This window comes from Thiopseudomonas acetoxidans (assembly GCF_030362935.1).
In the GTDB taxonomy this organism is placed as follows: domain Bacteria; phylum Pseudomonadota; class Gammaproteobacteria; order Pseudomonadales; family Pseudomonadaceae; genus Thiopseudomonas; species Thiopseudomonas acetoxidans.
Genome location: NZ_JAUCDY010000010.1, coordinates 1 through 57,671, shown reverse-complemented (window position 1 = coordinate 57,671; position 57,671 = coordinate 1). Strand labels below are relative to the sequence as shown.

The window sequence follows — 57,671 nt, the reverse complement described above, 5'->3', positions numbered from 1 at the left end:
AAGCGCATGTTTGTATACTGCACAGCGTTTTCTTAAGCCTCTCTCAAGGACAACCTATCATGTTCTTCGTTTTCCCTAGTGCTGACGCTATCGCACAACACCTAAGCCAACACATCATTGATACGATTAAACGAAAACCCAATGCGGTGCTTGGTTTAGCCACTGGCAGTACGATGCTGCCGGTTTATCAGCGCTTTGCCGAACAGGTACAGGAACACGCGCTGGATCTAAGCCAAGTTACTACTTATAACCTCGATGAATATGTTGGACTTGCTCCTGAGCACCCACAGAGTTACAACCATTACATGCACGAACACCTGTTTGACAAGATCAAACTGGATGACAGCCAGGTGTATTTACCCAGCGGGCATTGCGCGGATATCGACTTAGAGTGCAAGGAATATTCAGCTAAAATTCAAGCCTGCGGTGGACTGGATTTTCAGCTGCTAGGTATTGGCACTAACGGTCATATAGGTTTTAACGAACCCTATACGGCGTTTGACAGCCAAACCCACGTCGTGGAGTTATCCGAAAATACACGTATTGATAACGGTCGGTTTTTTGACAACTGGGCGGAAGTACCCACCCACGCCATCACCATGGGCATTCAAGACATTATGCAAGCCAAAGAAATTATCTTGGTGGCAACCGGTGCACATAAGGCAGAAGTGATGGCTAACTTATTCAACAGCCCGATTGACGAGGCTATGCCAGCGTCCATTCTGAAACAGCACCCACGCATTAAGATTTTTATGGACCAAAGCGCAGCGTCTCTAATACCAGACAGCGCACTCAACACACTCTGTTGAAGCCGTTAAACACTCATGCAAAAGCTCACCCAGTTTTTTATCTTCATGTGCTGCTTGGCGCTGAGCTCAAACTCAGCCGCCTTTTCCATCAATCAGCTCAGCCAAGTTCAAGCAACCAACAGCCTCAAGCAATTACTAGAGCAAGGCAGTGACATCGCCATTAAACAGCTGGGCCAAAACGGAGGCTTTAGCCAAAGCCCCAAATGGCGGATTAAGCTGCCTAACGCCTTGCAAAAGCCAGCCAAGCTGATGCGCACTTTCGGGCAGGGCAAATATGTTAACGAGCTGGAAGACAGCCTAAACACTGCAGCTGAACAAGCGATACCGCATGCCAAAGAGCTATTACTCAACGCCATTAGCAAGATCCGTTTAGAAGATGCTAAGCAAATTCTAAGCGCTCACCCAACCGCAGCCACAGATTTTCTTAAACGCACCAGTGAAGCGGATTTGCGCGCACGTTTTTTACCTATAGTCCAGCAACAGACCAATCAGTCTGTGTTGAGCCAGCAATACAGTCAGGTGGCGAGCAAAGCGAAAAAATTTGGCTTTAGCTCGGACAAAGTCACTTCCATTGAAGACTATGTGACTGAGCAGGCGATAACCGCATTGTTTGCTGCATTGGCGGAGCAAGAAAGCGCGTTGCGCGCCAATCCTAAGCAGGCTGCAGGCAGCTTACTCAAGCAAGTGCTCGAAGGCCTGCGTTAAAAGGTTGGCAATGCAAACGCACGGGCAAATCCCGCGCGCTTGCTTTAAAAGACATTTACTTCTCAACAAACGCCCGCTCGATAACAAAGTCAGCCGGCTCACCCACCCGCGGTGACACGCGCAAACCGAAGTCTTCACTGAGCATAACGCTCAAATCATCCAGCATCGCCGGACTGCCACACAGCATGGCACGATCATCCTGCGGGTTGATTGGCGGCAAACCAATATCACTAAACAGCTTGCCGCTGCGCATCAGTTCAGTAATACGTCCCTGATTCTTAAACTGTTCTCGGGTTACGGTTGGGTAATAAATCAGTTTTTCCCGTGCTAACTCACCAAAAAACTCATTGTTTGGCAGCTCTTGGGTAATAAAGTCTGCATAGGCCAGCTCATTGGCGTAGCGCACACCATGTACTAAAATCACCTTTTCATAACGCTCGTAAACATCAGGATCTTGAATCAGACTGATATAAGGCGCTAACCCTGTACCCGTTCCCAACAGGTACAGATGTTTGCCGGGCAGCAAATCATCAACTAGCAAGGTTCCCGTGGGTTTCTTACTGATCTGAATACTGTCACCCACTTGCAGGTGCTGCAGTCGTGAGGTCAGCGGTCCATTAGGCACTTTGATCGAAAAGAACTCTAAATACTCTTCGTAGTTTGGACTCGCAATAGAATACGCACGCATCAGTGGGCGGTCCTCCACCTGCAAACCAATCATCACGAACTGACCATTTGCAAAGCGCAACCCGGGACTGCGGGTCGTCTTAAAGCTAAACAAACTGTCATTCCAATGGTGCACACTTAGCACCTGCTCGGTATTGAGATTACTCACTGCGACTGCTCCAAAAGTTTCCTACTAATCGATACGCTCAGTATAGTCTTGGCATTTACATTAATTAAATGAATAATAAAGATAACTCTTATTCGGATTACCAATATGCGCTTAACTCTTCGTCAGCTGCAAGTCTTTGTCGAGATTGCCCAGCAGCTTAGCGTATCAAAAGCTGCCGACATTCTAGCTATGTCGCAGTCAGCTGCCAGCACAGCTTTAGCAGAGCTGGAACGTAATTATGACTGCAAATTATTTGACCGTGCCGGTAAGCGTTTATTTATAAATGCTTTAGGCTTACAGTTATTGCCTCAAGCTCGCGCGCTACTTGAACAAGCACAGGCTTTAGAGGCAATACTCAAGGGGCAAGAAGGGTTCGGCTCGCTCAGTGTTGGTGCCACCATGACCATTGGCAATTATTTGGCTACCTTGTTGCTAGGCCACTTTATGCAACGCCACCCTGAATGCCAAGTAAAACTGCATGTGCACAACACCGAGCACATCATTCAACGCATTCGCGCCTTTGAATTAGATATCGGCTTGATTGAGGGCAACTGCCAAGATCCGGATATTCAGATAACACCCTGGATTAATGATGAGCTGGTCATTTTCTGTGCACCGCAACATCCATTAGCCAACCGCAAGCAGGTACAGCTGAGCGAGTTAACTAAGGAGTCTTGGATTGTGCGCGAACAAGGCTCGGGCACAAGGCGCGCTTTTGATACCGCCATGCAAGAACATCAGCAACCGCTGCGGATTTTGCTGGAACTAGAGCACACCGAGGCTATCAAGCGAGCCGTTGAATCAGGTTTAGGAATTGGCTGCATTTCACGCCTGGCCCTACGCGATGCTTTTCGCCGCGGCAGTTTAGTGCCAATAGAAGCACCTGAACTGAACCTTGAACGACCTTTTTCCTTTATTTGGCATCGGCACAAATATCAGAGCAAAGCCATGCAAGAGTTTCTCCACATGTGCCACCAACTTACCCAAGGTTGCAGCCGTAGTGACCAGATTCAACTACCCTCTATTGCTTAGCGCTGTTTTACAGCTGCAGAAACAACTGCGTAGAGCACTTAACTTATCTGGCTCTTAGCATTTAAGGGTGTAGCTGATTTCTAAACTCTCCTGACTTCAGCAAGCATCTAGCTATCAGTCCCACAGCAAAGCAAGACGGTTTGCACGCAGCCGATTGCTTGGCACAGCTCTTGTGGGAGCGCAACTCTTGCGCGAAACAAACCATCCAGCCACACCAAACCTTAATCGCGCATAAGATGCGCTCCCACAATCCCACAGCCCCACAACCCCACAACCCCACAGTAAAGCAAAGCGGTTTGCACGCAGCCGGTCGCTTGGCACTGCTCTTGTAGGAGCTTACATTTCCCAATGTTCCCCGACATTTTTTCCAGCTGGCCAGATTTTACTACACCCCTAAATGCGAAGAGCCACTTATCTAAGGAGCCTCTGAATAACGTTACCGAGGACGCTAACACAAGGCGCAACGACCAGCGGGAGTAACAGCCAAAGGCTGGCCCGAAGGGCGAGCGCTAGCGAGTCAAAACGTGCGAAAAAGCGCAGTTTACACAGGGTAAATGAGCATTTTATTCGCTTCGCTCCCCCTTCGGGGCCGTGCTAAAGCACGTTCAATCTAAAGATTGTGAGTGCGTTTTTAACGCAGTGGTAGCTACGCAGGTAGTTATTCAGAGACCTCCTAAGAAAATATCCAGATTCAGCAGCCAACAATCACACCCAAGTGCCGGTAATTTGACGTCAAAATCTAATCGTAGCTTATTTAATTTATATAAATACATACTGAAAGCAGGACAATTATAAGCCTGCTAACTAGCATGCCAAAAGTTATTTATACCCACCAAAAACAACAGAGCAACCAGCTAGTTTTTTAGATAATCCCTATAGGAATCAAGGTCTTATGGGGCTGTCCTGCTTGCTCGCACACCAACTTTGGCACCAGATAGCCCGGCAAGTATTGCTGCATATGACGATATAATTCCTGAGTACGCTCAGCGCTTAACGCAAAATGCTGTGCGCCCTGCACGCGATCAAGCTGGTGCAGATAATAAGGCAGTACTCCATAGTCAAACAGCGTTTCGCTAAGTTGGCAAAGTGTCTGCTCATCGTCATTCACGCCTTTAAGCAGCACTGTTTGATTGAGCAACGTAATGCCTGCAGCACGGTATTGCGCCAACAATCCCAAGTGTTCTGGAGCCAACTCTTGTGCATGGTTGATATGCAGCACCAAACTGGTACGCAAGCGACTCTGACTAAGCAACTGCATCAGCTCTGCAGTGAGGCGCTGTGGAATCACCACGGGTAAGCGGCTATGAATCCGCAGGCGTTTCACATGCGCAATGGCGGCTATTTGCTCAAGCAATTCACTTAACTGTTCATCGCCCAGCAATAATGGATCGCCACCACTCAAAATCACCTCGCTGATACTGGAATCTTGCGCTACATAATTCAGCGCACTGTGCCATTGCTGGCGACCCACTCGATTGTCGGCATAGGGAAAATGACGGCGAAAACAATAACGGCAATTGACGGCGCACCCACTCGCGGCAATTAACAATACGCGTCCGTGGTATTTATGAATTAAACCCGGACTCACATTACTCGCTTGCTCATCAAGCGGATCTTGGGTGTAACCTTGCACACTAAGCTGCTCATCAGCCACCGACAAGACTTGCCGCAATAACGGATCATCGGCATTACCGCTGCGCATGCGCTGGACAAATGTTCTGGGAACCAAAAGCGGAAATTGTTTATCTATACATACTTGTTGCGCCAGCGGATGCTCGGTTAGCTTAAGCAGCTGTAGCAGCTCTTGAGGTTCGCGTACGGCTTGCGCCAAAACACTTTGCCAATTATTTTTGCAAGGCTGTAATAGTTCGTGGTTATACTTAGACATAAATGATGGTTCAAATAAATTGTTTGCTCAATTATATGAGGTAGTGAAATCTTATGTTGAAAAAAATCTTTCTTGCCGGCTGCCTTGCCGTATTGACTAATGGCGTTTTCGCCAATGAATCGCCTCGGGTACTGCTCGATACAACGCTTGGGGAAATTGAACTGGAGCTTAACGCTGAACAAGCACCTATTAGCGTCAAGAACTTTCTCGACTACGTTGATAGCAAGCGTTATGACGGTACTGTGTTCCACCGTGTAATCCCGGGCTTTATGATTCAGGGCGGCGGTTTTGATAAGTACATGCAACAACGCAGCACCAAAGCACCTATTAAGAACGAGGCCGACAATGGTTTAAAAAACGACCGTGGCACTGTAGCCATGGCGCGTACGCGCTCAGTTAACTCAGCCACCATGCAGTTTTTTATCAACCACAGCGACAATGATTTCCTTAATCACAGCGACCGTGATTTCGGTTATGCCGTATTTGGTAAAGTCGTCCGCGGCATGGATGTAGTCGACACTATTGCTGAGCAAAAAACCAGCTCTTACGGCATGCATGAAAACGTACCGATTGAGCAAGTTATTATTCTAAAAGCAAAGCGCTTAAACTAAACACGCTTTTTAAGATAAAAAAAGCGCGCTGCTAGTTACCTAGTAGCGCGCTAAAATCACTCTGGCCGTTAACGCAAGTTAATGATGGTTTGAGTGATGGCACTTTCAGTTTCAATCGTTTTCGCATTCGCCTGATAGTTACGCTGAGCAACAATCAGATTAACCAACTGATCCGACAGCTCGACGTTAGAGTCCTCCAACGCACCCGCCTGAATCGCTCCTAAGGTTCCAGTACGACCTGGGTTACGCACCGGCTCACCTGACTCCAGCGACTGCACCCACTGCGTTTTACCAACAGGCTTTAAGCCCTGTACGTTGGCAAAGTCAGCCAAAATTACCTGTCCCTGCACCTTGGACTGCCCGTTGGTGTAACGAGCAAAGATAAGTCCAGTGTCATCAATCTCAACACCCGACAGCTCACCTGTGGTGTAGCCGTTTTGCGCCACTGCGGTCACCGCAAAGGAGCTGGCATACTGAGTTGCATTACGCATATCTAACTGCATGCCTGTTGGGTTCATCGTTGAACCGTTAGAAATGGCTATCGGTGGTTTGGCTTCATTCAGCAGCGACGGAGTCCACATACCTGGGTTCAAAGTCAAAGTACCATCTGGGTTTGCGCTAAAATAACCTTCCAGATCACCGGCCATCGGCTGTAGCTTACCAGCACTATCAAACGCCATATTCAGCGTGATGGGTGAGCTATTACCAATACGAGCAATAGCAGCTACCACTTGTTCTTCAGTGGCGCCGTTGTTAATTAAGTCCTGCACCTCTGTTTGCATGTTCGAGCTAAACGAGTCAGCAGGAAGCGCCGCCACTGCTGCGTCCAATACAGCTTGCGGACCGCCACCTATGTTACTCTGCGCCGCAAAGTTGGCCGCACCCGCTTGTGGATGTCCGCCATCAATCATCACGTTCATCTGCCAGCTGTTGGGCCCAGTTTTGACAAAATACTGGGTAAAGGTGTGTGCATTACCCTGACTGTCATAAATATTAGTTGACGTTGACGAGTTGTAGGACGCTGGATCAGTTGGACTAAAGTTAGCGTTAGTCGGTATGTTATTGGTCGAGTTCAGGTTGAAGCTTTGCTTCATTTCACTGGTCGCTCTGGGCTCCTGGCTAGCAGACTTAATCTGCAGGTTACCCACCACGCCTTCCATAATCTGGTCATTAGAATCAACGATGTAACCCTGCAGGTTATAGCCGAAGTTATCCACAATAAAACCTTCTTTATCGGTACCAAAGAAACCTGCTCGGGTATAGCTAAGCGCACCGTTATTACTGACTTGGAAAAAACCATTACCGTTAATGGCCAAGTCCAGCGGATTTTGAGTGTAGTTAATGTTTCCCTGATTGAACTGCTGGGAAATGCTCGCTAACAGCACACCACTACCCTGCTGGTTTTTACCTGTACCCAACACAGTAGCCGCATACACATCTGCAAACTCGGCACGCGACTGCTTAAAGCCCACAGTCCCCGCGTTCGCGATATTGTTACCGGTAACGTTGAGATCTTTAGTTGCCGCACGTAAGCCGCTTAAACCAATATTGAATGACATAGTTGACTCCCTGGTCGCCAAAGCGACAGCTAAAATTTATTGACCGATAATCTGTACTTGTGACAAAGGCGCAGTGCCTAAGCCAGCTAAATTCAATAACAACTCACCACCCTGCGGATTTAATGTAACGCTATCCACGTTAGCTGGTAGTAAGGTGTAGAGACCTTGGGTTTCACCATTAAAGGAACCCTCGGCTTTAAACTTGTACTTGCCAGGCGGCAAGGTTTCGCCATCACTGTTTTTACCATCCCACATAAAGCTTTGGTTGCCACCTTCTTGCGCGCCCATGTTCACTTTGGCAACCACACTACCCGCACTGTCGTACACGCTGACATAGACGTTGCTGCTGCTTTGTGGGACCAAAACACTACCTTTAAACGTTTCAGCCGTATCCACCATGGCTTCATTGGCAGCGATAATAACCTTACGCCCAACCAGTGAAGATGCTTGTAATGCTTGTGATGAGTGAAAACCTGAAAGAATATCACCCACGCTAGCATTCAGTTTCTCAACACCCTCTACGGTACTAAACTGGGCCAGCTGCGCGATAAACTCACCATTACTCTGAGGCTCTAGCGGGTTCTGGTTATTTAATTGAGCAACCAACAATTCCAAGAATTCGTTTTTGCCCAAATCCTTGTTAACCTCGCGATCATTCTTGCGCTGATACTGTTCCAGTACCGAGCCTGTGGTTCCAATTGCAGAAGCACTCATCTTTATGTCCTCGCCCTTACTGGCCTAAAGTCAACACACGCTGCATCATTTGCTTGGCGGTGTTCATCATTTCTACGTTGGTCTGGAAAGCACGGCTAGCAGAAATCATATCGGCCATTTCTTCCACCACGTTGACGTTAGGGTAAAACACATAACCCTGTTCATTGGCTGCCGGGTGGTCTGGCTCATAGCGTGGCACGAGCTCACTTTGATCCTCGACAATACCCTTCACTTGTACACCTTTGCCTGACTGAACTTGTCCAGCAAACAAAGATGCTGAGCCTGTGCCATTGGGCTGTAAATTTTCCGCAAACACTGTGGCAAATACGGGATGACGCGCACGATAGGTTTGGTCAATGCTGGAGGACACCGTATCGGCGTTAGCGATGTTGCTCGATATAGTGTTTAAGCGCGTACTTTGCGCACTCATGCCACTGCCGGCAATATGAAATACACTGGATAGAGACATAATCAGTTACCTCGCTTATTCGCCGCGTAGGGCCATCATCAGCCCTTTGAATTTTTTATTTAACAGAGTAAAGCTGGCTTGGAATTGCACCGCATTTTCCGTATACATGGATTGTTCTACCTGTAGATCCACCGTGTTTTGGTCGATGGCTGCATGATGAGGGTTGCGGAAACGTAACGCTGGGTCAGCCAGCTCGACACCATCGGCGCTAATATGCTGGCCATTGGTGCGTGCTAACGAAACGGGTCCACTGCCTTGGCGATCGGCTTGGCTGGCTAATACGCTAGCAAAGTCTAGATCACGCGCTTTAAAATGCGGGGTATCGGCATTGGCAATGTTATTAGCCAGCACCTCAGCGCGCTGGGCACGGAAGCCGAGGGCTTGCTCATGGATGCCGAGGGCTTTACTGAAATTGATACTCATGGTCGCACTACCTGTTGTTAATCTACCTGCCTGAATCAATGCAAGTCATATGCCAACAACTGGTAAGCTCTTATGTATCAATGAGTTAGATGTTGCGAAGGGGAAACCAGAAAGCTAAGTGGCAGTTTTTTGCCACATGCCGGAGCGCAATGATGCGCCCCGACATCCTATTTTATACTTGGGTGACGTAAGCAAGCGTCTCTACGACCTGCTCCGTGGTGGTTGCCCAAGCCATGGCAGCAGCGTCCACTTCTTTAAGTGGGTGAACAATATCTGCAGCGTGCAGGGTCACATAGGGTTTGCCCAGTGCAGCGCAATAACCAGCATCAAAAGCGGCATTCCATTGTTTGTACTTATCACCAAAACGCACCACCACTAAATCAGCTTGCTCGATTAGGGATTTGGTACGTATAGCATTTACTTTAGCTGATTGATGATCACGCCAAAACTGATTGTCCTGCGCACTTAAATGATCGCCAGCCGCATCGCTTGCATCATGGTCGGTCACTGCAGAGGTAAATTTAATATCTAAGCCGCGTGCAGCCGCACCCTGCTTGATCTCATCACGCCAATCAGTATGGATTTCACCAGAGAGATACACTGTAAATGTCATGTTTTTTCCTTACATTAATCCAGACAAGACGAATATTTACTATGTCTGTTAAACTTTAACTCACTATAACTATACCTCACTTTAGCAAACCTTTGAAAACCACCTACGCAACACGCTGTAGGCTTTCAGGGACCGCTTAAACACTTGCCTTAGCAGAGACTTACCATGGGACTTTCGCGTTTAATTTTATTCTTAATTTTTTTCACTGCGGGTTACTGGCTGTGGAAAAGACTCTCAAACAAAAAAAAACCAAAACAGCACTCTTCCACTGCTACACCCATGGTGCGCTGTAACCATTGCAATCTGTATTTAGCACAAGAGCAAGCCACACTAAAAAACGACCAGTGGTATTGCTGCGCAGATCATGCACACAGGGACAATTAGCTAAACCATGAACAACGAACTGGCTTTATTAGGTACCGCCGGACAACGTGTACTGCGTCTTTACCACATTTATCGGCTTATTATTGGTCTGGCACTGGTACTTATCATTTCCAGCAACCTAGAAAGCCAGTTGCTCGACGTCACTCATCGCCAATTCTTTTTATATGCCAGCTGGGCCTATTTAATTCTAAATATTATTGTCGCTACCAGCATGCAACAGGCTGAGCGTATCGGTGTGTTATTCGCTTTGGCACTCTTTGATATTGTGCAACTCTGTACTTTGTTTTATACCGCTGGCGGCCCATCTAGCGGCATAGGTAACCTGATTATCGTAGCTGTTGCTGTGGCCAATGTTTTGTTATATCGCCACTTAGGTATTCTAATTGCAGCTGTAGGTGCAGCCGGTATTATCTACCTGACCTTTTATCTTAGCTTTAGCAACGCCTATGTCAGCAACCTTTATATGCAAGCAGGTATCTCAGGCATGCTGTGTTTTGCTGCGGCATTTTTTGTGCAAGCCGTCAGTAAACGTCTTAAAGCCAGTGAAGCTTTAGCTATTAAACAAGCCTCTACCGTTGCTAGCCTAGAAGCGTTAAACGCCTTAGTTATCGACCGCATGCGTACCGGTATTCTTATCGTCGACAACCAATACCGTATTTTGCAAGCAAACCAGTCTGCGCTACAGATGCTTAATAGCCGACAGCTACAAGGGGCCAGCCTTGCCATACATTTCCCCGCCTTAATCGACAGCTATCAAGCCTGGCAGAAAAATACAAGCATGCACCCAAGCTCCGTTCAATTCTCTGAAAGAACGCCACAGTTACAGCCCAGCTTTGTGTTATTGAATAAAAATAACGACACCGGGCAGCTGTTAATTTTCTTAGAAGACACGCGCCAGATTAATCAGCATGCACAGCATTTAAAACTGCTGTCACTGGGTCGCTTAGCAGCAGCCATTTCCCATGAGATCCGTAACCCACTAGGCGCAATCAGCCATGCGGCACAGCTATTAAACGAGTCTGAACAGTTAGGTTCAGAGGACAAGCGTTTAGCGCAGATAATTCAAGACCAAACCAGACGCATGAACCTAGTCGTGGAAAACGTGCTGCAGCTATCCAAGCAACGCCAAGCCGAGCAGCAAGTGCTTGATCTTAAATACTGGCTGCACCGTTTCGTCAGTAACTATCAAGAAAGGGCAACAACAAACGAAGTACTGCGCCTACTGGTCAAAGGCTCCTCACTGCAAACACGTATGGATCCGCACCAGCTGGATCAGGTGTTAACCAATTTAATTAACAATGCTATGCGCTACACAAAAGAGGTGGAAGGTAAACGTTATGTGGATTTAATCCTGTACCGCCACCCAGACAGCAAGCTACCCGTGTTGGAAATCCTAGACCAAGGGCCGGGCATACCCGAGTCCCAACAACAAAGCATGTTTGAGCCTTTCTTTACCACCGACAGCAAGGGCACAGGCTTAGGTTTGTACATCTCACGTGAGTTATGCGAGGCTAACCAAGCACGACTCGACTACAGTCCTCGCGAAGGCACTGGCAGTTGCTTTAAAATAACTTTTGCCCACCCTAAATCCTATGGTCTCAGACAATGAGTATAGCCACTGTTTTAATTGTTGATGACGAACCCGATATTCTTGAACTGCTCGAAATAACCCTAAGCCGTATGGGTTTAAAAACCCACAGCACCTGTAATTATCAAGAAACATTGGCCGTATTACAGCAGCAAACTTTTGACTTGTGCTTGACTGACATGCGCTTGCCTGACGGCTCTGGCTTAGACATTATCGAGTACGTGCAACAGCATCACAGTACCATGCCCATTGCCATGATTACCGCATACGGCTGTATAGAAACCGCAACCAAAGCGCTTAAAGCCGGTGCGTTTGATTACATCACCAAGCCAGTGGATATTAACCGGCTGCGCGAGCTGGTCAGCAGTGCGCTTAAGCTGAGTACCAATCACGTAAAGCACGATGTTCCGGTTGAAAACGCGCTGCTCGGCAACTCTACCCTGATGCAACGCTTGCGCATGCAAATCGCCAAATTGGCACGCAGCCAAGCACCTGTATATATCAGCGGCGAATCAGGCACAGGCAAAGAGCTCGTCGCACGACAAATACACCAGCTAGGCAGCCGTAACGAACAGCCTTTTATCCCCGTTAACTGCGGTGCAATACCGAGTGAACTCATGGAAAGCGAGTTTTTCGGACACAAAAAAGGCAGCTTTAGCGGCGCCACAGACAACAAAATCGGTTTATTCCAAGCAGCACACGGTGGTACCTTATTTTTAGACGAAGTCGCTGACTTACCCCTCAACATGCAAGTAAAGCTGCTGCGTGCGTTGCAAGAAAAAACTATTCGCCCCGTGGGTTGCCAGCAAGAGCAAGCCGTTGATGTGCGCGTGCTGAGCGCCACCCATAAAGACTTAAACAAAGAAGTGGCCGCGGGTCGCTTTCGCCAAGACTTGTTTTACCGCCTTAACGTTATCGAGCTTAACGTTCCGGCACTGCGCGAGCGTCCCGAGGACATTGCACTACTGAGCCAAGTGTTTTTACAACGTTTAAACCAGGACAACAACCATGTCGAGCTTACTCCCGAGGCACTAGCCAAACTACAAAGCTTTCACTTCCCCGGCAACGTGCGCGAACTGGAAAACCTGCTGGAACGCGCCTACACCCTGTGCGAAGGCAATGTTATTGACAGCCATGACCTAAACCTAACCAACGTCGGCATCACCCCTGCGGCAATAGCTTCTGAACAACCCAGCCCTTCCACAGGTCCTATCAATAACTTAGAGCATCACTTAGAAACCATAGAACGTAAAATTATCGTGCAAGCTTTGGAAGAAACACGCTGGAACCGTACGGCAGCAGCAGAGCGCTTGGGTTTGAGTTTACGTTCTTTACGCTACCGCTTAAAAAAGTTGAGTATCGACTAACAATCAAGCAGGTACAGATTATGACGCAACATGACTTTCGCCAACAGCAACTCAAGCCTAAACGCACGCTGATTGAATGCCGCACCGTGCAACCTGGACGCTATCAAGTCACTGGCACAGGCGATGCAATCAAAGTAGGTGATAGTCTGCTGGTCAGCCTCAAAGGCAGTCGTGAGCTCAGCATGCAGCTGCATATTGAACATATTGAATATTTAATTAACGCACCCGAACAATGGACCGCCACAGCCAGCGGCCCTATTTTTAACGAGCTCGCCATTCATCAATGGCAGGTTCAATGTGACGGCTGCGGCAGTTTGCTAGAGCTTGAATTTGCTGTGGATGCCAGTTTAGGGCAAGATGCTTTGCTACCGGCAGCAGAGGTGCGCCTCACTGAACTTGGCTGGCAAAACCGTGCTGGCCGGCACCTGTGCCGACATTGCCAATCAACAGAAGCCTAATTATGAAAAAACTTTACTTTGCTATTGCCATGACTGCTGTTGCTAGCGGTTGCTCAAACTTGCCCAGCTTCTCCACCCAGCTTGCTCAAGAGCAACTCTATTATGTGGAATGGATTGGCGAGCGCTCCCTGATCGACAGCAGTTATTTATCCATCACCCTAGGAAAAAACATGCGTGCTCATGGCTTGGCCGGCTGTAACAATTGGTTTGCCGAATACAAGCTTACCGGCAAACAGCTACGCCTGGATAAATTTGCCACCAGCCGCAAACTCTGCGCACCCGCTTTAATGGAGCAAGAACAACGCTACCTTGAAGCCCTGAGTCAGGTGACACACTGGGATTACTCCAAAGAAGGCCAACTACAGCTGTGGCCTGAAAACGGCGCACCTATTCGTTTATGGCCGGATACCCTAACGCAGTAATTCCATTACCCAAGTAATCCCACAGGAACAATCATGCACTCCGCTTTATTTGAGTTTCTAACCCAGTCCCCAACACCCTTTCACGCCACACAAAGCCTTGCCAGCACGCTAACTACCGCAGGTTTTACTGAACTTAATGAGCGTGAGCCGTGGCAGCTTGAGCCTGCCGGACAGTATTTTGTCCGCCGTAACGACTCCTCCATTATTGCTTTGCGTTTAGGTCAACGACCGCTCACCGAACAAGGTCTGCGCGTGATTGGTGCGCACACTGACAGCCCATGCTTGAAGGTTAAACCCCAGCCGGAAATTAACAGCCAAGGTTATTGGCAGTTGGGCGTGGAAGTGTATGGTGGAGTGTTATTACTGCCTTGGTTTGATCGGGATCTGTCCTTAGCCGGCCGTGTTACTTTTATCCAAGATGGACAGTTGCAGAGCCGCCTGATTGATTTCAAAACCCCAATCGCTGTTATTCCAAGCCTAGCCATTCACCTCAACCGTGAAGCCAATAAAGGCTGGGAAGTGAACGCGCAAAAAGAATTGCCGCCGGTATTAACCCAACTTTCCGGTCAAGAAGAAAAAGATTTCCGAGCCCTGCTTGCTGTGCAGCTGCACCATGAGCACGGTTTGCAAAACATACAAGTATTGGATTATGAGCTCAGCTTTTATGACACCCAAGCGCCAGCGCACATTGGTTTACAGCAAGACTTTATCGCCAGCGCCCGGCTCGACAACCTGCTGTCTTGCTTTGTTGGCCTAGACGCCTTGCTTTCTGCCGACGGGCAACAGGCTAGCGTGCTGGTTTGTACTGACCATGAAGAAATCGGCTCTAGCTCGGCCTGTGGCGCCGATGGCCCCTTCCTTAAACAAGTGTTGCGCCGCATCCTACCCAACGAGGAAGACTTTAACCGCTGTATTCAGCGCTCCTTACTGGTGTCGGCGGATAACGCTCATGGCATTCACCCCAATTATGCTGACAAACACGACAGCAATCACGGCCCGCTGCTTAACCAAGGCCCGGTGATTAAGGTCAACAGCAATCAGCGTTACGCCACTAACAGTGAAACGGCAGCGTTTTTCCGCCACCTATGCCAACAACACAACGTGCCAGTACAAAGCTTTGTTACCCGCAGTGACATGGGCTGCGGCTCGACCATTGGTCCAATTACCGCCAGCAAGCTAGGCATCAACACCATTGATATCGGTGCCGCCACCTTTGCCATGCACTCCATTCGAGAACTGGCTGGCACTCAGGACGTGGTTCATCTCACTAAAGTAATGACCGCGTTTTATAATAGCGTGGAGTTACTCAGCTAAACTTTACTTTCGTTTTTTAAGCAAACTCTGAATAAAGGAACCTCTGAATAACGTTACCGAGGACGCTAACACAAGGCGCAACGACCAGCGGGAGTAACAACCCGAAGGGCGAGCGCTAGCGAGTCAAAACGTGCGAAAAAGCGCAGTTTCCAGGCCCTTCGCATTTAAGGGTGTAGCTGATTTCTAAACCCTCCTGACTTCAGCAAGCACCTAGCGATATAGTAGGCTAAATTTCTAAAGCCCAGAGCCGTGCCACGCAAGTGCTCAAGTCGTCCGTTGCTGGTTCCTGGTCGGTCGAAGTAGGTATGGATACTATCCGCGTATTTTTTCAGCGTTTTCCCCAAGGCCTTTACCTCGGTGAGTGCTTTGGGCAAGTGGCTGGCTGTAATGATATTTATGAGCTCTTGCATGAGTTTTTTACCACGCTTTCGATCCGGCTCGTTATAGGCGCAGACCACCCGTTGGTGCATGTTCTAGGTGCAATCCACTTCAAGGTGATGCTCATCTGCAAACAGCTGGAACAGTTGTTTTTTATTGGTGGTTGTCCATGTAGATCATGCCTTTAGGCTGACGTGTCGGGCTGAAGCCCGACCTGCATGAGCTCATCGCGCATAAGATGCGCTCCCACAATCCCACAATCCCACAGTCTCACAGTAAAGCAAAGCGGTTTGCACGCAGCCGGTGGCTTGGCACAGCTCTTGTAGGAGCTTACATTTTCTAAGTTCCCCGACATTTTTTCCAGCTGGCCAGATTTTTCCTACACCCTTAAATGCGAAGAGCCAGTTAACCCCGAGTAAATGAGCATTTTATTCGCTTCGCTCCCCCCTTTGGGGCCGTGCTAAAGCACGTTCAATCTAAAGATTGTGAGTACGTTTTTAACGCGGTGGTAGCTACGCAGGTAGTTATTCAGAGGCTCCTAAAAAAACCCGGCTTAAATAACCGGGCTTTTTATTGTCTTAGCGACTAGGCTTAGTCCACATACACAGGGTGCTTAGCACAGACCGCTTTAACTTTTTCGCGTACCGCATCGATGACAGACTCATCATCCATGTTATCGAGGATATCGCAAATCCAGCCGGCTAATTCACCGCACTCAGCTTCTTTGAAGCCACGGGTGGTCACTGCTGGTGTACCAATGCGCAAACCGGAGGTAACAAAGGGCGAGCGTGGGTCATTGGGTACGGAGTTTTTGTTCACGGTAATAAACGCACGACCTAAGGCAGCATCCGCATCTTTACCGGTGATGTTTTGCTTAATGAGCGAGACAAGGAACAAGTGGTTGTAAGTACCACCTGACACCACATCATAGCCGCGTTCGATAAATACCTGCGCCATTGTCTGCGCGTTTTTCAGCACTTGTGTCTGGTAGGTTTTAAATTCTGGCTGCAGTGCTTCTTTAAAGCAGATCGCTTTACCGGCAATCACGTGCTCCAAAGGGCCGCCCTGGGTACCAGGAAATACCGCCGAGTTAAGCTTCTTTTCGATTTCTTCGTTGGCACGCGCCAAAATCAAACCACCACGTGGGCCACGCAGAGTTTTGTGCGTAGTGGTGGTGACCACATCCGCATAAGGTACTGGGTTCGGGTAAATGCCTGCAGCAATCAAGCCCGCTACGTGCGCCATATCAACAAACAGATAAGCACCCACTTTGTCAGCGATTTCACGGAAGCGAGGGAAATCCAGCACCTGTGAATACGCCGAGAAACCAGCCACAATCATTTTTGGCTTGTGTTCTACCGCTAAACGTTCAACCTCGTCGTAATCAATCAGACCTTGCTCATTGATTCCGTACTGAATGGCGTTATACAGCTTGCCGGAGGAGCTCACGCTCGCACCGTGGGTTAAGTGACCACCGTGCGCCAAGCTCATACCCAGGATAGTATCGCCACCTTGCAAAAGCGCCAAGTACACTGCTGCGTTTGCTTGTGATCCGGCGTGTGGCTGCACGTTAGCATAGTCTGCGCCAAACAACTCTTTAGCGCGATCCACAGCCATCTGCTCAACGATATCCACGTACTCGCAGCCACCGTAGTAGCGCTTGCCGGGATAGCCTTCGGCATATTTGTTGGTTAACACAGAACCCTGCGCTTCCATCACCGCTGGGCTGGTGTAATTTTCAGAAGCAATCAGCTCAATATGCTCTTCTTGACGCTGGGCTTCTTTCTCCATGGCATCAAAAAGTTCTGGGTCAAATTGGGCAATAGTTACTTTACGGCTAAACATAGCGGTCCTCAATGAATCACAGGGCAGTCGTTTGTACCACTGGTGCACAAATAAAATTGAAGATGAATTCTACCCGATTTGTCAGCACATGGCACATGAAAGACAAACAAGTTAGTTATAAATTTATTTCACTCTGTCTGCTTAATCGCTAACTAGCTGTGGCAGAATCAAAGTGCTGACGCCTTTTCAGTCATTTCTACGCACAATAATAAGAGGTACACCTCATGCATGAAGTCGTTATCGTGGCCGCCACTCGCACTCCCGTAGGTAGTTTTCAAGGCAGCTTAGCTAAAATACCCGCTGATGAGTTGGGCGCTTGTGTGATTCGCACTCTAGTGGAAAGCACGCAAATCAAACCCGAGCTGGTTGATGAAGTGATTATGGGGCAAGTGTTAACTGCCGGCAGTGGACAAAACCCCGCACGCCAAGCGGCACTCAAGGCAGGACTGCCGGTATCCGTCCCTGCGCTAACTCTAAACAAAGTCTGCGGCTCGGGCTTAAAAGCTGTGCACCTAGCCGCGCAAGCCATTCGCTGCGGTGATGCTCAAGTAGTGATTGCCGGCGGGCAGGAAAACATGAGCCTTGCGCCCTATGTGCTGCCTAAAGCACGCACGGGATTACGCATGGGCCACGCGCAGATGCTCGACAGCATGATTGAAGACGGCTTGTGGGATGCTTTTAATGACTATCACATGGGCATTACCGCGGAGAACATCGTCGACAGGTACGGTTTTAGTCGCACACAACTGGACGAATTTGCCGCCCACTCCCAAGCCAAAGCCGCTGCAGCTTTAGCCGAGAATCGCTTTGCCAGTGAAATCACCCCAGTCCCCATAGCGCAAGGCAAAGCCGAATCCCTGCTGTTCAGCCAAGATGAACAACCGCGACCCAGCAGCTCACCGGCTAGCCTAAGCAAACTACGTCCAGCGTTTAAAGAAGGCGGCAGCGTCACTGCAGGAAACTCATCTACACTAAACGATGGCGCTGCTGCGGTATTACTAATGAGCGCCGAGCAAGCCGAGGCATTAAACCTACCTGTCATGGCGCGCATTGCTGCCTACGCCTGTGCTGGGGTTGAGCCTAGTATTATGGGCACTGGCCCAATTCCTGCCAGTCAAAAATGCCTCAACAAAGCGGGCTGGCAACACAGCGAACTCGACCTTATCGAAGCCAACGAAGCCTTTGCCGCGCAAGCCATGGCGGTGAATCAAGACATGGGCTGGGATACAGATAAGGTCAACGTCAATGGGGGTGCTATCGCATTAGGTCATCCAATCGGTGCCTCCGGCTGCCGCATTTTGGTATCCTTGGTGCATGAAATGCAGCGTCGTGATGTGCATAAAGGCTTAGCCACCCTATGCATCGGCGGCGGCCAAGGTGTCGCCCTAGCCATTGAACGCTAATTACTTGCCCGGCTGAGCCTACAGCTATTTTTAGGCTCAGCGTGTTTAAAACGGAACCGTACATGTCAAAAAACCTAAAACGCCTTTTCATTGGTCTTAGCTGTGCTGTAGCACTCTATAGCTGGTTAGGTTTTTTACTTATCCCTAGCCTGGCGCTCTCGGTGATCAACCAAAAGCTCTCTGAATACAGCAACCAACCTGCCCAACTGCACCGCTTGGAATTTAATCCTTTCAACCTGCACTTGCAGCTCTGGCAGTTACATATTGGTCAAGAGCAAACCACTGTTGCATTTGAACAGCTCAACACACAGCTAGCATGGGACAGCCTGTGGCGCAGTCGCGTGCATGTTAAGTTCGTCAACCTAGTCAGCCCGCAAGCTTGGCTAGACATTAATAAACAAAACGAAGTAAATCTGGCGCAACTGCTGGTCTTGCCAACCGCCGACGAAACGGCTAAGCCAGAAGCCAGCACCACAGAGCCTATCATTGTGCAGGTTGACCATATAAGTATTGAACAAGGTCAGCTTAAGTTTAGTGACCAGCGTCCGCGCCAGCCGGTAGCAGTTGAGTTTAACGAGCTTAACCTGCAATTAGAAAACCTGAATACCGCGCCCGACGAACAAGGCCAACTACAATTAAAGCTGCAAGCTAACGATGGCACTCAACTCGCCTGGCAAGGCGACGTTTCGCTTCAGCCACTGCGCTCAAGCGGTCATTTAGAAATAGAAAATATCGCTTTAAGCAGCTGGTGGCCCTATGCGGCAGAACAAACTCAGCTGCATTTGGATGGCGGCTTGCTCTCGTTTAGCAGTGATTACGTAGTAGAGGCGCAACCCGAATGGCAGCTACTTACGACAAACTCAGCCATTGCAATACAACAGCTGGGTTTAAGCAGTCAGAAAAAAACATTGGTAAAGCTTGAGCGCTTTTCCGTCCATGACACTGCGCTCGACTTGCAAAAGCAAAGCGTGCGCATCGGTAAAATCCGCAGCCAAAACCTGTCCAGCTGGGTAAAAATAAACGAGCACGGCCAGCTGAATTGGCTGCAAGCCTTTGCGCCTGATAACCCAGCTGCAGCGACTCAACAAACCCCACAGAACAACGAAGCCGCATCCGTTCAACTCAATAACGCATTAGCGCAGCTGCCTTGGCAGATTAAGCTCGACAACGCACAGCTTGAAAATTACGCCGTTGACTTTACCGATAACAGCCAAGCCGACCCGGTGGCAATCGAGCTGAAACAGTTAAATATTACGCTGAATGACTTTGATAGCCGCACTGATAAGCCGGTCAACCTGACTGTAAACAGCCAAATCGGAGAGGATGGTCAATTAGCGCTGCAAGCGCAAATTAAACCACAAAGCTTTAAAAGCACATTAAAGCTCAAAACTAGCAATCTTGATTTGCGCCCGGCTCAGGCTTGGATAACTCCGTATGCAAAAGTAGAGCTTCTTAGTGCGTTACTCAACAGTCAATTAGAAGCTGAACTGCAACAGTTAAGCCCCTTGCTGGCTACTGCTAAGGGTGAGCTGGCTATTAATCAACTGCATATCCGCGATACCGACCAGCGCCGCGACTTACTCAAATGGCACAGCCTTAATTTGCACGATATTGCCGTCACACAAGGCGAGCATACTCAGCTCAACATTGGTCTTATTACCGCCAAACAGCCTTACGCACGCGTGGTCATTGACGAGCAACTGCAGACCAATATCAGCAAGGTGTTGGTCGAGCAGCCAAGCCCCAATATTTCACCAACACCAACGCCCCAGGCTGCTAATAACTTTGCGTTTCATCTCGGCGAAATTACCATTCAGGACGGCTCAGCACACTTTGCCGATTTCAGTCTCAAGCCACATTTTGCCACCGCCATTCAGGACTTAAATGGCCGCATCGGCAGTTTGGATAACCAACAAGACAAGACAACTCCGGTTGAAATTACGGGTTCGGTCGACCGCTATGCCCCAGTCAAAATTAAGGGCTCACTCACACCTTTCGATCCCCTGCGCACCCTGGATCTGGACGTTAATTTCAAGCAGGTTGAACTCACCACACTCACGCCCTATTCCGGTAAATTCGCAGGTTACCGCATTCAAAAAGGGCGACTTAACCTCGCGCTGCATTACCAAATTGACCAAGGTAAACTCAATGCTAGCAATAGCGTTTTACTGGAACAACTACAACTCGGCGACACAGTTGATAGTCCGGATGCCGTTAAATTACCTCTGCGCTTAGCTATCGCCTTGCTGAAAGACACCAAGGGCAATATTGAAATTAAACTGCCGGTTAAAGGCGATCTTAACGACCCCGAGTTTAGCGTAGTCCCCATTGTGTGGCAGACACTGCGAAACCTGATCACACGTGCTGTATCTGCTCCCTTCAAACTGTTAGGTAATTTAGCCAATAACAAACAAGACTTAAGCCAAGTCAGCTATTCGGCTGGTCAAGACAGCCTCAGCCAAACCAGTGCGCAAGCCCTGCACAGCTTGGCGCAGGCATTAAAACAACGCCCGCAACTTAAGCTTAATATTGAAGGTACCAGCTCGGCAGCCTTTGATGGTTTAGTCGTCGCACAACAGTATTTGCACTATCGGCTGCAGGAGCTGTGGTACAGCGAACTACAAAAACGCGGCAAAAAAATAGTTGAGTCGGTGGAGGAGCTTGAAGTTCCTGAAAAACAACAGCTTCAGCTGCTAGAGCAACTCTACAACGAGCTCCCTGAACCTGCCAAACTGGCAAACGAGTTGCCACGAAACAAAGCAGAAAGGCTGGAAATCATGCAGGACTTATGGCTAAAACACCATGCCAACAGCACCCTGTTATTGCGCACTTTAGCGCAAAAAAGAGCACGAACTATCCGCCAATATCTGGTTGAGCAAGGTCAAATCGAACCGCAGCGGCTGTTTCTGGTGGATGTCAACGAGCAGGCTATTAATGATGAACACGGTATTAACAGCCTATTACACTTGGATGCCTTATGAAAAAAACGCTCTGCCTCATATTGTTTACCGGCTTGCTTACCAACATCGCACAGGCACAAACCATGCGCTGCGGCACAGAACTTATTAGCGTAGGTAATCGCGGCTTTGAAATCATTCGTAAATGCGGCCAGCCTAGTTACAAAGAGGTGGTTGGCTACACCCTAGGCACCTCACAACGCACCGAACTGCGTATTGAAGAATGGGTGTACGGACCCAATAACGGCATGCAATACATACTGCGGCTTGAAGGCAACCGCTTAATTAAGATTGAATCTAGCCGAGTGCCTTAACATGTTTCGCTCTTTTCTGTTTATCAGCGCCCTATTGCTCAGCACTCTTAGCCAAAGCCTGTGGGCCGCTTCAACCATGCGCTGCAACTCTCACCTTATTAGCCTAGGCGAAAACCAACACAGCGTGCTTAATAAATGTGGTCAACCTAGCGAGCAAAGCTTTCTTGGCTACAAAGAAGTCGTCAACGCTTACCATCATGTACAGGAAGTAAAAGTCGAAGAGTGGGTTTATGGCCCGCGCAGCGGTATGTACCACTATCTTCGTTTTGAAGGTGGCGCATTAATTAAAATATCTAGCAGTCGTTAAGTAATCTTAGCGCTATGCTTAGTGACTTACTATGGCTTCTAAGTTCTTCAACATACGCAAATGCAAGCGCTGGCACTGCTGAATTTCGTCGTCACTAATATCAGAAAACACTTCTTGCCTAAGCTGCTGAGCAATAGATTCAATTGAACTCACTAGCTCCATCGCTTCTTCAGTTAACAAGACTTTATTTACCCTTCTGTCTACTGGACAGGGCTGACGCTGAATCAGTCGCTTGCTTTCCAGAGCATCCAAGGTTCGCGCCAGAGTCGGGCTTTCAATGCCTATACGCTCTGCCAGCTCGCGCTGAGTAGGAGCTGTTTGGAAACGCCCCAAATGAAGTAATACCAGCCATCGCGCTTGTGAGAGCCCTTTATCTGCCAACCGACGATCCAGCTCGGCTCGCCAAGCTCTCGACAAGTGCATCAACTGCACGCCAAAACGGTGCTGCTCGTACATTGCACTACCCGTCCTAAATTAATTATTGTTTTAAGGTGGGAGTATACGCAAAATAACAGCTCACACTAGTCAACTAAACCTAAAGGCTAGGTTGTGGACATTAACTAAGCTGGGTATAGACGGGTAGTTTGCCTATACCCAGCACGAGTCGTTACCTATTATAAGTAACAGGTAGATTTACTTATTTAATAATTGTGCGTGATACCTGTAAATATACGTCACCATTTTTTTTCAGTTTTTCCCGGTCGAAAGTTTCAGAAGCAACATGCACTTCTTCTAGGGTTTCGGCTAGCTCTTCTAACTCGTCTTCAATTTTCTCTAATGCATTCTCTAGGGTGTAGGTCAGCACATGGATTTCAGCTAAATCCTCATCGGTTAGTTTCGAGGCTAGCTTGGCTTCCAAGCGTGTGTTGTATTCTGAAAAATTAGCTACCGCTGTAGCTAAATCTGGCGCTGGCAGCCCCTTGAAATGCTGCACACGTTCTTCATCGGCAAAGGTTACGCTTGCAAAAGCCAATCCAATGGTCAAACCAGCAATTGTAAAAATGTTTTTCATATGTTAAGTCCTATCAAAAGCCAAATGATAATGAGTAGCGTTTAGCTTATCACTAAAACACATCCTTGCAATAGTTAAATAGCGTTTTTTACTGTTTTTTAAGCAAAAAAAACGCGGCACTAAGGCCGCGTTTTCCGTTCGTTGTAAAGTTAGTTCTTATCTTTATCAACAATTTTGTTTGCCGCAATCCAAGGCATCATGCCGCGCAGTTTTTCACCCACAACTTCAATGGGGTGCGCTGCGTTGTTACGGCGGTACGCAGTCATGGATGGGTAGTTGGTTGCACCTTCAGTGATAAACATCTTGGCGTATTCACCATTCTGAATACGCTTGAGCGCGTTACGCATGGCTGCACGCGACTCTTCATTAATTACTTCTGGGCCTGTTACGTACTCGCCGTACTCTGCGTTGTTGGAGATAGAGTAGTTCATGTTCGCGATACCGCCTTCGAACATCAGGTCTACGATAAGCTTCAACTCGTGCAAGCACTCAAAATAAGCCATTTCAGGCGCATAACCCGCCTCAGTCAAAATCTCGAAACCTGCCTTAACCAACTCAACCGTACCACCACAGAGAACCGCCTGCTCACCGAACAAGTCAGTTTCAGTTTCGTCTTTAAATGTGGTTTCGATAATACCGGTACGACCACCACCAACACCGCTGGCGTAGGACAGCGCTAAGTTTTTAGCATTGCCGCTGGCGTCTTGGTAGATAGCGATTAAGTCTGGGATACCACCGCCACGCACAAACTCAGAGCGTACAGTGTGGCCTGGTGCTTTTGGCGCAATCATAATTACGTCCAAGTCTGCACGCGGCACTACTTGGTTGTAATGAATAGAGAAACCATGAGCAAAGGCAAGCGTTGCACCCTGCTTAAGGTTTGGCGCTAATTCTTCACGGTACAGCTGACCTTGGAATTCATCTGGCGTTAGAACCATTACAACGTCAGCTTGTTTAACTGCAGTGGCTACATCAGCAACTTTTAAACCATGGGCTTCAGCTTTGGCGATAGAGCTTGAGCCGGCACGCAGACCAACAGTTACATCTACACCTGAGTCCTTCAGGTTGCAGGCGTGCGCGTGACCTTGCGAACCGTAACCAATGATAGCTACCTTTTTACTTTGAATAAGGGAAAGATCGCAATCTTTGTCGTAATACACTTGCATGGAATTCTCCTAAAAATGAGGGGGAACGACCCCCCTCCAAATAAATTAAAGGGTTAAAACTTTATCGCCACGGGAAATACCGGTCACACCACTGCGCACCACTTCCATAACAGAGGTTGTGCCAATAGCTTGGATAAAACTATCGAGCTTATCCGTCGTACCTGTTAGCTGCACTGTATAAAGCGTCGGCGTGACATCAACAATCTGGCCACGGAAAATATCTACCGTACGCTTAATCTCAGCACGCTGGGCACCGCTGGCCTTCACTTTAATCAACATCAACTCACGCTCCACATGTGAGCCTTCAGTCAGGTCAACCAGCTTTACCACTTCAATCAGTTTATTGAGGTTTTTGGTAATTTGCTCAATGACTTCTTCTTTACCAATGGTAGTCAAGGTCAAACGCGACAGCGTGGGATCCTCTGTAGCTGCCACTGTTAAGCTTTCAATATTGTAGTTGCGCTGGGAAAACAAACCAATTACACGCGACAAAGCACCGGGCTCATTTTCCATCAGCAAAGAAATAATATGTCTCATGGTTAAGTCCGCTCCGTTTTGCTAAGCCACATATCACGCATTGCACCATCACGAATCTGCATTGGGTACACGTGCTCACTGGTATCCACTTGAATATCAAGGAAAACCAATCGATCTTTCATTGCAAAGGCTTTTTCCAAAGCAGGCTTCAGATCTTTAGGTTCGGTTACACGGATACCAACATGGCCATAAGACTCAACCAACTTAACAAAATCAGGCAACGACTCCATATAGGAGTGCGAATAGCGGCTGTTATACTGCATATCCTGCCATTGACGTACCATGCCTAATGCGCCGTTATTTAGGTTTACGATCTTCACCGGCAAATCATATTGCAAGCAGGTGGACAGTTCCTGAATGTTCATCTGAATACTGCCTTCACCCGTTACACAGGCGACCTCTTCTTCAGGGAAACTCAGCTTAATACCCATGGCAGCAGGAAAACCAAAGCCCATCGTTCCCAGGCCACCCGAGTTAATCCAACGGTTAGGCTTATCGAAGCGGTAGTATTGCGCTGCGAACATTTGGTGCTGCCCCACATCAGAAGTGATGTAAGCGTCGCCCTTGGTCACTTCATACAGCGCCTCAATGACCGCCTGTGGTTTGATAATATTGCCGTCACCTTCGTCATAAGGATAGAGACGACCCTGACCACGCCACTCATCAATTTGTTTCCACCAGCTAGACACCACCTCTGGCACCGGCAAAGTGTTGATATCTTTAAGCTCAGCCAGCATATCGTTTAATACGCTATCTACCGGCCCAACAATTGGGATATCTGCTTTGATAACTTTAGAAATGGTCGCCGGATCAATATCAATATGAATGATTTTGGCATTTGGGCAAAACTTAGCCACGCCATTTACCACACGGTCATCGAAACGTGCACCTACAGCAAAGAGCACATCACAATGGTGCATAGCAAGGTTAGCTGTGTAGCTACCATGCATACCAGGCATACCAACAAACTGACGATCAGCACCGGGATAAGCACCCAAACCCATCAGGGTTGTGGTTACCGGCATATTAAGCTTTTGTGCAATCTCAGTGAGCTGCTTGGATGCATGACCTAGCACCACACCGCCACCAGCAAACAACAGCGGACGCTTGGCTTCAATCAGCATTTCTGCTGCTTTGCGAATCTGACCTGAATGTCCACGGGTGGCTGGCGCGTATGAGCGCAGCTTTACTTTCTTAGGGAAGTTATATTCGTACTTATCCACCAAGTTAGTCATATCCTTAGGGATATCAACAACCACAGGGCCAGGACGACCCGACTCGGCGATATAAAACGCCTTTCTAATAATTTCTGGAATCTCAGAAGGATGCTTAACGATAAAACTGTGTTTAACAATGGGACGTGAAATACCAATCATGTCCGTTTCTTGGAATGCATCTGTTCCTACAGCGGTACTGGCAACTTGACCAGAAATAACAACCATGGGAATCGAGTCCATGTGAGCCGTTGCAATGCCTGTGATGGCATTGGTTGCGCCTGGCCCCGAGGTGACCATAACCACGCCAGCTTTACCTGTCGCGCGAGCATAGCCATCGGCCATATGGGTCGCCGCTTGCTCATGACGAACTAAAACGTGCACCAATTCGCTTTCTTTAAAAAGCGCATCGTAAATGTGCAGTAAGGCCCCACCTGGGTAGCCATAAATATATTTGACACCTTGGTCTCGCAATGAGCGAACAACCATTTCAGCGCCGGATAATAATTCCACGGTATACACCTCTATACGCTAGTATTTTATTCAAAAAACTCATTAACCCAGCACGAGGTAACGCGATACGGGTATAGCGGACGGCACGGATACATGCCTAAGTACTTTGAATAACTGCATGTGTCTGCTTATTCAAAACTTCCTAAGAACATCGCTACTCAAGCCTTTTTGAGACTCATCGCAGCCAAACATGAATTGTTTAGATTTAGCCAGCTTAAGTCAAGTCATACAGCTGTTTTCTCTATCTTTTTACCTTCTTTAATTAAAAGCCATCAATTTCCCACACTGTGAGCAATTACCACCCCTTACCTAAAGCAAATTAGGTATATTGTGCTCAGCGTTGTAAATTGTCTGCCACCACCGGAATTCATAATCAGGATTAATCGTTATGCGCACACTTAATGCTCGTTTTTTAATGGGTTTGCTCGTACTTTTTTTTAGCTCCGCCCTCAGTGCTGCCCCGATTTATAAGTGGGTTGATAAAAACGGCACTGTCCACTTCGGTTCAGAACCGCCTACCCACATAGAAGTGGAGAAAATCTCTACTAAAGCAGCCAAACCCCAACCGCTGCCCGAACCCCAACCCAGCCATAACAGCGTTGAAAACAAAGTTCCCAGCCAAGAAGAAATTGACAAGCAAGTGCGCAAACAGGTTGCTGAAGAACAAGCCACGCTAAACAAACAGTGCACAGAAATGCGTACACGGCTCTCTCAACTAAAAAACAATCCTCGCCTACTGGCTGAGATTGACGGCACAATTACTCGCCTAACTGAAGAGCAGCGCCAAGAGCGCATCCAAGAGCTTGAGCAGAAAATCAAAGAATTCTGTGACTAGCACCTCTTCTAGCCTGCCACTTCCGGCAGGCTATAACCGCCCCACACTCTAACCAGCCTTTATCAATCTTCTAGCTTTAATTTTTTTAACAGACTTCCCACCCCACTTCACAGCCGCAATATGTTTTGCTTATTCGCCCTAAGCATGAATAATGTGCGCTTAGTTTTTTTGGAGTTTTATTATGTGGTTTCGCAATTTATTGGTTTATCGTTTGAATTTGGCAGAAGAGTTAAGCCCTGAGCAACTGGAGCAGGCCTTAGCCACCAAGCCTGCCCTCCCCTGCGGCAGTCAAACCTTGTCTACTTACGGTTTTGTTGCGCCGCTAGGCCGCTCAGAAGACGCCTCCCTTATACACCACGCACAAGGGTTTACCCTGATCCGTGCTCGCCAGCAAGAGCGGATTCTACCGGGCAGCGTGGTACGCGATGCAGTCAACGAAAAAACCGATGAAATCGAAGCAGCTGAAGCACGCAAGGTATATAAAAAAGAGCGCGACCAAATCAAAGACGAAGTAATGCAGGCATTAATGCCGCGTGCATTTATTCGTAACTCTTTCACCTTTGCAGCCATTGCTCCTGCTCAAGGGTTAATCTTTATTGATGCATCCAGCGCTAAAAAAGCGGAAGAACTTCTGTCCACACTGCGCGAAGCGTTGGGTAGCCTGCCCGTACGTCCGATCAGCGTGAAACAAGCCCCCACCGCAACCTTCACCCAGTGGCTAAAGCAACATCAAGCCAGTCACGGCTTACAACTAACCGACGAATGTGAGCTACGCGACACAGCAGAAGACGGCGGTATTGTTCGCATCAAGCGTGAAGACCTATCGAGCGAAGAAGTACAGACACATTTAGAGGCAGGCAAAGTAGTTACACAGCTAGCGCTAGCCTGGCAAGATAAGCTCAGCTTTGTGATAAACGACAAACTCGCCATTAAACGCTTACGCTTTGAAGACATCCTACAAGAGCAAGCAGAGCAAGACGGTGGTGACGATGCCGCCAGCCAGTTTGATGCCAGCTTTATCTTAATGATGCTGACACTGGTCGAGTTTATGCCGCAACTGCTGGAAGCCTTAGGTGGCGAAGAAATCCCACAGGGCGTATAAGACAACTGCAACCAGAGCCACCCTCAAACCTACTGTTACCTGCACACAAAAAGTAACATTTTTGTGCACCTAGGTAACAGTTTCTTACATAATCACAGTAACACCCGCACCACAAAAACAACTTTCTTCTTTTTAATCAACAGCTTACAAATACTGGCACAACAAATGCTTACTGTATGGGTAACAAGAACAATAAGCACATTGATAACAACAATAAGAATTTACCTTCTCCATACCAACAACAATAACAAGGTGGAAAGGCAGTCAACTGATTACTTTGAAGAAGAGAGTTGTAACGCGCTTAATCTGTAACAACAAAAACAACAGCTGGCTACAGCGCAGCTAAGCACAGATTACTAACCTCAGCTATCAAAGCAATCCGCTGACTTTAAATACAGGCATATGCTTGTTGTGGTGCGGCGTAACAAAAACAAAAAAACCCCGTCAACAGCAGAATATATACCTAGGAGGCTTCGGCCTCCTTTTTTATTGCCTGTACTTAGCCAAATCAAAGCAATCCATATCCGCTAGCACATTCACCTACTAGCACATTCACCTATTAGACAAGCAGTGTTAGAATGCAGCGCCATACCAACCACTCAGGCTCTGCTTAGGCCCAATTAATGCTGAAAAAGCTTATTACCAAGTTACGTAACCCTCGCCAATCCTCGCCCGATACGCATGTACTCACACAGCAGCAACACGGCCTGTCGATTGACCAGTTCAGCCGCAACTCTGCCGCAGCAGCAAAAAAGCTACAAGATGCAGGCTTTCAAGCATTTATAGTGGGTGGCTCTGTACGCGATGCTCTGTTGGGCGAAAATCCTAAAGATTTCGACGTAGCCACCAGCGCAACGCCTGAACAGGTACGCGCCCTGTTTCGTAACTCACGCATTATCGGTCGACGCTTTAAACTTGTGCACCTGTACCATGGCCGTGAAATTGTTGAGGTCGCTACTTTTCGCGGCAGTCATCAAGACTGTGATGGGGACGATGAACGCTCATCCCAACACGAATCCGGACGTATTTTGCGCGACAACGTATACGGCACTTTAGAAGAAGACGCACTACGCCGCGACTTTACGATTAACGCCCTGTATTACAATGTTAGCAATCAATGCGTGTATGACTTTGCTGGGGGTGTTAGCGACATACACAAGCGTTCATTACGTTTGATTGGCGACCCCGAACAACGCTATTTAGAAGACCCCGTACGCATGCTCAGAGCCATCCGCTTTGCGGCAAAGCTGGGTTTTACTATTGCAGCAGACACAGCAGAACCCATTCGACGCTTAGCGCCTTTATTGGCTGATATTCCACCAGCCCGCCTATTTGATGAAGTGCTTAAGCTTTTTTTAAATGGCCAGGCCGAGCTCACCTTTGATTTACTGCTGGAATACGATTTATTTACGCCACTCTTTCCAGCCACAGCGCAGGCCATCACCAACAACCCTGACTACAGCCTGCGCCTGATTCGTAACGCACTACGCAATACCGATAAGCGCATCGCGGACGGCAAAACAATTACTCCCGCTTTTTTGTTTGCAGCCTTGTTATGGCCCGCCATTCCTGCACAAGCAGCACGTTTACAAGAAAACGGCATGCCGCCGGTACCAGCAGTGCAAGAAGCCGCTCAATTAGTGCTGTCCCAGCAGCTTAGTCGTATTTCTATTCCCAAGCGTTTCACGCTACCCACTCGTGAAATCTGGGCACTGCAGGAACGTTTACCACGCCGCACCGGAAAACGCGCCGATGCCGTGCTTGCACACCCGAGGTTTCGTGCCGGTTATGATTTTTTACTATTGCGTGAAAGTGCCGGCGAAGAAACCAATCATTTAGGTGAATGGTGGACCGACTACCAAGAGCTGGATGAAGCACAGCGACGCGCGATGATTCGCGATTTAGGCGGTCCTACTAAAAAAACGCGCCGTCCCAGAAAAAGACGCGCCAACAACCCTTTCCAGCATAAAGTACCAAACTAATGCAGCAGGTATATATTGGCTTAGGTAGCAATTTAGGTGACTCGGCCAACCACTTACAGCAAGCTATTTCCGCTATTGCGCAGCTACCTAAAACAGAGCTTATCAAAGCTTCATCGCTGTACAGCAGCGCACCCTTAGGCGCTGTCGATCAGCCGCGCTATGTTAACGCTGTGGCACACATAGCCACCTCATTAACACCAATCAAGTTGCTGGATGCCTTACAACATATCGAGCACGTACAAGGCCGAGTGCGCCAAGGCGAACGCTGGGGACCACGCACCCTGGATTTGGATATACTTTTATTTGGCCAGCATGTAATAAATGAGCCTCGCTTGTGCGTTCCGCATTACCATATGCATGCGCGGCCTTTTGTGCTAATTCCTTTGGCTGAGCTTTGCCCAAAAGATTTTGTTTTGCCTAACGGACAAAGCTTGGCAGAACTGCTGGCTGTTTGTCCGCCCGATACGACTTTAACGCGCCTTGCAAGCCTTGAGCTTTTAGCCTAAGTTAGTCAGTTTTTACGCAACCTAATAATTAAAAAGCTTTGGAAGTGGTACCTAAGAGGCCCATACATGTCAAATATCACCCTAACTACATTATTGGCGCACAAGCGCAGCGGTGAAAAAATCACCATGCTCACGTGCTATGACGCCACCTTTGCTGCGACTGCTGCTGATGCTGGCATTGAAGTCCTGTTAGTGGGTGACTCTTTAGGCATGGTGTTACAGGGTCACGACAGCACACTGCCCGTTAGCGTAGAGGATATGGCTTACCATACCGCTGCAGTTAAGCGCGGCAACAAAGGCGCGTTAGTTTTAAGCGATCTACCCTTTATGGCTACAGCCACCCTCGAACAAACCTACGCAAACTGCGCCACCCTTATGCGCGCTGGCGCCCATATGGTAAAGCTCGAAGGTGGTGCTTGGCTGACCGAAGCCGTCACGGGACTGGCTGAGCGCGGCATTCCAAGCTGCGTACATTTGGGCTTAACACCGCAGTCAGTCAATGTGTTTGGCGGCTATAAAGTGCAAGGCCGTGGCGATGAGCAAGCAGAAAAGCTTAAAGCAGAAGCCTTAGCCTTGGAGCAAGCCGGTGCCGCCATGCTACTGCTGGAATGCGTGCCCAGTCCTTTGGCGCGCGAAATCAGCCAAGCAGCCACAATCCCCGTCATCGGCATCGGTGCAGGTCCTGATACCGACGGTCAGGTTTTAGTTTTACACGACATGTTAGGGTTATCTCTCAGTGGTCGCACCCCTAAGTTTGTGCGTAATTTTATGCAGGATGCTAACTCTATCAACCAAGCTATAGAAAACTACGCCCAAGCCGTTAAACAGGGCAATTTCCCAGCGAGTGAACACGAATTTTCCGCATGAAAACCATCGCCGATATTAATCAATTATGTGCCTGCGTAAAGCAAGCACGTCAAGCTGGGCAGCGCGTAGCTTTAGTGCCAACCATGGGTAACCTGCATAAAGGTCACTTGGCTTTAATCGAGCGCGCCAAACAAGCTGCTGACTTTATTGTGGCCAGTATTTTTGTTAATCCATTGCAGTTTGGTCCTAATGAAGATTTGGACAGTTACCCACGCACCCTAGCTGACGATCAGCAAAAGCTGGTACAAGCCGGCTGCAATGTATTGTTTACCCCCACCGAACAACTCATGTACCCCAAGGGTATGCAGGCGCAAACCCTTGTTCGCGTACCCGAAGTGAGTGAAGGTCTTTGTGGCGGCAGTCGTCCGGGACACTTTGATGGTGTCGCCACCATAGTTAACAAGCTGTTCAACATGGTGCAGCCTGACTGCGCGGTATTTGGCGAGAAAGATTTCCAGCAGTTGGCGGTGATTCGCAAAATGGTGCAGGATTTAAATCTCCCGATTGAAATTATTGGCGCGCCCATAGTGCGCGACGCTGACGGTCTGGCTTTATCCTCAAGAAATGGGTATCTTAGCGCCGAGCAACGCTGCGTAGCGCCACAATTACAACTTTGCCTACAGGACACAGTTGCTCATATCCAAGCAGGCCGCCGTGATTATGCAGTGTTAATGCAAGAAGCCAGCAGCAAACTGCAAGCACAGGGCTTTGTCACCGATTATATAGAACTACGCCAAGCAACTGACTTACAGCCAGCCACCCCTGCAAGCAAACAGCTGGTTATATTAGCTGCTGCGGTGCTGGGCGAAACCCGCTTGATTGATAATATACTTTTCGATTTGTTATAGGGCGCAACCGCTGCTTTCAACGCTGTCAGCAGAGCAAGCCAAAGAGGTAGAGAAAACATGCAAACCATACTGCTCAAAGCTAAATTACACCGAGCTATCACCACTCACGCCGTCGTTGATTACGAAGGTTCGTGCGCAATCGATGGTAATTGGCTGGATATGTCCGGTATTCGTGAGTATGAGCAAATTCAGATTTATAACGTTGATAATGGCGAGCGCTTTACCACCTATGCTATTCGTGGTGAAGCTGGTTCGCAGATTATTTCAGTCAATGGCGCAGCGGCGCATAAAGCCAAAGTGGGTGATCGCTTAATTATCTGCGCTTACTGCAACTACGAAGAACACGAGCTAGCTACCCACAGGCCCAGCCTGCTCTACATGGCAGACGACGGCTCTCTTAGCCACAGCAGCGATGCCATCCCTGTACAGCTTGCCTAGCGCAACACTATAGCTCACGCATCTCCCTAACAATCTACAGGCTAACTACCTGTAGGTTGTTAGATCTTATTAAACAGATTTATCTGGCTGATCCGCACATAGCTCTGCTGTGCTGCTTCCAAGACTATGCTTTGGAATGCTAAGCGCGACAGCGCCTCTGGATAATCCACCTCACGCAACTCAGCCTGTACAGTTTTGTTAATTAAGGCAACGTCCTCGTTATCTGTTTTTGTGGTTTCAATAACATTCAAACGCGCACCTATATCACCACGGGTCGCGTCAATATTCACCATCGCATGGTCAATATTGGTTAGCGCAATAGCTACAGCGTCACGCGTATCGCGGTTGCCTTGTGGTGTGTCTGGGCTGTCTTCTAGCGCGCGCCTTAGCTGCTGAATAGTATCTAGTACGCCCTGCTTTTGTCGGTTGTCATCTTCTGTAATGGTGACCACCTCCCCGCCTGCAGGCACACCATCAAAGTGTATGACCATGCCACGAAACACTAGACTATCATGGGATTTGTCGTCATCGTCCAAACTTCCTGCCTGCAACGGTATAGCTCCGCCTACCTCATACACCTCATAGGTTTTAGGGTCGCCCGGTGGGGCTGTGAAGCGTACTTCAATGCCTACAGCAGGAAAACCATTATTACCACTAAAGGCAATTTCATCCTGCACCATCGGCGTCGACACGCTCAGGGTGGAACCTGCTGGCAAAGGGTTAGGCGTAACCGTGGGGTCCAAGCGTGCCGCATTGGTAATATTTTGGAAAACTTTTTTACCATTATCATTGATAGGTAGAGTTAAGGAGCTAGCAACCTGTAACCGACGCTGCCCTTCATCGCCTTGATAGCTGTAGCTGCCATCAGCATTACGAATAAAGGGTTCGGTTTTTCCTTGGAAACCGGCAAACAGGTATTCACCACGGGCGTTTTTGGTATTCATCAAGCTGAGCAGCTCGTCTTCACGCTCACGCAACTCTGCAGCAATAGACTGACGATCGTTTTGGCTTAAGGCACCGTTGCCTGCCTCACCTGCCAGTTCGCGTACGCGCTGCATAATGGTGTTAACCGCATTTAAACTAGACTCTTCCTGCACCAGACTGTTATTAGCGGCAGTTAGGTTATCCTTGTATTGGGTCAACATATTTTGCTGTTGCTCAAGCTGCATCAGGCGTACCGACGCGACTGGATCATCAGCAGGCGTCAAAATACGGTTGCCCGAGCTAATTTGCTCTTGGGTACGAATGGCTTGCGCGTAATTGCGCTGAATACCCTGCACGCCTGTATTAAAAGCTTGTTGACTAGAGATTCGCATGGGTTAACTCCTCGACTGATATACATCCAGTCCTACCTAAATGTGCTAATTAGCGTATCAAACAAAGAACGCGCTACCTGGATAATCTGCGCCGAAGCATTGTAATACTGTTCAAACTTAATCAAGTTCGCTGCCTCTTCATCTAGGTTCACACCAGAGAGCGAATCACGATTATCGGTGGCTTGCTGTAAAACAGCGCCCGTAGCAATATCATCCTGTCTAGCTTGAGCAGTTAACGTGCCAACTCGTTCAATAGTGTTGCCATAATCATCGGTAAAGCTCATGCCCGTAGCGATATCCTTGACCTTGGCATCCAAACCTACCACTTGCTTGTTTTGTAAGTCCGCCAATTTTAAGGCGTTACGGTTATCCGATACGCCGTGCTGGTTAAAGCTGACCGAAAATCTATCCCCATTCTGTGGTGTGCCACTGATTGTTTGCTTAACTGTATAACTCTGTACTTCGCTACCCACGTTAACCTGTATCGCATAACTGAGCGTGTTGGTTTGTCCAGGGGTTATGGTCAAACCTGGGTGCGCACCCGGCGCCGCCTGACCTTCTTGCGGCACTGCCGTAATACTTACACCTGCCGGCAGTGAAGCGAACTCCAACTCATTGGTTGCCGCATTAAACACCAGCTCAAGGTTATCCAATGCCTGCAAGTTATCTAGATTCAGTTTGTCAGCAACAAAGTTATCTGGCAAAGGCGTAGCTGGGTTGTTGAGCACCATGTCTACCGAGGGCTGCCCTACTGTACCCGTACCTTTATTTTGTAGGTTGGCCTCACTACGCAACGGTGCCGCAAAAGCAAGCTGATCAGCCTGATCCAACACAGCCTCAACATCAGTTGCTCCACGACGTGTTGGTTGCAGCAAAAACTGATCGCCTGGGTTCGGTGTTCCCGATAAGGTCATGCTAAAGCCCTGATCACGACCCGGAATAGGCAGATCAGTAAAGCTTAGACTGACTTCATTGGTGATCGGGTCAGCGACATCAGTAACCTGAATTTGCGCGCCATCACTGATGCGAAAGGCGCTGTAACCCGTACCGTTATATTCCAGTCGGTAATCACTGGCCGTAAGCAATTTAGTATTGTTTATGCGAATCTCGCCAGAAACAGCAGAGACATTACTTTGCATCGGCAATACGCGCAGCCCCATCAGCTTGGGATCGTTAATATTATTGAATAAGGCTGTGCCTACATTACCCTTTAGATCCAAGCCTTGGCCAAGCAAGCTGTTCACTTCTTGATTAATCGACAGCGCCAAGCGTCCCACTGAGTTAAAGGTTTGGTCTAAAACCTCCTCACGAAAACGCAACAAGCCGCCCATCTCTCCACCGGTGATCATCTTACTGATATTTTGTGTAGAACCACCGCTGATAAAGTTAATATCAAAGCGTGTTGGGTCTGCATTACCTTGCACCGCCTCAATGCTATTGGCCTGACCACCCACCACCAAAGGCTGCCCAGAACCGATAAATAGGTTCAGGCTGTTATTGTCTTGCGGCACCACGGTGACACCAATAAAGGTTGCAAGCTCGCGTACAGCCTCATCACGCGCATCGAGTAAGTCATTAGGTGGATGGCTATTAGCCCCCACTCCAGCAATAGCTTTGTTTAGCTCTGCCACAGTGCCAGCCAGACGATTCACCTGCCCGGTAACGCTTTGCATCTGCTTGTTAATAAACTCGTTTTGTGCATTGATGCTGTCGTAAATATTATTAAAACGGCGCGTTAAACCTTCGGCTTCGGCTAACACCAACTGACGTGCTGGTATATTAGAAGGGTCTTCCGCGGCGGTTTGCATGGCCGAGAAAAACGACTGTAAAGAAGGAGTTATACCTGTGGTTGATCCCGCTAACAGCGAATCTAGCTGGTCAATTTGACTCTTATACGCCTTTACATCCGCATTTAAAGCCGTGGATGAACGCAGCTGAGTCGTTAAAAACTCACTGTAACTACGGCGAATATCCACCAGGCTGGTACCCGAACCAATATAGCCCGCTCCGCTAAACTGCGCTGGGCGCGTTTGCTGGACGGTATCCTGGCGGCTATAACCGGGGGTGTTGACGTTGGTAATATTATGTCCGGTTACCGATAAATTCGTTTTGGCAGCCGATAGGCCCGATAAGCCAATGTTTAATAAGTCAGCCATTGTTCACCTCAACCCCGTTCAGCGATGCGCGGCTTGGGCGCATGAGCTGTTTGCTGAAAATCTTGCATTTGCTGAGCAATGCGGCTAATTTTTTGCGCATATTGAGGGTCGGTTGCATAACCAGCTCGCTGTAATTCGCGTAGATATTGCTCTGGATTATCGGCAACCTTAAGTGCCTCTTGATAGCGGCTATTGCTCTGAATAAAACTTACATAATCATTAAAACTCTGTGCAAAGGAGTCGTATTTTCGGAAATCGGCTTTTTCTGTCACCTTGACCCCCTTAACAAATTCACTGGTCGCTGCTTGCGCTGATTCACCTTTCCAGCCATGCGCTTTGATACCAAACAGGTTAAAGGTGTTTTGCCCTTGCGCGTCACGTACCATATTTTTACCCCAACCTGTTTCTAAAGCGGCCTGGGCCACCAAGTAACGCGGATCGACACCCAGCTTATCTGCCGCTTGCTGCGCCATTGGCAACATGGCTGAAATAAATTCTTGTGGAGTATTAAACCCATCGACGGTGAGTTGCTGTGGTGTTTGCACAGGCTTTTGCTGGCTAATTGCAGCGTAGCTATGCACTGCTGATTTTTGCTTAACACCCACTGCATCCCCTGTGGAGTGTGCGCCATGAACAGCCCGCTGGGGCATAACTGGATTCTGTATCGCTGTGCGGCGTAATGCGTTTTGTGCCTCTACTGGCTGGACCTGTATATCTGTACCTATGGAATCCACTTTATTTTGCATGCCCGGGAAAGGATTTGAACCACCACGCGGCTTGTGCATTTCGCTCATTTGCCTAACCAGCACATCAGCCATACCTATGCCACGACCTTGTGCCATAGTGACGGCTAACTGCTGGTCATGCATATCGCGATATGCTTTGCTTTCACTGCTATTGAATAAATTATCGTCAGCCAACACATCGTTCGCAGAGCGCATAGCCTTAAGCATCTCGCTAATAAATAACGATTCAAATTCTTGCGCTACTTGGCGGATATTGGCTTCGCTATCGCGATCCTCTCCGACCTTTAGTTTTTGCAGTCGATTTAAATCGGTATAACTAGCGCTGCTCTGAGCTTGTGTACGATGCAGTTGCATAACCTTTCCCTCTTGCCACTTGAGCGAGTGCGTCAAGTTTCAGATGAGTAAAAATACATACTTATACTTAAGCAACAACCGTGCCACAAAACCCTATGCATTTTAGAATTAGATTACGAACTGGTTTTTACGCGCATTAGCCCGATCGGGCGGAGAAGGAAGTGGAGCCTAAGGGCTGCGCCCCAACAGCACTGCCAATGAGTTAGCCGTACTGTCAGAGCGTTCTGATCAGCTGCCGTTAGATGACGATTAAATCCGCCTGCAAAGCACCCGCCTGCTTCAAGGCTTCTAAGATAGCCATCAAATCCGAAGGCGAAGCACCTACTTGGTTTACCGCACGCACTATTTCATCCAACGTAGTGCCAGTGGCAAATTTAAACATAGGTCGCATTTCTTGTTCTGCATTCACGCGCGAGCGCGGAACCACAACCGTTTGCCCATCAGAAAAGGCTTCCGGTTGACTGACGCTGGTATCCTCACTGATTGCAACCGTCAAACTTCCGTGCGTTACCGCAGCTGGTTGCACGCGCACATCCTGACCAATCACAATAGTGCCGGTACGCGAGTTAATAATGACTTTGGCGACGGCCTGACCGGCTTCGATCTCAAGATTTTCGATAACCGAGAGATAATTCACGCGCTGGCTTGAATCAACCGGAGCTGCAACACGAATTGAACCCGCATCCATAGCCTGCGCGGTATCCGGACCTAACAAATCATTTAGCTTATCGACAATGTTTTTAGCGGTGGTGAAGTCGGGTCGATTTAAGTTCAGCGTCAAATAATTGCCTTGGTCAAAGGATGAAGGCACTGAGCGCTCAACCGTTGCACCCGATGGAATACGACCCGCTGAAGGTACGTTAACCGTAATACGCGATCCGTCCGCACCACTCGCATCAAAACCGCCCACCACCAGATTACCCTGAGCAATGGCATACACATTGCCATCAATACCCTTAAGCGGTGTCATCAGCAAGCTGCCACCACGCAGGCTTTTAGCATTACCAATGGAAGATACTGTGACATCAATGGTCTGCCCTGGGCGCGCAAAAGGCGGCAGCTCAGCATGGATAGAAACCGCTGCTACGTTTTTAAGCTGGATATTACCTGTGCCAGGCGGCACGTTAATACCAAACTGCGCCAGCATATTGTTAAAGGTCTGCACGGTAAAAGGTGTTTGCGTGGTCTGGTCACCACTGCCATTTAAACCCACCACCAAACCATAACCAATTAATTGGTTGGTACGCACACCTTGAATTTTCGCCAAATCTTTTAAGCGTTCAGCCTGAACCCCTGCAACCATGCCCAGTGTTAAAAACACTGCTAATGCATATCTAAACATTGTCATTCCCTCTTACTAGAAAGGCCACTTCGGACTCATAAAAAAGCGGCTTAACCAACCCGGTTGACTGGCATTAGCAAACGCGCCCGTACCCGAATAGGTTATGCGTGCGTCGGCAATACGCGTTGAAGACACGGTATTATCCGTACTAATATCATCGGAACGAACCAACCCAGAGATGCGAATCAACTCATCACCTGTATTAAGCGTCAGCCATTTTTCACCCCGAACCACCAAAATCCCATTAGGCAATACTTCAGCCACAGTTACTGTAATAGAACCGTTTAGACTATTGCTTTGCCCTGCTTGACCCGAACCTTTCATGGCGCGCTTAGCTTTTGCGCTAGCTTCCAAACTTAATGTTTCATTACCCATACCTAAAGCACTAAGACCTGCGAGTGGGTTTTTTGGCGTCATCGCCATGCCGAATATATTTGGCACGCCAATATCAATATCGCTGTCTTTTTGCATTTGTGAGTTAGCGTTTTTGCTAGCCTGAGTACGTTCATTCAGGTTGATGGTGATGATGTCACCCTCACGAAAAGCCTTGCGATCAGTGAAGTAGTTAGATTCAAAGCTAGCTTGATAAATAGCCCCGTTATTTTGCGCTGCTGGTACCGGTGTGCGCGGCAAAACAGGCGCATAATAGGGATCATCCGGCTTGGGCTGCGGCATCTCGGCACAACCAGCCAAAACCAATAACGCTGTGAGCGGAAGTACAAAGGCTGCGCGTTTCATTGCATTATCCCTCTATTAAAGCTTCTGAGTAATAAACGACAGCATTTGGTCTGCTGTCGAGATAACTTTGGAGTTCATTTCATAGGCGCGCTGAGTGGTAATCATATTCACTAATTCCTCAACCACGCTTACGTTTGAGTTTTCTAAGGTGTTCTGTAATACACTGCCAAGACCATTTAGGCCCGGTGTCCCAACTTGCGGCGCACCACTGGATGCGGTCTCTAAAAACAGATTATTACCAATGGCTTCAAGGCCGGCGTAGTTAGTGAAATCGGTGGTTTGGATATTACCTAAAATTTGTGGTTGCGGAGTACCGGCAACCGTCACCGAAACCGTTCCATCCTCACCCACAGTAAAGGTGCGCACCTCAGGTGGCAGCACGATGGCCGGCTCTAAAGGAAAGCCCTGAGAGTTGACCACTTGTCCATCAGAGTTAAGCTGAAAACTACCATCACGGGTATAAGCAATATTGCCATCGGGTAATAAAATCTGGAAAAAACCACGCCCATTAATCGCCATATCTAACGGCTGCTCAGTCGTCTGCAAACTGCCTTCAGTAAAGATTTTCTGTGTGCCCGCAATTCGTACACCTGTACCCAACTGCAAACCGCTGGGCAACTCACTGTCTTGGCTTGACTGACCGCCGGGTTGGCGGCGAATCTGATAGAGTAAGTCTTCAAACTCAGCACGATCTCGCTTAAAACCTGTGGTTGAAACGTTGGCTAAGTTATTCGAAATGGTGGTTAGGTTCATATCCTGTGCGGATAAACCTGTTTTCGCAACCCAAAGTGATGGAAGCATGGTCGTTCTCCTTGAGCGCCAACTTTATGACACTCAGCTATTAATTCTTTCTTACTTAGGTTAACTGCATGATTCGTGCCATCGATGAAGAGTTCTCTTCCGCGGTACGCATCATCTTGACGTGCAGTTCAAACTGGCGTGATAAAGACAGCATAGCGGTCATCTCAGCAACTGCGTTCACGTTACTGGATTCGGTAAAGCCAGAAATCATGCGCGCATTGGCTTCCGGCTCGAATTCCTGCCCGTTTTTGCTACGAATTAATCCGTCTTGGCCCTTTTCTAACTCACGCGGATCTGGCATGACCAGCTTGATGCGGTCAACTTCGGCCATCACATCGGGGGCCTCACCTAAAGAGCGAATACTGATGGTGCCATCTTGACCAATTTCTACCTTCTGTTCCGGCGGAACAGCGATTGGACCGGCATTACCGAGTACCGGCAAGCCAGTTGAAGTACGCAACACACCCAACGCATCAATCTGCATACTGGCAGTACGCACATAGGCTTCGCTGCCGTCTGCTGACTGTACGGCAATCCATGCATCACCCTGTACGGCAACATCTAAATCACGTCCCGTCTCTTGCAGCGTGCCATAGGTAAAATCAGTGCCTGGACGCTCCGTCATGGCGTAGGCGCGAGCTGGCAAGCCATCGCCAAACACCGGCATCGAGCGTGCTTGCTCAAAATCCCGGCGAAAGCCACTGGTCGAAACGTTAGCTAAGTTGTTCGCGTGCGCTTGCAACGCTTTAGCATTCTGGCTTGCACCAGTCATGGAAATGTATAGCATCTTGTCCATGGTAATCCTCCACTTAGGGCGCGCAATGGCACCCTTTCTTGACTACCAATAACAAAGCAACATCCATGCCAGACAACAAGAACCGCACTAACACGCTATGCACAACTACAAGAAAACGCAGGCAAAAAAAAAGCGGCAATGAACTGCCGCTAGGAAAGAGTACGAGTAAAACCCCTAAAGTTCTGAGGCTTGGTAGACGCATTAAAGTTGCAAAGCAACAATACCCACTACAATACAGGCCACACCAATAATGCCTTGTTTACCCAGTCTTGAGTTAAACAGATAACGATCCAGCGCCACAGTCCCTAACACACCCAAACTACCCCAAGCAGAGTACGCCACACTTAAGGGCATATAATTCAGGACAAAGCTCAGCAAAACAAAGGCTAAAATAACTGCCAACAAACCGCTTAGCCCCCAAATCACACGCTTAAAGCCATCCGAGCGTTTCACGCAATACAAAGCAACTAAGTCTAGTGATACCGAACCTAACAGCAACGTCATTGGAATCATCATAGCGCCACCTTCGCGGCTATTTCGATCGCTTCATCGGCTTCATCGGCTTCATCGGCTTCATCGGCTTCATCCTTCGGTTTAGCACCTTTATCAAAGGTAACCAACAACAAGCCGAACATCATTAACGCGATAGCGAGCATTTCGCCAACACTTAAATATTCTCCGAAAAACAGCACACCCACCACGCCAATTAAAAACAAGCCCAAGCCTTCCCAGACGGCATAAGAAACAGCCAAAGGAATATGCACAACGGCGCGAGAAAAAGCATAAAAGGAAAAAGATATCATCACCGCCATGACCAAGTAGCCCAACCACGGTGAATTTGAAATCGCATATTTCATGCTGACAGTGCTGATCACTTCGGCCAACACTGCTAGGGCTAACATAACCCAGTAATACATAGTAAAACCCCTGTTAGGGATTCTCTGAAAAAACACTGTTTGTAAAAGCCTGCATAGGCTACAGCGCTTTTTTAGAGCATCCTAAAAACAACTAAAACTCTAAAAACGACTCAGCATCGTAAAAAAGGGGGCAACTACACTAACGACCGCCGCACCACTGAATGGTGAGCAAATGGGGGGAGAAAGGGGTGAAGCAAACCGCGTAAGAACTAGACATACAGCCCTAGAAGTGACCAATAATGCGTGCATTATAGCAGTTTTACGCGCTTTTGTGCTGATTAAAAACTACGCCGATAAAACAAATCCAACGAACTGTCTAGGCTCGAAGCAGCTTCTAGGTATAAGCGCTTGGTTAACTCATAACGCAGCGCAATGATACTGGCAGGCTGGAACACCCCTACGCCATAGCTTAGAACGAGCCTGTCAGTAATGCGTCCGCTAGCCATGACGCTACTGCTCATACCACTGCCTTCGGTTTCAAACTCAAACTCTTTTATGCCAAACGCATCCGCCATGCGGTTAACAATAGGCGCCGTTCCTAACATGCCCAACGCCAACGCTGCCTGGCTCATCATATTAGAATCATCGCTGCTATTACCCGATAAAGGCCGCCCAAGGAGCAACCAAGATAACGCCTGCTCCTGACTCATAACCGGCTGCGAGAAGATTTCTGTCTGTGGCTGATCGGCCAATCCTGACAAACGCAAACCTGCCGTGACATCACCCGTTACACGCACCGCTTCGATATCAATATAGGGCTGACTGATGGGGCCTGAAAACACCAAGCGTGCACGGCGCAGTTGCAGTCTTTGCCCGTACGCCCGATAACGTCCATTTTTCAGCTCAAGCGCACCTCGCCCAGACAAATTATCAACCATCTTAATCTGCCCCTGCACATCAGCGGTAAGTCCAAAACCACTAAAATGCAAACGCTCTTGACCGACCTTTATTTCAATATCCATTGCTAACGGCAGACCTGATTCTTTCTGCTCTCGCCCCAGCACATGAGCATCGGCAGAGACCCGCACCGCCTGCTCTGGCAGTTCTGGCACGGTGATATAGCCCTTGGGCACGGAAATACTTCCGCTAAGTAACAAGCGCCGCTCATCAAGACGCAGCTGCAAATCGGGCTCAACGATTAAATCAGCATAGGGCGCCACCTGAACAGGTAATTGTGTGCCGTTTAAATCGATATCCACCAGCAAACCATTCTGCCAGTCAACACGGCCATTCAAGTGCGCCTGCCCATCTACGCCACTGCGCCAACCGCCTTCAATTTTAGCCAAGCTGCCGTTAATCTGTACTTGCACCCAGAGCTGCTCCAGACTCAACGGCAATCGATCACCGGCTAACAAACCGTTCGTTAAATTGATTTGCCCATCAATACTGGGGCTCAACAAGGTGCCACCGATCGTTCCTTGCCCTTGCACCAAACCTTGGATTTTCTCTATCTCTGGCACAAACGCCTTTAATGGCGCCAGCTCAAGACGCTCTAGCTTAAACTTCCCCTTCAGCGGTTTATCTGCTTGCTGTGGGTCCATGGCTAGATCGAGCAACAAATGACCGGTTTGCGCACCCAGCAATTCCAGCTGCAGAGTGATTTCTCGCGGATTAAGCACGCTGTTTAGCTGCAATACCTGCCAAGCAAAGTCATGACGCTGTTCTTGTTCAACATAATGCACGCTGCCCTTACCCGCATCTAACTGAACGTGCCCTTGCAGTCCATGCGGTTGTTCTTGCACCTGTATGCGGCCATTGAGCAAAGCATCCAGTTGTAAATCCTTAGGCAGCCATGGTCGCAAACTGGCTAGAGGAAAGTTTTTGAGTTGATAATCAATAGCCAGTCGAGGTAATAACTGCTGCTGTTGCGCGCACAGGCTGGCTTGTCCGCCTTTAAAACAATGGGCACCCAGCTGCAAGTGCTGTTCATGCTGATAATCAATGTGCATCGGTTCCGTTAGCCGCCAATGCTGCTGCTCAACATCAACGATTAACTGGCGCAGCGAGCCGCGCCAATGCAAAGTCTGCACATCCAGCTCACCCTGTATGCTGGCTTGCGCCCGCGCCGGTCCCTCTAACTGCAGGCTCAGCTCTTGCGTATGTATATCGCCATTGCCGTGCAACTTTAAGTCGCCGAACAACTGCTCCGCACTCGCCAGCTTTGTAGCATTTAGCTTAATATCCGCTTGACCGCTGGACTCAAGCCTGGCCTGCACATCCAGCTGTTTGACTCGATAACCCTGATACGCCAAGCCTTCAGCTTTAAGGCTTAAGGCTCCAGCAGGCTGCTCTAGCCGCCCACTAATATCCATCTGACCATGCACTCGTCCCGCTGATCCCGGTAGAATCTGCGTCAGCCTTGGCACATCCAGCTGTAATTTCCCCGCCAGCTGTTCATCAACTTGTAGATGCCCACTAAGCTGATTATCACCCAACTGCACGAGCAACTCGGTAAGCTGCCAATGTTGTCCCGCACCAGACAAATTACCTTGCACACTGGCTTGTTCGCCACGTAACTGGCCAGCAATATGGATCTGCGCCTCAGCGCTTAATTGCTCAGCCAGTTGCCCAGAAGTAGTAATATCACCCGCCAATTTACCGGGCAAATCAGCCACCCAGTAGGCAGGGTTTAACTCACTGACGTGTAACTCACTGCGCCAGCGCACTCCCTGAGTAAAATCGAGTTGAGCATCACCCTGCACCTGTCCCGGCCCAGCAATCACCTGCAACTTATAAATATCCAGCTGCTGCTGATCGCCGCGCAGCTGGGCATTGACCTCAAACTCACCCGCTGGTCCTAACAACTCAGACGTTAACTCTGCTTGGTAGCGCTGTTCTTGATAACTCAGCTCAATCTGCGCGCGATTAAGCTCAATACCCACGTCCTCGACACCTAATAACTGATGCCACCTGAGTTGCTGCAAATACACCTGCGCCTGCGCAGAAAGCTCATGCTGCCAATCCAGCTGCCCAGTTATTTGTGCATAACGCGTGTCTGATTCAATCAGCTTAAGCTGTTTAATGTTGACTGAGTGCTGATCAAGCACGCCTTCACCCACCAATTCAATGGGCTGCTGATTGGCTAACAGCCGCGCCGATTGCTGCCACTGATAACCGGCCGCCAGATCGCCTTGGGCGCTAATTGATAACTGCTGTACTACTAACAGCTCAGGCAACACCGCCGCCAACTGCAAGCGCGTGAGCTCTAGGTTCAGTTTGGCGGGAAAATTCGCTGTTAAGGGTTGCAGTTCAGCGGTCACACTGCCCTGTAACACACCGGTTAATTCGCCCTTGAGCAGTAATTGCTCAAGTGTGCCGCTGATGTCTAAGCTCAGCTGTTGTTCGCCCAATTCAGGCAATATTCCCTGCGCCTGAATCGTTAGCTCAAGCGGCCAGTCTTGCTTGGCGGTAAGCGAGCCCTGTAGCTCTAGTGTATTTTCTTGATAGGCCAGACTCAGTTGCTGGATCTGTAATTGATTATCTACCCACTGCGCCTGCGTCTTTATACCCTGCAGTATCAGCTCATCATTGAGCAGCAACTGTTGCAGGCTAAACTGCGCCACACTGATAGTAAGCGGCAGTTGCAAATCAGTTAACTCGAAAGACTCAGAGTCCGTATTTTCTTCATCATTTTCCAATACCTGTATGGACAGCTGCCTAGCCGATAATTCCTGCACACACAGCTCTGCGCGCCACAGACATCTGGGGTCAATCGCCATGCTGAGTTCTTCCAGCTGAATCTGCGTCTGCTCATCCTGCCACTGCAATTGCTCAACCGACCACTGACCCAGCAGCGCACCGGTAAATTTGTGCACGGTTAAGCCCGGCACCTGCCTGAGCAGCCACTGACTGCCGGACTGCGTTGACAGCAGCACGACCGGTGCCAGCAACAAAACCAAAATAATCGCCGGCAGGATGAGCAGCTTGATTAGCCTGGACTTACTCATAGCTCAGGCCCCATAGAGAAGTGAATGCGCCACCCTCGGTCATCATTGAGTGCATGCGCCCAGTCCAAGCGTAAAGGACCTATCGGCGATACCCAGCGCACACCGACACCGACGCCCGTTTTCATGGCATCAGTCCAGTTTTCCACTGCATTACCCCGGTCGACAAAACTAGCGATGCGCCATGTGTCCGTCAGACTGTATTGATACTCCACGCTCTGCGCGAATAAATAACGACCACCGATTCGATTACGATACTCATCGCGTGGCGAAAGACTCTGGTAATCATAACCACGCACACTTTGGTCACCACCAGCAAAAAAACGTAACGAAGGTGGGATGCGAGCATAATTATTGGTGGCAATAGCACCCACCTGGGTACGACCTAAAAACCTATGCTTGTCGGCCAGCGTAATCAGACCGCGCACCAACGCGCTGACATGCAATACATCCGCATCGGCAAAAAAATCCTGTTTCGCACCGCTAATATCTGCTTGCAGTCGATAACCTACGCTTGGATCTATGGCTGAGTCGGATTTAAGTTTGCTAAAACCCAGACTAGGCAGCAAAAACTGACTGCGCTTTTCTGGCTGCGCTCGGCCATAATCGTATCTTTCTTCATCCCAGCGCAAACCCACCACACGCTGCCAATCATGACCCACATGTTTGTGCCATTGTGCACCGTATGTGTAACGACGACTCTGTGCGTCCACATATTCTTCCCGTTGATAGCCCGAAACAAAACGCAACTGATCAGTTAACGGTGCTTCTAACGGAATGGCATACCAGCCGGTAACACTCTGCTGCGGCTTTGACCACTCTGTTTCAAAGCCTAGCTTATGCCCGTGCCTATTAATTCGGTGCTGCTCCCAATTAAAGCGCGCCCTGGGTCCAATATCGGTAGAAAACCCCGCACCCACGCCAAAGGTCCGTGGTTTCACCCGCTGCAGACTGACACGAACCGGCACTAATAAAGGTCCATCAGGCTCACCCACGGCATCCACACGAATCTGTTCAAAATACCCCGTGGCTTGCAAGTTTTGACTTAGTCGTGCCAAAACCGCTGAGTTATACGCATCCCCTTCTTTAAAAGGCACTAATCGGTTTAACAATTGTGGCTCAATCCAACTCTGCTCAGAAAACTCAACAGCACCCAAGTAATACCGTGGGCCACTATCAAAATGCAGGCTGATGTCCGCAGCGCCCATTTCGGGTTCAATATCTAAACGTTGCTGCGTAAACTTGGCCATAAAAAAGCCATAGCGCAACGCATATTGCTGCAGCTTAGACTTTAAATCCTCATAAGCACCATGATGTAAAATCGCACCGGGCAGCAAACGTTCGTCTGCAAGCTCGGTAAAAACAGGCAGCTGATTGGCTTGACCCAACACCTGAATATCAACCTTACGCAAACGCACCGGCTCAGCCAAAGCAACCTCGATACGCAACTTAGGCTTATTACCCGACACGGTAGTAACTTGATAGCTATTTTGATAATAACCAAGCGCTTCACTGGCTTGACGCGCCATGCTTAACGCCGTGCTGCGATAACGCTGCAACGCTTCTTCATCATAGTCTTCCAGACTGCCTATATAGGCCTGAATATTCTCTTTGATAGCTTTATTGGCGGGCTTTACCACAATATCAAGGCGCACTTGTGACCACGCGCATGGCAACCAGAGCAAAAGTAAGAGAATGACAAAAAGACGTATTAACATGGGTGCATTTTACCTTGCCCCACACTGGGCTGCAGCTTTTTAAAAGACTGAGCACGCAGAAAATCTAGCCGCACCCAAGGATTTATCGCCCTGAGTCTGTATAATCACACACTTACGAAACACGCAGTACAGCATCAGGTAATTCAGCACTATGAAAATCATTTCTTTTAATATCAACGGCCTTCGTGCGCGTCCGCATCAGCTAAGCGCCATTATCGATAAGCATCAACCAGACGTTATTGGCTTACAAGAAATCAAAGTGGCCGATGAACAGTTCCCACTAGAAATGATTCACGAACTGGGTTATCACGTTGAGTACCATGGGCAAAAAGGTCACTACGGTGTTGCTCTGCTGTCTAAACAAGCGCCTTTAAAAGTACACAAGGGTTTTCCCAACGATAGCGAAGATGCGCAGCGCCGCTTTATTTGGGCTGAATACACCGGACTTAATGGCGAACCCATGATTGTGATGAATGGTTATTTCCCGCAAGGAGAAAACCGCAAACACGAAACCAAATTCCCCGCCAAAACCAAATTTTACGCCGATTTACAGCAGCTACTGGAACAGCAACTCAACAACCAACAGCCTGTTATTTTAATGGGTGATTTTAATATCGCCCCAGAAGATGCCGACATCGGTATTGGCGAGCACAACGCCAAACGCTGGCTCAGCACCGGCAAGTGCTGTTTTTTACCCGAAGAGCGCCAATGGATGCAGCGTTTAATGAGCTGGGGTTTTATTGATAGCTTCCGTCACGCGGCTCCTGATACCAGCAACACCCTAAGCTGGTTTGATTACCGCAGCCGTGGTTTTGAAGACAACCCAAAACGCGGTTTGCGCATAGACCTAATCCTTGCCAGCCAAGGTCTTGCCGACAACCTGCTGGATGCGGGAATTGATTACGAAATCCGCGGCATGGAAAAACCTTCGGATCATGCGCCCGTTTGGTTAACCCTAGGCTAGAGCCTTTATGCCTGATTTTTTCCAGGCGTTTTTTAACTGGAGCGCCAACCACCCCGTCCTGCTTGCCGTAAGTATCTTTGTCATCGCTTTTTTAGAGTGCTTGGCACTGTTTGGCATTCTCTTTCCCGGGGTGGTTTTACTGGTTTCGGTTACCCTCATTGCTGCTAACAGCGACTTACCCCTATGGTTGACCCTGCTGATGGCCAGCTCTGGCGCCTTTAGTGCCAACTTAGCCTCTTACACCCTCGGAGCCAAACTACAAAGCAAAACCGAAAAACTGGCTTTGTTACGCAAAAACCCTGTTTGGCTGGTGCATGCACAGCTCTATTTACAGAGCTACGGTTCAGCCAGTTTGTTTTTTGCCCAGTTTGTCGGCTTACTCAGACCTGTGCTGCCTATGGTTGCCGGTATGGTTAGCGTGCCACGCCAGCAGTTTAGTATTATTATCCTGCTTGCCTCAGTGTGCTGGTCAGCACTGTTTATTTTACCCGCTTGGTTTACCGGCGCTGCTATGCTTATCGAGCCGCCCGATGGTTTTTGGCTGCAAACCCTAATCCCCTTGCTTGAGTTCTTGAGTATCCTAATGATCAGCTACCACCTTACCCGCCGCCAACATCAGTGGCGCTATGCAGCGATAACCCTAACCGCCGGCTTACTGCTACTGACTCTAATTATCAGCCTGCCTTGGTTAAGTCAGTTCGATGCCTTTGTGCTGGATCTTGCGCAGCAGCTACGCACTCCCGCACTCGACAAGCTGATGCTGATTAGCACACTGGTAGCGGATCGTTATATCCAGCTGGCGTTGTGTGCCTTGCTCTGTTTGTTCTTGTTAATACAGCGCGCTTGGGCTGCATTGTTTTTTACTGCCGGCAGCATTCTAGCGGGTTACGGTGCAACACTGGTATTAAAACACCTACTGCAACGCAGTCGTCCTGAAGTTTTGCTCGAGCCTTTATCTGGCGGTAGTTTTCCCAGCGGTCACAGCGCGCGCGGATTTTTGTTTTTTCTGATCATCGCGATCTTACTGAACCGTGGCTTGGCCATTAATTGGCGTATTTTAACCATTACGATGGCTTGCATTCTTGCAAGCTTGGTGGCGTTTTCCCGCTTTTATTTAGGCGCGCACTGGCCAACGGATACGATGGCAGGCGCTTTGATTGCTATAGCGGCTTGCGGCTTTTCCCTCACCGTACTGCAACCTAAATGCCCACCGACTCAGCTCGGCGCAGCATTTTGGTATAAATACTTTATCCTTAGTGGCGTTTTACTCGTCGCCGCTATTATCTGGCAACTTCCAGCGGCAATGATTAAATACCAGCTCTAAAAACCAAGCTGTGCACAAATCTTAGCCCATGCCTCTTCTCGGCGAATGAACGCATTTTGTGCTAAAATTCACAACTTATTATTTAACACAACACCGATTTGCAACTATTTCCCAGTTTACTGCGACAAGAGGCCTACATGAGCGTATCCATTAAAACACCCCAAGACATCGAAAAAATGCGTGTCGCTGGCCGTTTGGCCGCCGAAGTACTCGAGATGATTGAGGAGCACGTTCAGATAGGTGTCACCACTGATCAGCTCAATACTCTGTGTCATGACTACATCGTTAATGTACAAAAAGCCATTCCCGCACCGCTAAACTACAACGGTTTCCCTAAGTCTATTTGTACCTCGATCAACCATGTTGTGTGTCATGGCATCCCTAATGACAAAGCGCTTAAAGACGGCGACATTATCAATATTGATATTACCGTTATCAAAGATGGTTATTTTGGTGATACCAGCAAAATGTTTATGGTCGGCACCGTTCCTGAGTGGGCGCAGCGTTTGTGCCAGGTAACACAGGAATGCCTGTATAAAGGTATCGAATTAGTCCGCCCCGGCACACGCTTGGGTGATATAGGCGCGGTGATTCAGCACCATGCCGAAAAAAATGGCTATTCCGTAGTGCGCGAATTTTGCGGACATGGCATCGGCACCGTATTCCATGAAGAACCACAAATTTTACACTACGGCAAAGCTGGCACGGGCATGGCGCTGGAAGAAGGCATGACCTTCACCATCGAGCCAATGATTAACCTAGGTCGCGCCGGTACTCGCGTGCTGGGCGATGGTTGGACCGCCATCACTAAAGACCGCAAACTGAGCGCCCAGTGGGAACACACCCTAGCAGTTACCGCCGATGGCTACGAAATTTTTACCCTGCGCAAAGAAGAAAGCTTCCCTGCTGTTTTTCCATAATAGCCCTTTACACCGCAAGCCTAGGCCTTGCAAGAGGTAACAATGTCCGCTGATAACCTTGTGCTGTTTGATGCTGCCGATTTTAAACTGCGCCTGGCTCAGCATGACAACCAACTAGACGTGTTCCGCTCCACCCTTGAGCATGCACGCTTAACGCTGGATCAATGTTTTTTAGATGGCCGTGATATCGAACAACTGGTGCATGCACGCGCTATGGTTGTTGACCAAATCATCAGTCATGCATGGATACATTTTGGCTTAGAGAACCACAGTAACTGCCTCAGCCTTATTGCCGTCGGTGGCTACGGTCGTGCCGAGTTACACCCCCATTCGGATATCGATTTGCTGGTACTGATGGAGCACGAGCCCAACACGCCTTTGCAAGAGCATATTGGCCAGTTCCTGACTTTTCTGTGGGATATTGGTTTAGAGGTTGGTCATAGTGTACGTACGCTGGCGCAATGCCTTACCGAAGCGACCAATGATTTAAGCATCATTACCAACCTTATGGAAAGCCGCACCGTGATTGGCTCCCACGCACTGCACAAAACCCTAAGCGAGCAACTAGGTCCGCAGTATATGTGGCCCAGCGAAGCGTTTTTCCTAAGCAAACGCGAAGAACAGCGCGCAAGGCACGATAAATATAACGACACCGAATACAACCTTGAACCCAATGTGAAAAGCTCACCCGGCGGTCTGCGCGATATCCAAACAATTTTATGGATTGCACAGCGACGCTATGGCATGCGCAGTCTAGCCAGCCTTGAAGCGCCGGGCTTTTTAACCACCAACGAATATCAATTGCTGGTCCGCTCTCAGGCGTTTTTATGGCGTGTGCGTTACGCTTTGCATATGCTGGCTGGACGCGCTGAAGATCGCCTGCTATTAGACTATCAGCACAAGGTTGCTGAGCTGTTTGGCTTTCATGGCGACGATGCTAAGCAGGCTATCGAACACTTTATGCAGCAGTATTACCGCACGGTAATGAGTGTGGCCGAGCTAAGTGATTTTATTAATCAATTCTTTGAAGAAAACATCTTACGCCCAACCAGTACCGCACTGCCGCTACTTTTAAATGAGCGCTTTCGCGTGCGTGATGGCTTTCTTGAGCACGTTGACACAGACGTCTTTCGCAACAACCCTTCTGCTATTTTGGAAGTCTTTGTGCTGCTAGCAAAGCACCCTGAAATCAAGGGCGCACGCTCAGAAACCATTCGCCTGCTGCGCGATCACCGTCATTTGATTGATGACGAGTTTCGTCTAGACCCACGCAATACGGCGCTGTTTATCGAATTATTTTGCTGCCAAGAAGGCGTGCATATGAATCTCAGACGGATGAACAGATACGGGATTCTTGGCCGTTACCTGCCGGAGTTTGGCCGCGTTATCGGGCAAATGCAGCATGACCTTTATCATATTTATACCGTGGATGCGCACAGCCTAAATTTAATCAAACATCTGCGTAAGTTACGTCATGCGGATTTTGCAGAAAAGTTTTCTTTGGCTAGCGCCATTATGAGCCGCCTACCTAAACCAGAGCTCATTTATATTGCAGGTCTTTACCATGATATAGGTAAGGGTCGCGGTGGTGATCATTCCGAACTAGGTGCTCAGGACGCTGAAGCTTTTGCTGTACGCCACCAATTACCCACCTGGGATAGACGCTTAATCGTTTGGTTAGTACGCAACCATCTCATCATGTCTGAAACAGCACAGCGTAAAGACATCACCGACCCTGAGGTTATTTACAATTTCGCGCAACAGGTGGGTGAACAAATCCGCTTGGATTACCTTTACGTTCTCACAGTAGCTGACTTAAACGCCACCAACCCCAAACTGTGGAACTCTTGGCGCGCCCAGTTGTTGCGTCAGCTGTATAGCGAAACCCGTCGTGCACTCAGACGTGGACTGGAAAACCCACTAGAACGCGATGAGCAAATAGAAACCCGACAAGCCAGCGCTTTAAGCTTACTGATCGCTGAAAACATTCCAGAAACTGCGGTTAAGCAATTGTGGGCAACATTGGATGATGATTACTTTCTGCGCCACAGCGTCGGCGATATCACTTGGCATAGCGCCGCATTAGTCCAGCATGGCAACAGCCACGAACCTTTAGTGTTAGTGCGCGAAACCAGTCAGCGTGGCTTTGATGGCGGCTCGCAGGTGTTCGTCTACGCCCCTAATCGCAGCGATCTATTTGCTGCCACCGCAGCCACTTTGGATCAACTGAATCTCAGCATTCTCGAAGCACGCATTATGACCTCCAGCGCGCAAGTCACCATTGAAAGCTACATTGTGTTAGAAGCCGATGGTGAGCGCATTGGCGATAATCCAGAACGTATTCAGGCCATTCGCCAAGGGCTGCGTAATGCGCTGCACAATCCAGATAAATTCCCTGAAATCATTCAACGCCGTGTGCCTAGGCGCTTAAAGCACTTTGCCTTTAGCCCACAAGTCAACATTAGTAATGATGCACAGCGTCCTTATACAGTCGTCGAGGTTGTCGCACCGGACCGACCCGGTTTGCTGGCACGTATTGCGCGGGTGTTTTTAGAATTTAACCTATCACTGGTGAGTGCCAAAATTATCACTCAGGGCGAGCGCATTGAAGACGTGTTTTTCTTAACCGACAATCAGGGCCATCCCTTGAGCGACCCTGAACTGTGCACAAAACTGCAAGAAGCTTTGCTAGCGCAGCTAGCCACTAGCATCAGCTAAACTGAACTTACGAATTAAATAGACAAGGACCAACGCATGGATAACCCACTCAATATTATGACCAGTATTATAGTACTCAGCATGATTGTGCTGATTGTTGGTTATACGTGGCGGGATAAAGCTTGGGGGCCGGTAGTTGTATTGCTGGGCATTCTAACCATGATGAGTTCGCTCAGCTATCGCATTGTTTTAGCCGTCTCAATACCCTAAGGAACAGAGCAATGACTAAGCTAACTCTGTATGGCATCAAAGCCTGCGACACCATGAAGAAAGCCATGAATTGGCTGCAAGAGCACGAACATGTCTTTGAGTTTCATGATTACAAAAAACAAACCATTGACGCCGCCTCATTAGAACGCTGGTGCAACGAGCACGGCTGGGAAACTATTTTAAACCGCCGTGGCACCACCTTTCGCAAGCTCGACGAGGATCGCAAACAGGATTTAGACCAGAACAAAGCCATCGCCCTGATGCTGGAAAACAATTCCATGATCAAGCGCCCCGTGCTCGACTTGGGCGCGCGCACACTGGTGGGCTTTAAGCCTGACTACTATCAAACCGAACTCGCAAAACGCTGAGCCAACCATGCAGCAACTGCACTCCCCTTGGCGTCACCTATTTCCCGGCATACAACAGCTAAACGATACCGGTCAGGTCTGGCTCGACAGTGCCGCCACCGCACAAAAGCCTCAAGCCATGCTGGACGCCTTGCTGCAGTATTATCAGCAGGGCGTTGCCAATGTGCATCGCGCCCAGCATCAACCCGGTGAACGCGCCACCTTAGCTTTTGAACAGGCACGTCAACTGGCCGCCCACTGGCTCAACGCGTCTAACAGTGACTGCATTATTTTCACTAAAGGCACCACCGAGGGTATTAACCTGCTCAGCCATGCGCTGGCAGGACAATTCAACGCCGGTGATGAAATCCTGCTCAGCGGTTACGAACACCACGCCAACCTACTGCCATGGCAGCAACTCGCACAACGGCAACAACTGCAGCTAAAAATTTTACCGGTCGATAACCACGGCACGATCGAGATCGCCTACGCAGCCGACTACTTTAATTCGCGCACGCGCTTATTAGCCATCAGCCCGCTGTCCAACGTGCTGGGGCAACTACACTACCTACAACCCTTGTTCGCACAGGCACGCGCCCAATCCATTATTACTGTAGTTGATGGCGCGCAATACGCAGTACATCGCCAGCCTGACGTGCAACAGCTAGATTGTGATTTTTTTGTTTGCTCCAGCCACAAACTCTACGGCCCCGATGGTGTTGGACTGCTCTATGCCCACCCTAAGCAGCACGCACTCATGCAGCCCTGGCAATGGGGCGGGGAAATGATTGAATACTGCACCTATCAAAGCGCACAAGCCCGCGCCCTACCCTTAGGCTTTGAAGCCGGCACACCCAGTATCGCTAATGTCATAGCGTTTGCAGCCACACTCGAATGGTTGTTGAGCCTAGACAAGACTGCAGTGCAAGCCCATGAACAAGCGCTCTTTATGCAATTACAACAGGGCTTAGCCGAGCGCAATATGCAGATTGTTGGGCAGCCCGATACCGCACTCATTAGCTTTAACGCGCCAGAAGTCCACCCAGCCGATCTCGCGCATTTATTGAGCGAGCAGGGTATTGCCGTGCGCGGCGGTCAACACTGCGCCATGCCTTTATTCCAGCAACTAGGCTTGCCCGGTGCTGTGCGTGTCTCACTGGCGCTGTATAACGACAGCTCAGACATACAGGCTTTCTTTCAAGCTCTAGATAAAGCCTTGGAGATACTTGCATGAGCCCGTTAAGCCCTGCAGCACACAACACCTTGAGCGAATTCAAAGCCTGCCACAGCTGGGAAAACCGCGCCCGCCTGCTGCTTAAATACGGACAACAACTCGACCCTATTACCAGCGAACAGCGCCAACAAGACAACCTGATTCGCGGCTGTGAAAGCCCTGTTTGGTGCCTACTACAACAGCAAGACGGCACATTACAGATTCAACTGGACACCGATTCGCGTTTATTAAAAGGCTTACTCGCTGTTTTGCAAGTGCGCATCCAAGGCATCACTGCCGCTGATCTGGCACAGGTGGATATCAACGACTGGTTCACGCAACTGGGCCTTAGCCGCCAACTCTCACCCTCGCGCAGCAACGGTCTTAACGCCGTTATCCAGCATATCCGCACGCAACTCGCTTAACCTGCCAAACGGATAGCACGTGCCAGTAAGCACACTATTGGCAAGCATATTCATATGCCTTTATAGTCTAGATAACCGATTTAATAGAACAAACCCCCATGTTAAAGTTCTCCGTCCCTATTGCCTGACTCGCAACAAAAGAGAACCCATCATGGTTGATACCCTAACCCACCTGAAACAACTCGAAGCCGAAAGCATCCACATCATCCGCGAAGTCGCGGCAGAGTTTGCTAATCCCGTCATGCTGTACTCCATCGGCAAAGACTCGGCCGTCATGCTACACCTAGCGCGTAAAGCCTTTTATCCGGGCAAGCTGCCTTTCCCAGTACTGCACGTGGATACCCGCTGGAAGTTTCAGGAGATGTACCGTTTTCGCGAGCAAATGGTGCAGGATTTCGACCTCAACCTGCTCACCCACACCAATCCAGACGGCATTGCTCAAGACATCAACCCCTTTGTCCACGGCAGCGCCGTGCACACCGACATCATGAAAACCGAAGGGCTAAAGCAAGCGCTGGATCACCACGGCTTCGATGCCGCGTTTGGTGGCGCGCGCCGCGACGAAGAAAAATCCCGCGCTAAAGAACGCGTGTATTCCTTCCGTGATGGCAAACACCGCTGGGACCCCAAAAACCAGCGACCCGAATTATGGAATATTTACAACGGCAAGATTAACCAAGGCGAATCGATTCGCGTCTTCCCACTTTCCAACTGGACCGAGCTGGATATCTGGCAATACATCTATTTAGAGAGCATCCCTATCGTACCGCTGTACTTCGCCGCCGAGCGCGAAGTTATCGAGCTCAACGGCACACTGGTATTAATTGATGACGAACGCATCTTGCAGCACCTCTCTGCCGAACAAAAAGCACGCATCCAAAAGAAAAGCGTGCGTTTTCGCACCCTAGGCTGTTACCCATTAACCGGTGCGGTGGAATCCACCGCCAGCACCTTGCCGGAAATCATCCAAGAAATGCTGCTCACCCGCACCTCCGAACGCCAAGGCCGCGTCATTGACCACGACGGTGCTGGCTCGATGGAAGAGAAAAAACGTCAGGGGTATTTTTAGTCCAGCTATACACAGTGAAGGCGCAGAGGCCGTAGTTCTGTAAAGACGCTGCCAGTACGTCCCTGTAAGCTCGCTGTCGCCATCCATGGCGACAAACGCTTTACACCACTACAGCCTCTGCACCAACCAGCCACGTACTAACTGAAGCCAACACAAGTATTGAACAAGATGTTAGGCACAGAACTGCAAAGCTTGTAGCGCCAAGGATGACGCTATAGAGCCTACAGGGATGTATTCA

54 protein-coding genes and 1 pseudogene are annotated in these 57,671 nt (G+C 48.9%); 30 read left to right on the top strand and 25 right to left on the bottom strand.

Annotated elements, in window-relative coordinates; translation table 11 throughout:
- Positions 1–59 precede the first annotated feature (59 nt).
- Both nagB and QEZ41_RS08870 read left to right on the top strand, forming a co-directional pair.
- Positions 60–809: a glucosamine-6-phosphate deaminase gene (nagB, locus tag QEZ41_RS08875; protein WP_289411088.1), complete on the top strand. Its 750-nt coding sequence runs from the start codon at positions 60–62 to the stop codon at positions 807–809.
- 15 nt (positions 810–824) lie between these two features.
- Positions 825–1,514 (top strand): DUF4197 domain-containing protein, encoded by a 690-nt coding sequence (locus QEZ41_RS08870; protein WP_289411087.1) that lies wholly within the window; start codon positions 825–827, stop codon positions 1,512–1,514.
- Positions 1,515–1,569: 55 nt separating this feature from the next.
- On the opposite strand, the gene QEZ41_RS08865 is transcribed toward QEZ41_RS08870, so the two are convergent.
- Positions 1,570–2,349 carry a ferredoxin--NADP reductase gene (locus QEZ41_RS08865; RefSeq protein ID WP_289411086.1) on the bottom strand — a complete coding sequence of 260 codons (780 nt, stop codon included), beginning with the start codon at positions 2,347–2,349 and terminating at the stop codon, positions 1,570–1,572.
- A 105-nt stretch (positions 2,350–2,454) separates the two neighbouring features.
- On the opposite strand from QEZ41_RS08865, the gene QEZ41_RS08860 reads away from it, so the two are divergent.
- Positions 2,455–3,381, top strand: coding sequence for a LysR family transcriptional regulator (locus QEZ41_RS08860; protein ID WP_289411084.1), 927 nt, complete (start codon positions 2,455–2,457; stop codon positions 3,379–3,381).
- A gap of 862 nt (positions 3,382–4,243) precedes the next feature.
- Here the strand turns inward: QEZ41_RS08860 and epmB are convergent.
- Positions 4,244–5,269, bottom strand: coding sequence for an EF-P beta-lysylation protein EpmB (gene epmB / locus QEZ41_RS08855; protein WP_289411083.1), 1,026 nt, complete (start codon positions 5,267–5,269; stop codon positions 4,244–4,246).
- A gap of 53 nt (positions 5,270–5,322) precedes the next feature.
- Here epmB and QEZ41_RS08850 point away from each other — a divergent pair, with 53 nt between their 5' ends.
- On the top strand, positions 5,323–5,880 hold the full coding sequence (locus QEZ41_RS08850; protein WP_289411082.1) for a peptidylprolyl isomerase: 558 nt from the start codon (positions 5,323–5,325) through the stop codon (positions 5,878–5,880).
- 68 nt (positions 5,881–5,948) lie between these two features.
- Here QEZ41_RS08850 and QEZ41_RS08845 read toward each other — a convergent pair whose 3' ends face one another.
- The 5 genes from QEZ41_RS08845 to QEZ41_RS08825 form a co-directional block, all read right to left on the bottom strand.
- Positions 5,949–7,439 (bottom strand): flagellar hook protein FlgE, encoded by a 1,491-nt coding sequence (locus tag QEZ41_RS08845; RefSeq protein WP_289411081.1) that lies wholly within the window; start codon positions 7,437–7,439, stop codon positions 5,949–5,951.
- 36 nt (positions 7,440–7,475) lie between these two features.
- Positions 7,476–8,153, bottom strand: a complete 678-nt coding sequence (gene flgD / locus QEZ41_RS08840) for a flagellar hook assembly protein FlgD (protein ID WP_289411080.1) — start codon at positions 8,151–8,153, stop codon at positions 7,476–7,478.
- A 16-nt stretch (positions 8,154–8,169) separates the two neighbouring features.
- The gene (gene flgC, locus QEZ41_RS08835; RefSeq protein ID WP_289411079.1) at positions 8,170–8,622 is read right to left on the bottom strand and encodes a flagellar basal body rod protein FlgC; all 453 of its coding nucleotides are present in this window, start codon (positions 8,620–8,622) and stop codon (positions 8,170–8,172) included.
- Between the two features lie 15 nt (positions 8,623–8,637).
- Positions 8,638–9,045 carry a flagellar basal body rod protein FlgB gene (gene flgB, locus QEZ41_RS08830; RefSeq protein ID WP_289411078.1) on the bottom strand — a complete coding sequence of 136 codons (408 nt, stop codon included), beginning with the start codon at positions 9,043–9,045 and terminating at the stop codon, positions 8,638–8,640.
- A gap of 172 nt (positions 9,046–9,217) precedes the next feature.
- Positions 9,218–9,658: a YtoQ family protein gene (locus tag QEZ41_RS08825; protein ID WP_289411076.1), complete on the bottom strand. Its 441-nt coding sequence runs from the start codon at positions 9,656–9,658 to the stop codon at positions 9,218–9,220.
- 165 nt (positions 9,659–9,823) lie between these two features.
- Between QEZ41_RS08825 and QEZ41_RS12020 the strand changes: the two genes are divergently transcribed.
- Genes QEZ41_RS12020 through QEZ41_RS08800 form a run of 6 tightly spaced genes read left to right on the top strand, consistent with a single transcriptional unit; the run spans position 9,824 to position 15,191 of the window.
- A complete protein-coding gene (locus QEZ41_RS12020; RefSeq protein ID WP_353061906.1) occupies positions 9,824–10,042 on the top strand; it encodes a PP0621 family protein in 219 nt (72 codons plus the stop codon).
- Positions 10,043–10,049: 7 nt separating this feature from the next.
- Positions 10,050–11,651, top strand: coding sequence for a two-component system sensor histidine kinase NtrB (locus QEZ41_RS08820; RefSeq protein WP_289411075.1), 1,602 nt, complete (start codon positions 10,050–10,052; stop codon positions 11,649–11,651).
- A complete protein-coding gene (locus tag QEZ41_RS08815) occupies positions 11,648–12,997 on the top strand; it encodes a sigma-54-dependent transcriptional regulator (protein WP_289411074.1) in 1,350 nt (449 codons plus the stop codon). Before QEZ41_RS08820 ends, QEZ41_RS08815 begins: the two co-directional genes overlap by 4 nt.
- 20 nt (positions 12,998–13,017) lie before the next feature.
- Complete coding sequence (locus QEZ41_RS08810; protein WP_289411073.1) at positions 13,018–13,455, top strand: hypothetical protein; 438 nt, start codon at positions 13,018–13,020, stop codon at positions 13,453–13,455.
- 2 nt (positions 13,456–13,457) lie between these two features.
- Positions 13,458–13,877, top strand: a complete 420-nt coding sequence (locus QEZ41_RS08805) for an META domain-containing protein (protein ID WP_289411071.1) — start codon at positions 13,458–13,460, stop codon at positions 13,875–13,877.
- 33 nt (positions 13,878–13,910) lie between these two features.
- A complete protein-coding gene (locus tag QEZ41_RS08800) occupies positions 13,911–15,191 on the top strand; it encodes a M18 family aminopeptidase (RefSeq protein ID WP_289411070.1) in 1,281 nt (426 codons plus the stop codon).
- A 164-nt stretch (positions 15,192–15,355) separates the two neighbouring features.
- Here the strand turns inward: QEZ41_RS08800 and QEZ41_RS08795 are convergent.
- Both QEZ41_RS08795 and glyA read right to left on the bottom strand, forming a co-directional pair.
- Positions 15,356–15,727, bottom strand: a pseudogene (locus tag QEZ41_RS08795) (transposase); the annotation flags it as partial.
- A 433-nt stretch (positions 15,728–16,160) separates the two neighbouring features.
- Entirely contained in the window at positions 16,161–17,414 is a 1,254-nt protein-coding gene (glyA, locus tag QEZ41_RS08790; protein ID WP_289411069.1) for a serine hydroxymethyltransferase, read from the bottom strand.
- A 224-nt stretch (positions 17,415–17,638) separates the two neighbouring features.
- On the opposite strand from glyA, the gene QEZ41_RS08785 reads away from it, so the two are divergent.
- From QEZ41_RS08785 to QEZ41_RS08770, 4 genes are all read left to right on the top strand, one after another.
- The gene (locus QEZ41_RS08785) at positions 17,639–18,817 is read left to right on the top strand and encodes an acetyl-CoA C-acetyltransferase (protein WP_289411068.1); all 1,179 of its coding nucleotides are present in this window, start codon (positions 17,639–17,641) and stop codon (positions 18,815–18,817) included.
- 62 nt (positions 18,818–18,879) lie between these two features.
- Positions 18,880–21,798 carry a DUF748 domain-containing protein gene (locus tag QEZ41_RS08780; protein WP_289411067.1) on the top strand — a complete coding sequence of 973 codons (2,919 nt, stop codon included), beginning with the start codon at positions 18,880–18,882 and terminating at the stop codon, positions 21,796–21,798.
- Positions 21,795–22,088 (top strand): DUF2845 domain-containing protein, encoded by a 294-nt coding sequence (locus QEZ41_RS08775; protein WP_289411066.1) that lies wholly within the window; start codon positions 21,795–21,797, stop codon positions 22,086–22,088. Before QEZ41_RS08780 ends, QEZ41_RS08775 begins: the two co-directional genes overlap by 4 nt.
- 1 nt (position 22,089) lies before the next feature.
- The gene (locus QEZ41_RS08770; RefSeq protein WP_289411065.1) at positions 22,090–22,395 is read left to right on the top strand and encodes a DUF2845 domain-containing protein; all 306 of its coding nucleotides are present in this window, start codon (positions 22,090–22,092) and stop codon (positions 22,393–22,395) included.
- An 18-nt stretch (positions 22,396–22,413) separates the two neighbouring features.
- Here the strand turns inward: QEZ41_RS08770 and QEZ41_RS08765 are convergent, their stop codons facing one another.
- From QEZ41_RS08765 to QEZ41_RS08745, 5 genes are all read right to left on the bottom strand, one after another.
- A complete protein-coding gene (locus QEZ41_RS08765; protein ID WP_289411064.1) occupies positions 22,414–22,851 on the bottom strand; it encodes a MarR family transcriptional regulator in 438 nt (145 codons plus the stop codon).
- 181 nt (positions 22,852–23,032) lie between these two features.
- Positions 23,033–23,407, bottom strand: coding sequence for a DUF6746 family protein (locus tag QEZ41_RS08760; protein ID WP_289411063.1), 375 nt, complete (start codon positions 23,405–23,407; stop codon positions 23,033–23,035).
- Positions 23,408–23,556: 149 nt separating this feature from the next.
- Complete coding sequence (gene ilvC / locus QEZ41_RS08755) at positions 23,557–24,573, bottom strand: ketol-acid reductoisomerase (RefSeq protein WP_289411062.1); 1,017 nt, start codon at positions 24,571–24,573, stop codon at positions 23,557–23,559.
- Between the two features lie 45 nt (positions 24,574–24,618).
- Positions 24,619–25,110 (bottom strand): acetolactate synthase small subunit, encoded by a 492-nt coding sequence (gene ilvN, locus QEZ41_RS08750; protein ID WP_289411060.1) that lies wholly within the window; start codon positions 25,108–25,110, stop codon positions 24,619–24,621.
- A gap of 2 nt (positions 25,111–25,112) precedes the next feature.
- Entirely contained in the window at positions 25,113–26,837 is a 1,725-nt protein-coding gene (locus QEZ41_RS08745; RefSeq protein ID WP_289411059.1) for an acetolactate synthase 3 large subunit, read from the bottom strand.
- 388 nt (positions 26,838–27,225) lie between these two features.
- Here QEZ41_RS08745 and QEZ41_RS08740 point away from each other — a divergent pair, with 388 nt between their 5' ends.
- The 7 genes from QEZ41_RS08740 to panD all read left to right on the top strand — a co-directional run bounded on the left by QEZ41_RS08740 (position 27,226) and on the right by panD (position 33,415).
- Positions 27,226–27,672: a DUF4124 domain-containing protein gene (locus QEZ41_RS08740; protein ID WP_289411058.1), complete on the top strand. Its 447-nt coding sequence runs from the start codon at positions 27,226–27,228 to the stop codon at positions 27,670–27,672.
- A gap of 181 nt (positions 27,673–27,853) precedes the next feature.
- On the top strand, positions 27,854–28,774 hold the full coding sequence (rdgC, locus tag QEZ41_RS08735) for a recombination-associated protein RdgC (RefSeq protein WP_289411057.1): 921 nt from the start codon (positions 27,854–27,856) through the stop codon (positions 28,772–28,774).
- 623 nt (positions 28,775–29,397) lie between these two features.
- Positions 29,398–30,756 carry a polynucleotide adenylyltransferase PcnB gene (gene pcnB, locus QEZ41_RS08730; RefSeq protein ID WP_289411056.1) on the top strand — a complete coding sequence of 453 codons (1,359 nt, stop codon included), beginning with the start codon at positions 29,398–29,400 and terminating at the stop codon, positions 30,754–30,756.
- Complete coding sequence (folK, locus tag QEZ41_RS08725) at positions 30,756–31,262, top strand: 2-amino-4-hydroxy-6-hydroxymethyldihydropteridine diphosphokinase (protein ID WP_289411055.1); 507 nt, start codon at positions 30,756–30,758, stop codon at positions 31,260–31,262. The genes pcnB and folK overlap by 1 nt, the downstream gene beginning before the upstream one ends.
- A gap of 66 nt (positions 31,263–31,328) precedes the next feature.
- On the top strand, positions 31,329–32,129 hold the full coding sequence (gene panB / locus QEZ41_RS08720; protein WP_289411054.1) for a 3-methyl-2-oxobutanoate hydroxymethyltransferase: 801 nt from the start codon (positions 31,329–31,331) through the stop codon (positions 32,127–32,129).
- Positions 32,126–32,977, top strand: coding sequence for a pantoate--beta-alanine ligase (gene panC / locus QEZ41_RS08715; protein WP_289411052.1), 852 nt, complete (start codon positions 32,126–32,128; stop codon positions 32,975–32,977). Before panB ends, panC begins: the two co-directional genes overlap by 4 nt.
- Before the next feature lie 57 nt (positions 32,978–33,034).
- On the top strand, positions 33,035–33,415 hold the full coding sequence (panD, locus tag QEZ41_RS08710; protein WP_289411051.1) for an aspartate 1-decarboxylase: 381 nt from the start codon (positions 33,035–33,037) through the stop codon (positions 33,413–33,415).
- 59 nt (positions 33,416–33,474) lie between these two features.
- Here the strand turns inward: panD and flgL are convergent, their stop codons facing one another.
- The 11 genes from flgL to QEZ41_RS08655 form a co-directional block, all read right to left on the bottom strand.
- Positions 33,475–34,731 (bottom strand): flagellar hook-associated protein FlgL, encoded by a 1,257-nt coding sequence (gene flgL / locus QEZ41_RS08705; RefSeq protein ID WP_289411050.1) that lies wholly within the window; start codon positions 34,729–34,731, stop codon positions 33,475–33,477.
- A gap of 32 nt (positions 34,732–34,763) precedes the next feature.
- Complete coding sequence (gene flgK / locus QEZ41_RS08700) at positions 34,764–36,887, bottom strand: flagellar hook-associated protein FlgK (RefSeq protein WP_289411049.1); 2,124 nt, start codon at positions 36,885–36,887, stop codon at positions 34,764–34,766.
- An 8-nt stretch (positions 36,888–36,895) separates the two neighbouring features.
- On the bottom strand, positions 36,896–37,987 hold the full coding sequence (gene flgJ, locus QEZ41_RS08695; protein WP_289411048.1) for a flagellar assembly peptidoglycan hydrolase FlgJ: 1,092 nt from the start codon (positions 37,985–37,987) through the stop codon (positions 36,896–36,898).
- A 238-nt stretch (positions 37,988–38,225) separates the two neighbouring features.
- Positions 38,226–39,335 carry a flagellar basal body P-ring protein FlgI gene (locus QEZ41_RS08690; protein WP_289411047.1) on the bottom strand — a complete coding sequence of 370 codons (1,110 nt, stop codon included), beginning with the start codon at positions 39,333–39,335 and terminating at the stop codon, positions 38,226–38,228.
- A 9-nt stretch (positions 39,336–39,344) separates the two neighbouring features.
- Positions 39,345–40,067 carry a flagellar basal body L-ring protein FlgH gene (gene flgH, locus QEZ41_RS08685; RefSeq protein ID WP_289411046.1) on the bottom strand — a complete coding sequence of 241 codons (723 nt, stop codon included), beginning with the start codon at positions 40,065–40,067 and terminating at the stop codon, positions 39,345–39,347.
- Positions 40,068–40,082: 15 nt separating this feature from the next.
- The gene (gene flgG / locus QEZ41_RS08680; RefSeq protein ID WP_289411045.1) at positions 40,083–40,868 is read right to left on the bottom strand and encodes a flagellar basal-body rod protein FlgG; all 786 of its coding nucleotides are present in this window, start codon (positions 40,866–40,868) and stop codon (positions 40,083–40,085) included.
- A gap of 55 nt (positions 40,869–40,923) precedes the next feature.
- Entirely contained in the window at positions 40,924–41,664 is a 741-nt protein-coding gene (locus QEZ41_RS08675; RefSeq protein WP_289411044.1) for a flagellar basal body rod protein FlgF, read from the bottom strand.
- 201 nt (positions 41,665–41,865) lie between these two features.
- Positions 41,866–42,180, bottom strand: coding sequence for a DMT family transporter (locus QEZ41_RS08670; protein ID WP_289411043.1), 315 nt, complete (start codon positions 42,178–42,180; stop codon positions 41,866–41,868).
- On the bottom strand, positions 42,177–42,581 hold the full coding sequence (locus QEZ41_RS08665; RefSeq protein WP_289411042.1) for an SMR family transporter: 405 nt from the start codon (positions 42,579–42,581) through the stop codon (positions 42,177–42,179). The genes QEZ41_RS08670 and QEZ41_RS08665 overlap by 4 nt, the downstream gene beginning before the upstream one ends.
- Before the next feature lie 278 nt (positions 42,582–42,859).
- The gene (locus tag QEZ41_RS08660; protein WP_289411041.1) at positions 42,860–46,528 is read right to left on the bottom strand and encodes a translocation/assembly module TamB domain-containing protein; all 3,669 of its coding nucleotides are present in this window, start codon (positions 46,526–46,528) and stop codon (positions 42,860–42,862) included.
- A complete protein-coding gene (locus tag QEZ41_RS08655; RefSeq protein ID WP_289411039.1) occupies positions 46,525–48,243 on the bottom strand; it encodes an autotransporter assembly complex protein TamA in 1,719 nt (572 codons plus the stop codon). The genes QEZ41_RS08660 and QEZ41_RS08655 overlap by 4 nt, the downstream gene beginning before the upstream one ends.
- A gap of 151 nt (positions 48,244–48,394) precedes the next feature.
- On the opposite strand from QEZ41_RS08655, the gene xthA reads away from it, so the two are divergent.
- From xthA to cysD, 9 genes are all read left to right on the top strand, one after another.
- Complete coding sequence (xthA, locus tag QEZ41_RS08650; RefSeq protein WP_289411038.1) at positions 48,395–49,207, top strand: exodeoxyribonuclease III; 813 nt, start codon at positions 48,395–48,397, stop codon at positions 49,205–49,207.
- Positions 49,208–49,214: 7 nt separating this feature from the next.
- Positions 49,215–50,531 carry a bifunctional DedA family/phosphatase PAP2 family protein gene (locus tag QEZ41_RS08645; RefSeq protein WP_289411037.1) on the top strand — a complete coding sequence of 439 codons (1,317 nt, stop codon included), beginning with the start codon at positions 49,215–49,217 and terminating at the stop codon, positions 50,529–50,531.
- A 137-nt stretch (positions 50,532–50,668) separates the two neighbouring features.
- The gene (gene map, locus QEZ41_RS08640) at positions 50,669–51,451 is read left to right on the top strand and encodes a type I methionyl aminopeptidase (RefSeq protein WP_289411036.1); all 783 of its coding nucleotides are present in this window, start codon (positions 50,669–50,671) and stop codon (positions 51,449–51,451) included.
- A gap of 42 nt (positions 51,452–51,493) precedes the next feature.
- Positions 51,494–54,169, top strand: a complete 2,676-nt coding sequence (locus QEZ41_RS08635; protein ID WP_289411035.1) for a [protein-PII] uridylyltransferase — start codon at positions 51,494–51,496, stop codon at positions 54,167–54,169.
- A gap of 36 nt (positions 54,170–54,205) precedes the next feature.
- Entirely contained in the window at positions 54,206–54,379 is a 174-nt protein-coding gene (locus QEZ41_RS08630; RefSeq protein ID WP_289411034.1) for a hypothetical protein, read from the top strand.
- Between the two features lie 11 nt (positions 54,380–54,390).
- Positions 54,391–54,747: an arsenate reductase gene (locus tag QEZ41_RS08625; RefSeq protein ID WP_289411033.1), complete on the top strand. Its 357-nt coding sequence runs from the start codon at positions 54,391–54,393 to the stop codon at positions 54,745–54,747.
- Between the two features lie 7 nt (positions 54,748–54,754).
- On the top strand, positions 54,755–55,960 hold the full coding sequence (locus QEZ41_RS08620; protein WP_289411032.1) for an aminotransferase class V-fold PLP-dependent enzyme: 1,206 nt from the start codon (positions 54,755–54,757) through the stop codon (positions 55,958–55,960).
- Positions 55,957–56,364, top strand: a complete 408-nt coding sequence (locus QEZ41_RS08615; protein ID WP_289411031.1) for a SufE family protein — start codon at positions 55,957–55,959, stop codon at positions 56,362–56,364. Before QEZ41_RS08620 ends, QEZ41_RS08615 begins: the two co-directional genes overlap by 4 nt.
- Before the next feature lie 151 nt (positions 56,365–56,515).
- Complete coding sequence (gene cysD, locus QEZ41_RS08610) at positions 56,516–57,433, top strand: sulfate adenylyltransferase subunit CysD (RefSeq protein WP_289411030.1); 918 nt, start codon at positions 56,516–56,518, stop codon at positions 57,431–57,433.
- Positions 57,434–57,671: the final 238 nt, after the last annotated feature.

What these genes read in the sequence shown, in the direction of transcription:
- QEZ41_RS08870 (WP_289411087.1), top strand. Translation starts at nt 825, where the DNA reads ATGCAAAAGCTCACCCAGTTTTTTATCTTCATGTGCTGCTTGGCGCTG.
- QEZ41_RS08805 (WP_289411071.1), top strand. Translation starts at nt 13,458, where the DNA reads ATGAAAAAACTTTACTTTGCTATTGCCATGACTGCTGTTGCTAGCGGT.
- QEZ41_RS08620 (WP_289411032.1), top strand. Translation starts at nt 54,755, where the DNA reads ATGCAGCAACTGCACTCCCCTTGGCGTCACCTATTTCCCGGCATACAA.
- QEZ41_RS08615 (WP_289411031.1), top strand. Translation starts at nt 55,957, where the DNA reads ATGAGCCCGTTAAGCCCTGCAGCACACAACACCTTGAGCGAATTCAAA.
- ilvC (WP_289411062.1), bottom strand. Translation starts at nt 24,573, where the DNA reads ATGCAAGTGTATTACGACAAAGATTGCGATCTTTCCCTTATTCAAAGT.
- QEZ41_RS08630 (WP_289411034.1), top strand. Translation starts at nt 54,206, where the DNA reads ATGGATAACCCACTCAATATTATGACCAGTATTATAGTACTCAGCATG.
- QEZ41_RS08665 (WP_289411042.1), bottom strand. Translation starts at nt 42,581, where the DNA reads ATGTATTACTGGGTTATGTTAGCCCTAGCAGTGTTGGCCGAAGTGATC.
- QEZ41_RS08635 (WP_289411035.1), top strand. Translation starts at nt 51,494, where the DNA reads ATGTCCGCTGATAACCTTGTGCTGTTTGATGCTGCCGATTTTAAACTG.
- QEZ41_RS08800 (WP_289411070.1), top strand. Translation starts at nt 13,911, where the DNA reads ATGCACTCCGCTTTATTTGAGTTTCTAACCCAGTCCCCAACACCCTTT.
- flgC (WP_289411079.1), bottom strand. Translation starts at nt 8,622, where the DNA reads ATGTCTCTATCCAGTGTATTTCATATTGCCGGCAGTGGCATGAGTGCG.
- QEZ41_RS08845 (WP_289411081.1), bottom strand. Translation starts at nt 7,439, where the DNA reads ATGTCATTCAATATTGGTTTAAGCGGCTTACGTGCGGCAACTAAAGAT.
- flgK (WP_289411049.1), bottom strand. Translation starts at nt 36,887, where the DNA reads ATGGCTGACTTATTAAACATTGGCTTATCGGGCCTATCGGCTGCCAAA.
- QEZ41_RS08775 (WP_289411066.1), top strand. Translation starts at nt 21,795, where the DNA reads ATGAAAAAAACGCTCTGCCTCATATTGTTTACCGGCTTGCTTACCAAC.
- QEZ41_RS08810 (WP_289411073.1), top strand. Translation starts at nt 13,018, where the DNA reads ATGACGCAACATGACTTTCGCCAACAGCAACTCAAGCCTAAACGCACG.
- QEZ41_RS08760 (WP_289411063.1), bottom strand. Translation starts at nt 23,407, where the DNA reads ATGAAAAACATTTTTACAATTGCTGGTTTGACCATTGGATTGGCTTTT.
- QEZ41_RS08785 (WP_289411068.1), top strand. Translation starts at nt 17,639, where the DNA reads ATGCATGAAGTCGTTATCGTGGCCGCCACTCGCACTCCCGTAGGTAGT.
- QEZ41_RS12020 (WP_353061906.1), top strand. Translation starts at nt 9,824, where the DNA reads ATGGGACTTTCGCGTTTAATTTTATTCTTAATTTTTTTCACTGCGGGT.
- panC (WP_289411052.1), top strand. Translation starts at nt 32,126, where the DNA reads ATGAAAACCATCGCCGATATTAATCAATTATGTGCCTGCGTAAAGCAA.
- flgD (WP_289411080.1), bottom strand. Translation starts at nt 8,153, where the DNA reads ATGAGTGCTTCTGCAATTGGAACCACAGGCTCGGTACTGGAACAGTAT.
- panD (WP_289411051.1), top strand. Translation starts at nt 33,035, where the DNA reads ATGCAAACCATACTGCTCAAAGCTAAATTACACCGAGCTATCACCACT.
- panB (WP_289411054.1), top strand. Translation starts at nt 31,329, where the DNA reads ATGTCAAATATCACCCTAACTACATTATTGGCGCACAAGCGCAGCGGT.
- QEZ41_RS08625 (WP_289411033.1), top strand. Translation starts at nt 54,391, where the DNA reads ATGACTAAGCTAACTCTGTATGGCATCAAAGCCTGCGACACCATGAAG.
- xthA (WP_289411038.1), top strand. Translation starts at nt 48,395, where the DNA reads ATGAAAATCATTTCTTTTAATATCAACGGCCTTCGTGCGCGTCCGCAT.
- flgB (WP_289411078.1), bottom strand. Translation starts at nt 9,045, where the DNA reads ATGAGTATCAATTTCAGTAAAGCCCTCGGCATCCATGAGCAAGCCCTC.
- QEZ41_RS08765 (WP_289411064.1), bottom strand. Translation starts at nt 22,851, where the DNA reads ATGTACGAGCAGCACCGTTTTGGCGTGCAGTTGATGCACTTGTCGAGA.
- QEZ41_RS08660 (WP_289411041.1), bottom strand. Translation starts at nt 46,528, where the DNA reads ATGAGTAAGTCCAGGCTAATCAAGCTGCTCATCCTGCCGGCGATTATT.
- map (WP_289411036.1), top strand. Translation starts at nt 50,669, where the DNA reads ATGAGCGTATCCATTAAAACACCCCAAGACATCGAAAAAATGCGTGTC.
- QEZ41_RS08815 (WP_289411074.1), top strand. Translation starts at nt 11,648, where the DNA reads ATGAGTATAGCCACTGTTTTAATTGTTGATGACGAACCCGATATTCTT.
- QEZ41_RS08690 (WP_289411047.1), bottom strand. Translation starts at nt 39,335, where the DNA reads ATGACAATGTTTAGATATGCATTAGCAGTGTTTTTAACACTGGGCATG.
- QEZ41_RS08770 (WP_289411065.1), top strand. Translation starts at nt 22,090, where the DNA reads ATGTTTCGCTCTTTTCTGTTTATCAGCGCCCTATTGCTCAGCACTCTT.
- flgJ (WP_289411048.1), bottom strand. Translation starts at nt 37,987, where the DNA reads ATGCAACTGCATCGTACACAAGCTCAGAGCAGCGCTAGTTATACCGAT.
- pcnB (WP_289411056.1), top strand. Translation starts at nt 29,398, where the DNA reads ATGCTGAAAAAGCTTATTACCAAGTTACGTAACCCTCGCCAATCCTCG.
- flgH (WP_289411046.1), bottom strand. Translation starts at nt 40,067, where the DNA reads ATGAAACGCGCAGCCTTTGTACTTCCGCTCACAGCGTTATTGGTTTTG.
- cysD (WP_289411030.1), top strand. Translation starts at nt 56,516, where the DNA reads ATGGTTGATACCCTAACCCACCTGAAACAACTCGAAGCCGAAAGCATC.
- QEZ41_RS08675 (WP_289411044.1), bottom strand. Translation starts at nt 41,664, where the DNA reads ATGGACAAGATGCTATACATTTCCATGACTGGTGCAAGCCAGAATGCT.
- QEZ41_RS08740 (WP_289411058.1), top strand. Translation starts at nt 27,226, where the DNA reads ATGCGCACACTTAATGCTCGTTTTTTAATGGGTTTGCTCGTACTTTTT.
- QEZ41_RS08645 (WP_289411037.1), top strand. Translation starts at nt 49,215, where the DNA reads ATGCCTGATTTTTTCCAGGCGTTTTTTAACTGGAGCGCCAACCACCCC.
- QEZ41_RS08850 (WP_289411082.1), top strand. Translation starts at nt 5,323, where the DNA reads ATGTTGAAAAAAATCTTTCTTGCCGGCTGCCTTGCCGTATTGACTAAT.
- glyA (WP_289411069.1), bottom strand. Translation starts at nt 17,414, where the DNA reads ATGTTTAGCCGTAAAGTAACTATTGCCCAATTTGACCCAGAACTTTTT.
- flgL (WP_289411050.1), bottom strand. Translation starts at nt 34,731, where the DNA reads ATGCGAATCTCTAGTCAACAAGCTTTTAATACAGGCGTGCAGGGTATT.
- QEZ41_RS08670 (WP_289411043.1), bottom strand. Translation starts at nt 42,180, where the DNA reads ATGATGATTCCAATGACGTTGCTGTTAGGTTCGGTATCACTAGACTTA.
- QEZ41_RS08655 (WP_289411039.1), bottom strand. Translation starts at nt 48,243, where the DNA reads ATGTTAATACGTCTTTTTGTCATTCTCTTACTTTTGCTCTGGTTGCCA.
- nagB (WP_289411088.1), top strand. Translation starts at nt 60, where the DNA reads ATGTTCTTCGTTTTCCCTAGTGCTGACGCTATCGCACAACACCTAAGC.
- rdgC (WP_289411057.1), top strand. Translation starts at nt 27,854, where the DNA reads ATGTGGTTTCGCAATTTATTGGTTTATCGTTTGAATTTGGCAGAAGAG.
- QEZ41_RS08820 (WP_289411075.1), top strand. Translation starts at nt 10,050, where the DNA reads ATGAACAACGAACTGGCTTTATTAGGTACCGCCGGACAACGTGTACTG.
- flgG (WP_289411045.1), bottom strand. Translation starts at nt 40,868, where the DNA reads ATGCTTCCATCACTTTGGGTTGCGAAAACAGGTTTATCCGCACAGGAT.
- folK (WP_289411055.1), top strand. Translation starts at nt 30,756, where the DNA reads ATGCAGCAGGTATATATTGGCTTAGGTAGCAATTTAGGTGACTCGGCC.
- QEZ41_RS08780 (WP_289411067.1), top strand. Translation starts at nt 18,880, where the DNA reads ATGTCAAAAAACCTAAAACGCCTTTTCATTGGTCTTAGCTGTGCTGTA.
- ilvN (WP_289411060.1), bottom strand. Translation starts at nt 25,110, where the DNA reads ATGAGACATATTATTTCTTTGCTGATGGAAAATGAGCCCGGTGCTTTG.
- QEZ41_RS08860 (WP_289411084.1), top strand. Translation starts at nt 2,455, where the DNA reads ATGCGCTTAACTCTTCGTCAGCTGCAAGTCTTTGTCGAGATTGCCCAG.
- epmB (WP_289411083.1), bottom strand. Translation starts at nt 5,269, where the DNA reads ATGTCTAAGTATAACCACGAACTATTACAGCCTTGCAAAAATAATTGG.
- QEZ41_RS08825 (WP_289411076.1), bottom strand. Translation starts at nt 9,658, where the DNA reads ATGACATTTACAGTGTATCTCTCTGGTGAAATCCATACTGATTGGCGT.